The organism is Streptomyces sp. TRM68367, assembly GCF_014495685.1.
Taxonomy (GTDB): Bacteria; Actinomycetota; Actinomycetes; order Streptomycetales; family Streptomycetaceae; genus Streptomyces.
Window position 1 is genome coordinate 55,543 of record NZ_JACTVI010000022.1, and the last position, 50,447, is coordinate 105,989.

44 protein-coding genes (1 of these 44 running past the window's edge) are annotated in these 50,447 nt (G+C 70.3%); 24 read left to right on the forward strand and 20 right to left on the reverse strand.

Going from position 1 to position 50,447, the window contains the following annotated elements:
- The 11 genes from H8R17_RS17040 to H8R17_RS17090 form a co-directional block, all read left to right on the forward strand.
- Window positions 1-328: the 3' portion of a cysteine hydrolase family protein gene (locus H8R17_RS17040; RefSeq protein ID WP_187824046.1), read on the forward strand. The gene continues 260 nt to the left of window position 1, outside the view; the window shows 328 of its 588 coding nt (coding positions 261-588); the start codon falls outside the window, past its left edge; its stop codon occupies window positions 326-328.
- A 2-nt stretch (window positions 329-330) separates the two neighbouring features.
- Window positions 331-1,359, forward strand: a complete 1,029-nt coding sequence (hypE, locus tag H8R17_RS17045) for a hydrogenase expression/formation protein HypE (protein WP_187824082.1) — start codon at window positions 331-333, stop codon at window positions 1,357-1,359.
- 30 nt (window positions 1,360-1,389) lie between these two features.
- A complete protein-coding gene (gene hypF / locus H8R17_RS17050) occupies window positions 1,390-3,741 on the forward strand; it encodes a carbamoyltransferase HypF (protein ID WP_187824047.1) in 2,352 nt (783 codons plus the stop codon).
- Window positions 3,742-3,757: 16 nt separating this feature from the next.
- On the forward strand, window positions 3,758-5,005 hold the full coding sequence (locus H8R17_RS17055) for an ATP-grasp domain-containing protein (protein WP_187824048.1): 1,248 nt from the start codon (window positions 3,758-3,760) through the stop codon (window positions 5,003-5,005).
- 245 nt (window positions 5,006-5,250) lie between these two features.
- Entirely contained in the window at window positions 5,251-6,333 is a 1,083-nt protein-coding gene (locus tag H8R17_RS17060; protein WP_187824049.1) for an LLM class flavin-dependent oxidoreductase, read from the forward strand.
- A 38-nt stretch (window positions 6,334-6,371) separates the two neighbouring features.
- Window positions 6,372-7,613: an acetyl-CoA carboxylase biotin carboxylase subunit family protein gene (locus H8R17_RS17065; RefSeq protein ID WP_187824050.1), complete on the forward strand. Its 1,242-nt coding sequence runs from the start codon at window positions 6,372-6,374 to the stop codon at window positions 7,611-7,613.
- On the forward strand, window positions 7,610-8,902 hold the full coding sequence (locus H8R17_RS17070) for an MFS transporter (RefSeq protein ID WP_316959424.1): 1,293 nt from the start codon (window positions 7,610-7,612) through the stop codon (window positions 8,900-8,902). The genes H8R17_RS17065 and H8R17_RS17070 overlap by 4 nt, the downstream gene beginning before the upstream one ends.
- Entirely contained in the window at window positions 8,899-9,396 is a 498-nt protein-coding gene (locus H8R17_RS17075) for a cobalamin B12-binding domain-containing protein (RefSeq protein WP_262505298.1), read from the forward strand. Before H8R17_RS17070 ends, H8R17_RS17075 begins: the two co-directional genes overlap by 4 nt.
- Before the next feature lies 1 nt (window position 9,397).
- Window positions 9,398-10,705, forward strand: a complete 1,308-nt coding sequence (locus tag H8R17_RS17080; RefSeq protein WP_187824051.1) for a methylaspartate mutase — start codon at window positions 9,398-9,400, stop codon at window positions 10,703-10,705.
- Window positions 10,689-11,195 carry a flavin reductase family protein gene (locus tag H8R17_RS17085; RefSeq protein WP_187824052.1) on the forward strand — a complete coding sequence of 169 codons (507 nt, stop codon included), beginning with the start codon at window positions 10,689-10,691 and terminating at the stop codon, window positions 11,193-11,195. The genes H8R17_RS17080 and H8R17_RS17085 overlap by 17 nt, the downstream gene beginning before the upstream one ends.
- Window positions 11,182-12,222, forward strand: coding sequence for an aspartate-semialdehyde dehydrogenase (locus H8R17_RS17090; RefSeq protein ID WP_187824053.1), 1,041 nt, complete (start codon window positions 11,182-11,184; stop codon window positions 12,220-12,222). The genes H8R17_RS17085 and H8R17_RS17090 overlap by 14 nt, the downstream gene beginning before the upstream one ends.
- Before the next feature lie 156 nt (window positions 12,223-12,378).
- Here H8R17_RS17090 and H8R17_RS17095 read toward each other — a convergent pair whose 3' ends face one another.
- From H8R17_RS17095 to H8R17_RS17125, 7 genes are read right to left on the reverse strand one after another with little or no spacing between them, the layout of a single operon-like run.
- Window positions 12,379-13,584 carry an acyl-CoA dehydrogenase family protein gene (locus H8R17_RS17095; RefSeq protein WP_316959425.1) on the reverse strand — a complete coding sequence of 402 codons (1,206 nt, stop codon included), beginning with the start codon at window positions 13,582-13,584 and terminating at the stop codon, window positions 12,379-12,381.
- Between the two features lie 22 nt (window positions 13,585-13,606).
- Entirely contained in the window at window positions 13,607-14,377 is a 771-nt protein-coding gene (locus H8R17_RS17100) for a thioesterase II family protein (protein ID WP_187824054.1), read from the reverse strand.
- Window positions 14,374-15,597, reverse strand: a complete 1,224-nt coding sequence (locus H8R17_RS17105) for a benzoate/H(+) symporter BenE family transporter (RefSeq protein ID WP_223125150.1) — start codon at window positions 15,595-15,597, stop codon at window positions 14,374-14,376. Before H8R17_RS17105 ends, H8R17_RS17100 begins: the two co-directional genes overlap by 4 nt.
- Entirely contained in the window at window positions 15,594-17,048 is a 1,455-nt protein-coding gene (locus H8R17_RS17110; protein WP_187824055.1) for an FkbM family methyltransferase, read from the reverse strand. Before H8R17_RS17110 ends, H8R17_RS17105 begins: the two co-directional genes overlap by 4 nt.
- Window positions 17,045-18,244 carry an alpha/beta hydrolase gene (locus tag H8R17_RS17115; protein WP_316959426.1) on the reverse strand — a complete coding sequence of 400 codons (1,200 nt, stop codon included), beginning with the start codon at window positions 18,242-18,244 and terminating at the stop codon, window positions 17,045-17,047. Before H8R17_RS17115 ends, H8R17_RS17110 begins: the two co-directional genes overlap by 4 nt.
- Window positions 18,245-18,246: 2 nt before the next feature.
- Complete coding sequence (locus tag H8R17_RS17120; protein WP_187824056.1) at window positions 18,247-19,203, reverse strand: chlorinating enzyme; 957 nt, start codon at window positions 19,201-19,203, stop codon at window positions 18,247-18,249.
- A 33-nt stretch (window positions 19,204-19,236) separates the two neighbouring features.
- Window positions 19,237-21,054: an amino acid adenylation domain-containing protein gene (locus H8R17_RS17125; protein WP_187824057.1), complete on the reverse strand. Its 1,818-nt coding sequence runs from the start codon at window positions 21,052-21,054 to the stop codon at window positions 19,237-19,239.
- Between the two features lie 928 nt (window positions 21,055-21,982).
- On the opposite strand from H8R17_RS17125, the gene H8R17_RS17130 reads away from it, so the two are divergent.
- Window positions 21,983-22,306: a beta-ketoacyl synthase N-terminal-like domain-containing protein gene (locus H8R17_RS17130; protein ID WP_187824058.1), complete on the forward strand. Its 324-nt coding sequence runs from the start codon at window positions 21,983-21,985 to the stop codon at window positions 22,304-22,306.
- A gap of 271 nt (window positions 22,307-22,577) precedes the next feature.
- Here the strand turns inward: H8R17_RS17130 and H8R17_RS17135 are convergent, their stop codons facing one another.
- From H8R17_RS17135 to H8R17_RS46800, 4 genes are all read right to left on the reverse strand, one after another.
- Complete coding sequence (locus H8R17_RS17135) at window positions 22,578-24,044, reverse strand: cellulose binding domain-containing protein (protein WP_187824059.1); 1,467 nt, start codon at window positions 24,042-24,044, stop codon at window positions 22,578-22,580.
- Between the two features lie 241 nt (window positions 24,045-24,285).
- Window positions 24,286-25,605: a radical SAM protein gene (locus H8R17_RS17140; protein WP_187824060.1), complete on the reverse strand. Its 1,320-nt coding sequence runs from the start codon at window positions 25,603-25,605 to the stop codon at window positions 24,286-24,288.
- 140 nt (window positions 25,606-25,745) lie between these two features.
- Window positions 25,746-26,315, reverse strand: a complete 570-nt coding sequence (locus H8R17_RS46795; RefSeq protein ID WP_316959428.1) for an NAD(P)-dependent oxidoreductase — start codon at window positions 26,313-26,315, stop codon at window positions 25,746-25,748.
- On the reverse strand, window positions 26,216-26,752 hold the full coding sequence (locus tag H8R17_RS46800) for a hypothetical protein (RefSeq protein ID WP_316959427.1): 537 nt from the start codon (window positions 26,750-26,752) through the stop codon (window positions 26,216-26,218). Before H8R17_RS46800 ends, H8R17_RS46795 begins: the two co-directional genes overlap by 100 nt.
- 158 nt (window positions 26,753-26,910) lie before the next feature.
- Here H8R17_RS46800 and H8R17_RS17150 point away from each other — a divergent pair, with 158 nt between their 5' ends.
- The 9 genes from H8R17_RS17150 (at window position 26,911) to H8R17_RS17190 (ending at window position 38,568) form a co-directional block, all read left to right on the forward strand.
- Window positions 26,911-28,155, forward strand: a complete 1,245-nt coding sequence (locus H8R17_RS17150) for an FAD-binding protein (RefSeq protein WP_187824061.1) — start codon at window positions 26,911-26,913, stop codon at window positions 28,153-28,155.
- 116 nt (window positions 28,156-28,271) lie between these two features.
- Window positions 28,272-29,516, forward strand: a complete 1,245-nt coding sequence (locus tag H8R17_RS17155; RefSeq protein ID WP_187824062.1) for an ROK family transcriptional regulator — start codon at window positions 28,272-28,274, stop codon at window positions 29,514-29,516.
- Window positions 29,517-29,776: 260 nt separating this feature from the next.
- Window positions 29,777-31,039, forward strand: coding sequence for an ABC transporter substrate-binding protein (locus H8R17_RS17160; RefSeq protein ID WP_187824063.1), 1,263 nt, complete (start codon window positions 29,777-29,779; stop codon window positions 31,037-31,039).
- A 20-nt stretch (window positions 31,040-31,059) separates the two neighbouring features.
- Window positions 31,060-32,025 (forward strand): carbohydrate ABC transporter permease, encoded by a 966-nt coding sequence (locus H8R17_RS17165; protein ID WP_187824064.1) that lies wholly within the window; start codon window positions 31,060-31,062, stop codon window positions 32,023-32,025.
- A complete protein-coding gene (locus H8R17_RS17170; RefSeq protein WP_187824065.1) occupies window positions 32,022-32,909 on the forward strand; it encodes a carbohydrate ABC transporter permease in 888 nt (295 codons plus the stop codon). Before H8R17_RS17165 ends, H8R17_RS17170 begins: the two co-directional genes overlap by 4 nt.
- A gap of 12 nt (window positions 32,910-32,921) precedes the next feature.
- Entirely contained in the window at window positions 32,922-35,804 is a 2,883-nt protein-coding gene (locus H8R17_RS17175) for a glycoside hydrolase family 2 TIM barrel-domain containing protein (protein ID WP_187824066.1), read from the forward strand.
- Between the two features lie 125 nt (window positions 35,805-35,929).
- Window positions 35,930-36,955, forward strand: a complete 1,026-nt coding sequence (locus tag H8R17_RS17180) for an ATP-binding cassette domain-containing protein (protein ID WP_187824067.1) — start codon at window positions 35,930-35,932, stop codon at window positions 36,953-36,955.
- A 1-nt stretch (window position 36,956) separates the two neighbouring features.
- The gene (locus H8R17_RS17185) at window positions 36,957-37,760 is read left to right on the forward strand and encodes an ABC-2 family transporter protein (protein WP_187824068.1); all 804 of its coding nucleotides are present in this window, start codon (window positions 36,957-36,959) and stop codon (window positions 37,758-37,760) included.
- Window position 37,761: 1 nt separating this feature from the next.
- On the forward strand, window positions 37,762-38,568 hold the full coding sequence (locus tag H8R17_RS17190) for an ABC transporter permease (RefSeq protein WP_399476841.1): 807 nt from the start codon (window positions 37,762-37,764) through the stop codon (window positions 38,566-38,568).
- Window positions 38,569-38,785: 217 nt separating this feature from the next.
- Here H8R17_RS17190 and H8R17_RS17195 read toward each other — a convergent pair whose 3' ends face one another.
- Genes H8R17_RS17195 through H8R17_RS17205 form a run of 4 tightly spaced genes read right to left on the reverse strand, consistent with a single transcriptional unit; the run spans window position 38,786 to window position 41,446 of the window.
- The gene (locus tag H8R17_RS17195) at window positions 38,786-40,075 is read right to left on the reverse strand and encodes an MFS transporter (protein ID WP_187824069.1); all 1,290 of its coding nucleotides are present in this window, start codon (window positions 40,073-40,075) and stop codon (window positions 38,786-38,788) included.
- 59 nt (window positions 40,076-40,134) lie between these two features.
- Entirely contained in the window at window positions 40,135-40,518 is a 384-nt protein-coding gene (locus H8R17_RS46805; RefSeq protein ID WP_262505299.1) for a hypothetical protein, read from the reverse strand.
- The gene (locus tag H8R17_RS46810) at window positions 40,515-40,787 is read right to left on the reverse strand and encodes a hypothetical protein (RefSeq protein ID WP_262505300.1); all 273 of its coding nucleotides are present in this window, start codon (window positions 40,785-40,787) and stop codon (window positions 40,515-40,517) included. The genes H8R17_RS46805 and H8R17_RS46810 overlap by 4 nt, the downstream gene beginning before the upstream one ends.
- A complete protein-coding gene (locus H8R17_RS17205; protein WP_187824070.1) occupies window positions 40,784-41,446 on the reverse strand; it encodes a helix-turn-helix transcriptional regulator in 663 nt (220 codons plus the stop codon). The genes H8R17_RS46810 and H8R17_RS17205 overlap by 4 nt, the downstream gene beginning before the upstream one ends.
- A gap of 203 nt (window positions 41,447-41,649) precedes the next feature.
- Here H8R17_RS17205 and H8R17_RS17210 point away from each other — a divergent pair, with 203 nt between their 5' ends.
- The gene (locus H8R17_RS17210; protein WP_187824071.1) at window positions 41,650-42,417 is read left to right on the forward strand and encodes a hypothetical protein; all 768 of its coding nucleotides are present in this window, start codon (window positions 41,650-41,652) and stop codon (window positions 42,415-42,417) included.
- Here H8R17_RS17210 and H8R17_RS17215 read toward each other — a convergent pair.
- Complete coding sequence (locus H8R17_RS17215) at window positions 42,326-43,045, reverse strand: hypothetical protein (RefSeq protein ID WP_187824072.1); 720 nt, start codon at window positions 43,043-43,045, stop codon at window positions 42,326-42,328. The genes H8R17_RS17210 and H8R17_RS17215 overlap by 92 nt on opposite strands.
- Before the next feature lie 357 nt (window positions 43,046-43,402).
- Here H8R17_RS17215 and H8R17_RS17220 point away from each other — a divergent pair, with 357 nt between their 5' ends.
- Window positions 43,403-44,725 (forward strand): jacalin-like lectin, encoded by a 1,323-nt coding sequence (locus tag H8R17_RS17220; RefSeq protein WP_187824073.1) that lies wholly within the window; start codon window positions 43,403-43,405, stop codon window positions 44,723-44,725.
- Between the two features lie 374 nt (window positions 44,726-45,099).
- On the opposite strand, the gene H8R17_RS17225 is transcribed toward H8R17_RS17220, so the two are convergent.
- Window positions 45,100-45,801 (reverse strand): CPBP family intramembrane glutamic endopeptidase, encoded by a 702-nt coding sequence (locus H8R17_RS17225; RefSeq protein ID WP_187824074.1) that lies wholly within the window; start codon window positions 45,799-45,801, stop codon window positions 45,100-45,102.
- A 146-nt stretch (window positions 45,802-45,947) separates the two neighbouring features.
- Between H8R17_RS17225 and H8R17_RS17230 the strand changes: the two genes are divergently transcribed.
- The gene (locus H8R17_RS17230; RefSeq protein WP_187824075.1) at window positions 45,948-46,547 is read left to right on the forward strand and encodes a TetR/AcrR family transcriptional regulator; all 600 of its coding nucleotides are present in this window, start codon (window positions 45,948-45,950) and stop codon (window positions 46,545-46,547) included.
- Between the two features lie 115 nt (window positions 46,548-46,662).
- On the opposite strand, the gene H8R17_RS17235 is transcribed toward H8R17_RS17230, so the two are convergent.
- The 3 genes from H8R17_RS17235 to H8R17_RS17245 form a co-directional block, all read right to left on the reverse strand.
- The gene (locus tag H8R17_RS17235; RefSeq protein ID WP_187824076.1) at window positions 46,663-47,448 is read right to left on the reverse strand and encodes an isocitrate lyase/phosphoenolpyruvate mutase family protein; all 786 of its coding nucleotides are present in this window, start codon (window positions 47,446-47,448) and stop codon (window positions 46,663-46,665) included.
- 143 nt (window positions 47,449-47,591) lie between these two features.
- Window positions 47,592-49,319, reverse strand: a complete 1,728-nt coding sequence (locus tag H8R17_RS17240; RefSeq protein WP_187824077.1) for a DUF2264 domain-containing protein — start codon at window positions 49,317-49,319, stop codon at window positions 47,592-47,594.
- A gap of 66 nt (window positions 49,320-49,385) precedes the next feature.
- Window positions 49,386-50,447, reverse strand: a 1,062-nt coding sequence (locus H8R17_RS17245) for a rhamnogalacturonan acetylesterase (protein WP_262505301.1), incomplete at its 5' end; no start/stop codon positions are given.

Genomic DNA, 50,447 nt, shown 5'->3' on the forward strand with positions numbered 1-50,447 from the left:
TTCGGACATCGTCATAGAGAAGCACAAGGACAGCGGGTTCTACGAGACGGACCTCCACGACCGTCTCCAGGAGCTCGGCGTCACGACCGTGGTCATCACGGGTATGCAGACCCAGATCTGCGTACAGACCACGGCCGCCGACGCGTTCTTCCGCGGTTACAACGTGTGGGTTCCCTCCGACTGTGTCGTCTCCGCGCACGAGGCCGACCGGCAGCGCGCGCTCGAATGGCTGGACGGCTACTGCGCGACGGTTTCCGACTCCGAGGACATCGTGCGGGTTCTGGACAGCGAAGGTGAGCTGCCCCGCAAGGAGGTGGTGACCCCGTGACCATGTCGCCTTCCGTGACGGACACCGACACCGTCATCCTCGACCACGGCACCGGAGCCCGCCGCAGCCGCGAGCTCGTAGAACTCATCTCGGCCACGCTCGGCGACGTCTACATCGGCGAGATGGAAGACAGCGCGATCCTGACCGTGGACGGTGCACAGATCGCCGTCACCACCGACTCGTTCGTGGTGGACCCGGTCCTCTTCGGCAACGGCGACATCGGCAAGATCGCCGTCTGCGGCACCGTCAACGACCTCGCCGTCGCCGGTGCGGAACCGCGCTACCTCACGCTCGGCATGATCCTCGAGGACGGACTGCCCCTGTCCACGCTCGTACGGGTTCTCACCTCGATCCGGGACACCGCGAAGGAAGCCGGCGTCGTGATCGTGGCCGGCGACACGAAGGTCGTACGCAAGGGCGAGGCGGACCAGATCTACCTCAACACCACCGGAGTCGGTGTCTTCAAGCGCCCGCCGCTTCGCATGCGGGACGTGCAGCCGGGCGACAAGGTGATCCTTAGCGGTCCGATCGGCAACCACACCGTGCACCTGCTCTCGATCCGCGAAGGCCTCGGCTTCGAGACTCGCGTGCTGAGCGACTGCGCGCCGCTGAACGGGATGCTGGCCGACGTGTTCGAAGCGACGGGCGGCGGGACCGGCGTGCACTCCATTCGCGACGTCACCCGTGGCGGGCTCAACGCGGTCCTCAACGAGTACGCGGCCACGGTCGGCACGACGGTGCTGGTCGACGAGCAGGCGATCCCGGTGCAGCCGGAAACCGCGATGGCCATGGACATGCTCGGCATCAGCCCGCTCAACGCCGCAAACGAGGGATGCGCCTGTCTGTTCGTCGCCCCGTCAGCGGCGGAGGCCGTCCTGGAAGCCCTGCGCAGCCACTCGTACGGCGCCGGTGCCGTGGTGATCGGCGAAGTCACCGATGAACCGACCGCGCGAGTCCAGCTGCAGGACGCGAACGGCAGGCGCGAGACGCTCGACGAGCTCGCCGGAGCCGAGCTGCCGCGGCTCTGCTGACCGGGTCTGGCTGGGGGAGACATGGAAACGATGGACACCGCAGAGTGCTGGCGTGTGCGGGTGACGGGCGTGGTTCAGGGAGTTGGCTTCCGGCCGTTCGTCTACCGGCTGGCGCAGGAGCACTCTCTGACCGGATGGGTCAACAACGACAGCGCGGGCGTATTCCTCGAAGCCCAGGGCCACCCGCGGGACCTGTCGGCCTTCACCGCCGCACTGTCGGCCGAGGCACCACCGCTGGCCCGGGTGGACGAGGTCTCGGTCAAGGAACGGCTGCCGGCCTCGGAAGGACGGGAAGCCTTCGTCATCCGGGCGAGCGAGAACTGCGGTTCGGCCACGACGGTCGTGCCGGCCGACTCGCACGTGTGCGACGACTGCCTGGCCGAGATTCGTGATCCAGCGGACCGGCGCTACCGGTACCCGTTCGTCAACTGCACGCACTGCGGCCCGCGTTACTCACTCATCCGCGGCCTCCCCTACGACCGGGCGGCCACCACGATGGTGGCGTTCCCCATGTGCGCGGACTGCGAACGCGAGTACCGCGACCCGCTCGACCGCCGCTATCACGCCCAGCCGACCGCCTGCCCGCACTGCGGGCCGAAGCTCACCGCCTCGGTCCTGGACGAGGACGGCCGGGTGCGGGCCGTCGGCGAGAGCGAGGAGGCTCTGACCGCGGCCCTCGACACCCTGCAGCGCGGCGGGATCGTCGCGGTCAAGAGTGTCGGCGGATTCCACTTGGCGGCCGACGCACGCAACGCCGACGCCGTCGCCCTGCTGCGGACGCGCAAGCGGCGCGACAGCAAGCCGTTCGCCGTCATGGTGAGCGACCTGGCAGCGGTCGACCGGATCGCCTGGCACACCCAGGCCGAGGACGAGCTCATGCTCTCGCCCGCTCGCCCGATCGTGCTCCTGCGCAAGCGGGAGGCCGTGCTGCCGGACAGCGTGGCGCCCCGTAACCCCAACCTGGGCGTCATGCTGCCGTCAGCGCCCCTGCACCACCTGCTGCTCGACCGTGCGGGCATGGACGTGCTCGTCATGACGAGCGGAAACGTATCGGGCTACCCGATCGAGTTCCGCAACGAGGACGCCCTTGAGCGCCTGTTCGAGGTGGCCGATCTCGTCCTGCACCACGACCGTGACATCGAGACCCGGGTGGACGACTCCGTCATGCGGACGTCGGAGCACCCGGAGCTGAGCGGGCCCCTGGTCACGTTCCTGCGGCGCTCGCGCGGTTACGCCCCGTACGCACTGCACGTTCCGATCGACATGAGCCCGGTCGTCGGCCTCGGAGCCGAGCTCAAGGTCACCGTGTCGCTGGCGCGCGGCCGCAGCGTGTACATGAGCCAGCACATCGGCGACGTGAAGAACGACGAGACCTTCGACTCGCACCGCACGGCCGCCGAGCATCTCGCGCGCCTCTACGAGCTCGCACCGAGCCTGGCGGCATGCGATCTGCACCCGGACTTCCGTGCTTCCGTGTACGCCCGCGACACCTACGGCGGCGAAGTCGAGGAAGTACAGCACCACCACGCCCACATGTCCGCCTGCATGGCCGAGAACCAGCTCACCGGCGCCACGATCGGGGTGGTGTTCGACGGCTTCGGATACGGCCTGGACGGCACCGTCTGGGGCGGCGAGTTCCTGCTCGGGGACTACTGCTCGGTGGAACGCGTCGCCCACCTGCGGCGCTTCCCCCTCCTCGGCGGCGACCAGGCGGTACGCGAGCCGGTGCGCACCGGGTTCGCGCTCGCCGTCGACGCGCTCGGCGACAAGGACGCGGCCGCGGCGGCGTTCCCCGCGCTGGGCGCACTCGACGAGCAGCAGCAGTCCGTCTACGCCGTCATGGCGGCCCGAGGCATCAACTCGCCGCGCACGTCGAGCATGGGCCGGCTGTTCGACGGCGCGGCAGCGCTGCTCGGCATCTGCGGCCGCGCGGAGTACGAGGCGCAAGGGCCGATCGAACTCGAAGGCCTGCTGCGACGAGAGCTGGAAATGGCGCCGACAGACGCCTATCAGGTGCTGCGGCAGCCCGAGCCGGAAGCCGTGGAGCTGGACTGGCGGCCACTGATCAGGGCGCTCGCCGCCGACGTCGCCGCGGGCATCGCCCCGGCCGCGGTCTCCCGGCGCTTCCACTCCGGGATCGTGGCCATGGTGCTCGCCGAATGCGATGCGATCAGGCGGGAGCACGGCATCAACCAGGTCGTGCTGTCGGGAGGCGTGTTTCTCAACGAATTCCTTCTCGTCAACTGCCTCGTCGCCCTGCGGAAGTCCGGGTTCGAGGCCCACTGCCACCAACTCGTCCCCACCAATGACGGCGGAATCTCGCTGGGCCAGGCCGTGGTGGCGAGTGCGCGGCAGGCAAAGCGCCGCCGAGCCGAGAGCTGAGTTTCGAGGAATCTCTATGTCCAATCGCGTACTGGTGGTTCAGCCGGCGTTCTCAGGCAACGCCTATGTCGCCCATGCCCGTTCCCTTGGCTGGGACGTCCTGGTGGCCTCCCACGAAGGTGGCAGCCGCCAGGTGGCGGAGCCCGTACGGTCTCTCGCCACGGAGCTGATCACGGTGGACACCAACGACAGCGCGGCACTGGCGGCCGCCGTCGACGAGGCCCACCAGCGGAGCAAGATCGACGCCGTGGTCGCCGGCGGCGAGTTCTACGTACCGGCCGCGGCGCGCCTCGCCGACCAGCTCGGTGTGCTCGGCCTTGACCCCGCTGCCGTCGACCGGGTCCGGCGCAAGCCGGACATGCGTCATGCGGTGGCCGACGCCGGCCTGGAGGTACCGAGGTTCACCGTGGTCCGCGACCTGGCGGGCCTCGACGAGGCCTGCGCCTACGTGGGCTTCCCCGCCGTCATCAAGCCGGTCGAATCCGGCGGCAGCATCCATGTGTCGCGCGTCGACAGCCTGGAGGAGGCACGCGCGGCGCTGGAGGCGATATACGCCGACGAGGAGCTCGAGTTCGACAGGCCGCTCGACACCGATGCCATCGTCGAGCAGTACGTGTCCGGTCCGGAGTACAGCGCCGACGGCTGTGTGCACGACGGCGAAGTCGTCGTCGTGGCTGTGACGAGGAAGCTGCTCGGCCCCGAGCCGCGCTTCCTCGAGATCGGGCACCTCACACCGGCCCCGCTCGACGAAGCCACTCGGCAGGAGATCACGAAGTACGCCGAGGGCGTCGTCAAGGCGGTGGGGATCACGACGGGGCCCTTCCACTGCGAGTTGCGACTCGGCATCGACGGCCGCCCCGTTCTCATGGAGATCGCCGCGCGCCTGCCCGGCGACAAGATCACCGAGCTCATGGAGATGAGCACGGGCCTGGTGCTGCCGAGAATGGTCCTCGCGTCGGCCACCGGCTCCGATCCGGTGAGCGCGGGGGCGTACCGGGAACCTGATGCCCCCGCGGCCGGGATCCGTTTCCTGACCGCCAGCGGATCAGGTGCCTACACACGCCTCGAAGGCTGGGACGAACTGACGGCGGAGCCGTGGGTGGTGGGCAGCCAGATTCTCATCGAACCGGGCGCCGCCGTCAGGACCGACGAAGCGGACTACCGCTGCAGGATCGCCGTCGTCGTCTTCACAGCGGGATCACCTGCCGAGGCACAGGAGCGCTGGACCGAGATCGGCGACCGCGTGCGCGTGCTCGGCGACTAGTGCCGCGGCAGGCAACGTTTGCCCGTCAAGGAGCGGCGTCCGGTGCGTGCTCTCGGCGTGCCGGCCGGAAGCCCTCGTACTGGACGTACTTGGGCTTTCGGCCGGTGCGGCGAGAGGGGGTACCTCCCACGCCTTTAAGGCAGTGGGGGAGCCTGCCGGACGCCGCGACGGGGCGAACGTTGCCTGTCGCGGTACTAGCTCCGCACGAACAGCAACCCACGATGCGTACACCACGGATGGAGAACATGGAGCCTCTGCGCGTTCACTGGTGCTCACCGCCGGACACCGGCCAGGCGACGCCGACGGACAAGTACAAGACAGGCACGCTCGACATGGCCGAGGTCGTCGACTTCGTCCAGGAAGCCGAAGAGCTCGGCGTCGACAGCCTGCTGATGGGCATCGGCCACTACTTGCCCGACCCGCTGCCCGTGGTGGGCGCCCTCACGCAGGTGACGGACCGGGTCAAGTTCATGCTCGCCTACCGTCCCGGACTGCTCTCGCCGACCCTGTTCGCCCAGGTCGTCAACACCCTGTCCTGGATGTCCGACGAGCGCATCTCCCTCAACATCGTCTCGGGGATCTCCCCGGCCGAGCAGGCCGGCTACGGCGACTTCCTCAGCCACGACCAGCGCTACGAGCGCTGCCGTGAGTTCCTGGAGATCATCCGGGGGTTCTGGGGCGGCCAGTCGCCGCTGACCTACGACGGAGAGCACTACTCCGTCAAGGACGCCGAACTGGGCCTCGGCTACAAGGGAGGCGGGCGCCCGGAGATCTACATCAGCGGGGCGTCCGGGGTGGCGCAAGGGACAGCTCTCGCCCTCGGCGACTGCTGGCTGCGCTACGGCGACACCCCCGAAGGGATCGCCGAGGCGAGCCGGCCCCTCATCGAGGGTGGCCGCCGGGTCGGCACCAGGATGCACGTGCTCGCCCGCCCCACCCGCGAAGAGGCGGTGGCCGAGCTCGCCGAGCTGATGCGCAATCCCGACACGCAACACGAGGCGTGGGTCCGCGATTTCGTGGCCAAGGCCGACTCCGAAGCGGTGAAGTCCTCCTACCGGCTGGCCGACCAGGCCGTCGGCGAATGGCTGTCGCCCTACATCTGGACCGGAGCCGTCGCCTACCGCGGGGGTCCCGCGCTGTGCATCGTCGGCAGCTACGAAGAGGTGGCCACGTACATCCACAGCTACAAGGCCGCGGGCATCAGCGAGTTCATCTTCTCCGGATGGCCGACCCGGGACGAGATGAGGATCTTCTTCACCCATGTGCTGCCCCTGATCCGGGATCTCGAGTGGGCGGAGGCCGCGCAGGCCGCGACCGCCGTGTCATGAACGCAGTTCGTCCCCGCAGAGAAGTCTGAGGAACAGCTATGCACATTGTTGTCATTAACCGCTGGCCGAGGTTCTCCGACGAGCGGCGCTGGGACCACGAGCTCAGCCGCTTCGAGGAGTTCATCGACCACGACCGGCACCGCATCAGCTACGTGGTCGATCCGGTCGGCGAGACCGGCGTGCTCGCGGACCGCTCGAAGATCGCCCGTCTCGTCAAGATCGAAGATGTCAACGATTTCGAGGCGCTCTGCGGGGCTGTGCGCGAGATCGAGGCCGAGGTCGGGCCGGTCGACCAGCTCGTCGCACTGTCGGAGTTCACCCTTGCCATCGCGGCCGAGGTCCGCGAGGCACTCGGTATCCCCGGCCCGCGCCCTGAGGAGGTGGCGGTCTACCGGAACAAACTGAGGATGAAGGAGCTCGTCGCGAAGGCCGGGGTGCGCGTGCCGCGCTTCGCTCCGTGCGGCGACGCGGAATCCGCCGTGGCCTTCGCGCGGTCGGTCGGGTACCCGCTGATCCTCAAGCCGGTCGGCGGCGCGGCCAGCATCGGGGTGCACCGGGTGGAGGACGAGCCCACGCTCCTGTCGCTGCTCGGCACGGTCGACCCCGAGGAGTACGAGATCGAGGAGTTCATCGCCGGGGCCATCTACCACGTGGACGGCTTCGCCGACGACGAGGCGCGGATACCGTTCCAGGCGGTGTCCCGCTACGTCAACGACTGTCTGTCGTACGAAGCCGGCGGAGCGCCGCTCGGCTCGGTCGTACTGCAGGCGTCCGAACTGCGGGACCGCGTCGAGGAGTTCGCCCGGACCTGCGTGTCGGCGCTGGGCATGAAGTCGATGCCGTTCCACCTCGAGGTCTTCGTCTCCGACAGCGGCGAACTGGTCTTCCTGGAGATCGCCGGCCGCATCGGCGGCGCCGAGGTCCCGTACCTCACGCACCGCCTCTTCGGGGTCAACCTCTGCCAGGTCTGGCTGAACGCGCTCTGCGAGGGGACGGTGACGCTCCCGCCCAAGACAGGGGATCCGTCGGGCGGTTGGCTGATCATCCCGAAGCCGGAGCAGCTCCCGGCACGGGTGATCTCGGTGACCTCCCTGCGCGACATACCGACGGTCTGGCGGGAACTGGTGCCGAGCCCGGGTGACGTACTGGCCCCGGGAGGCAGCTACGACGCGGTGCACAGCGGACGGTACATCTTGGTCGGGGACGAGGCGGCCGTGGAACAGGACATCCGCAGGATCGTCGACGAATTCCGCATCGAGACCGAACCGGTGCCGGAGTGACGGCGGCACACGCCGCGCAGCAGACCGCGGACACCACGGAAGCACACCACACCGCCAAGCGGCAGCGGCTGCACCGCCGCCTGTTCGCCTGCGGCGTCCTGTTCGGAGTCGTCGCCGAGCAGATCGTGCTCTTCGCCGTGCCCCTCCTCATCTTCCAGGACACCGACGAAGTCTCGTCACTCGGATTCGCCTATGCCATCGAGTGGCTTCCGGCCCTGCTGGCGTATCCCTTCGCGGGACTTCTCGCCGATCGGGACGGCGGCACACGGCTGTTCACCTGCGTCAGCGCAGGGCGGGCGGTCGTCATCGGCGGCGCGCTCGTCGGCTGTCTGGCGGCTCCGTCCCTGCTGACGCCGATCCTGATGACCTCAGGGGCGCTGCTCTCCCTGTTGATGGCGCCGGTACGGATGTCCATCGAGAAGGTGGTGCCCCAGCTGGCCAAGGGCACTGAGCTGGCGAAGACCCAGGGCCTGGTTCAGAGCATGGAGGTGTCGGCGATGGCCGTCGGCCCCGCCCTCGCCCTGCTCGGTGTGGCCTTCGTCGGCAAGTTCTGGCTCCTGGCCGGCGCCTCGGCGGCGTTCCTCGCGGCGGCGGTCTGCTGGCTGCCGCTGCCTCGCGGGCTGCGGTCGGCCGGCAGTGGCAGTGTGCGGGAGAGCTTCGCCGAACTCGCCCTGGGCTGGTCCCTCCTGGTGCGCAACAGGCCGCTCGTTCTGCTCGCCGTCCTCAACTTCTCGATCAACCTGGTCTTCGCCACCGTACTCAGCGCCAATGCCGCACTCGTCACGGGCGTGTTCCACGCTCCCGAGTCCGCGTACGCCGTGCTCAACATCTGCGTCGGCGTCCTGGGCCTGGTCAACCTCATGGTGATCCCGCTCCTCCTCAGACACTTCGACGTGCGGGTACTCGGAGTCTTCGGTCTCGCCCTGCTCTGCGCCTGTCTGGTACTGCTGGGGATTGCCTCCTCGATGCTGCTGTACGGTCCGGCGTTCGTGGCCGCGTTGCTCGGCGTGACCTACTTCAACGTCTTCAATCGCACACAGCGGATCAAGGTCATACCGGAGGAGCACCTCGGCAAGGTGATGGGGCCGTTCTATCTCCTCAACCTCCTTGCCCTGCCCATCGGTGGCCTTCTGGTGGCCGGCGCCGGATCCAGTTTCGGACCGCAACGGCTGGTCGCCGTACTGGCCATAGCACTCAGCGGTTTCGGCGCGGTCATGCTGCCGTTGACAATTCGTGCTTTCGGCCGCGCGTTTTCCGAACGCGAGGCGTCTCTGGTGGGGGTGGAATGATGGAGGGCAGCTTTCGGTGCCTTCTGAGTACGGTTGAATCGGATTCGCATTTCTGGAATCTCATCTACCTCGAGAGACTCCTCGAAGAGCATGGCGCGGTGGTCCGCAATCTGGGGGGCTGCACCCCGGCCGGCCTGGTCGTCGACGAACTCGCCGAGTACCAGCCGGATCTCCTTGTGGTGTCGAGCATCAATGGCCACGGCTACTACGGGGCACGTGACCTGATGGCGCAGATTCAGCACTCCGGTCTCGCAGTGCCGTGTGTCGTCGGCGGCAAGCTCACCACGTCCGCCTCGGACGACGACCGCGTCCGCCGTGATCTGCTGGCACAGGGTTTCACCGACGTCTTCCTCGGCGACGACTCCGTCGAACGTTTCCGGGGGTTCCTGCACTTCGGTTCCCGCTTCGGTTTCGCCGCGTGGCGTCCCGACGCGCCGGTGGTCGCGCCGTGGGACGGCCCCGAGCAGGTCCTGAACCTCAGCCCGGGACGCTGACGTGTCCGGATACTTGGACCGGTTCGTCGCCGAGGCGCGGAGCCGGGGGGCTCTTGTGGTGCAGCCACGCATGGGCTTCGGGGCCATCGACACGATGCGGGAAGGCCTGCGTGAGGTCGCGCATCTCGGCATTCCGGTCGTCGGCACCATCACCGTCGACAGCTATACCCGCGTCGGCGACCACGTCAGTCCGCTCGAGCGGCTGATGGCGGGCGAGGAACTCAACGGGTATCCCATCGTCACGCACTCACCCGCGCAGACCCGCGACATGCTGGACGGCCTGTACGGTCCGTCGTTCCCCATCCAGGTTCGGCACGGCACGGCACTCCCGCAGCGGGTCATCGAGAGTCTGGTGCGGGCAGGCCTCGACGCCACCGAGGGCGGCCCCGTCTCCTACTGCCTGCCCTACAGCCGCCTTCCGCTCGCCCAGGCCGTCGAGGCCTGGGCCGAAGGATGCCGTTTTCTGGCGAACGAGACCGAATACGGGCACATCGAAAGCTTCGGCGGCTGTCTGCTGGGGCAGCTCTGCCCGCCGTCGCTGCTCTTGGCGATGACGGTCCTCGAAGGACGGTTCTTCCTGCAGCACGGAGTGCGGCACATGTCGCTCAGCTACGCGCAGGGAACGCATGGCGACCAGGACCGAGCAGCGCTTCGGGCCCTGCGGGAGCTGGCCCGGGTGTACCTCGAGGACGCCACCTGGCACGTCGTGCTCTACACCTACATGGGGCTCTTCCCACGAACCCCGGACGGTGCGGGCGAGTTGATCGGCGACAGTGCACGCCTCGCCCGGGACACGGGCTGCGAGCGTCTCATCGTCAAGACGGTCTCGGAGGCGTGGCAGATACCCAGTGTGGCGGAGAACGTGCTGGCGCTCAGGTTGGCCGCCACGGCCCCCACCGGCCCCGCGGAGGGCGCCACGGCGCTGGAGGACGCGTTCTTCGCCGAGATCCTGGAAGAGGCGCGGTGCCTCGTCGACGCTGTAGTCGACCTCGACCCCGATGTCGGAAAGGCCTTCATCAGAGGCTTCGAGTGCGGAATCCTCGACATTCCCTTCTGCCTGCACCCCGACAACCGGGGTAAAACGACGTGCACGATCGACGAGTCGGGTGCCCTTGTATGGGGCCACACCGGGAACCTTCCCTTCTCCGGCCGAAAAACGCAGCGCCACGTGGCACCACTGGGGTCCGACAAACTCTACAGAATGCTCAATTACGTCGTTGATCGTTATGACAACGGCCCATCCGAGAGGCGAATTGAGAGGCGATTCATGAGCCGCTCCGGGGAGGAAATCAATGACCGTAGGTTCTGAGCGGTTCAGCGAACTTTTCGGCTCATTCCCGACGCCCATTGCGATCGTCACGGCAAGAGGCGCGGACGGTGAGCCGTTCGGTTACACGAGCAACTCGGTCTGCGCGGTGTCGGCTGCCACGCCGATGCTCCTCATCTCCGTGGGCAAGCAGTCCCGCACCCTGCCGGCGATCGTCTCGTCGCAGGCGTTCGCGGTGAACTTCCTCTCCGCGTCCGGCCGGTCCGCGTCGCAGGTGTTCGCGAGCAAGGCCACGGACAAGTTCGCGGACGTGACGTGGCAGCCGTCCGCCGTCGCGGAAGGCGCGCCACTGCTCACCGAGATCGCCCTCGGCTATGCGGAATGCAGGGTCGAGAGCGCGACGCAGGTGAGTGACCACTGGCTCTTCATCGCCCGGGTGGAAGGCACCGCCGTCTTCCCGCGCGAACCCCTGCTCTACCGCAAAGGCAGCTACAGCGTGTGGTCGCCGCAGTATGCCGATGTCGTCGCATGACGGAAAGGATCTATACGTGAACGCCCGTCGGATAGCGATCGCTGGCTGCACGGGTGCCGTGGGCCGTTCGCTTCTTCAACTGATCGAGGAGCGAGTCTTTCCGACCTCGGAGTTGCGGCTGATGGCCTCTGCACGCTCCGCCGGCACGGCGGTCACGGCGCTGGGCCGCACCACAGTCGTAGAGGACCTCGCCACGGCCGACTTCACCGGCACCGACATAGCGTTCTTCTCGGCAGGCACCGCGGTCAGCGCCCAGTGGGCGGCCAAGGCTGCCGCGGCCGGCGCCCTGGTCGTCGACAACACCAACGCCTTCCGGATGGACTTGGACTCCCCGCTGGTGGTGCCCCAAGTCAATGGCGCGCTGCTGGCCGAGCGGCCTGTCTCGGGCATCGTCGCCAACCCCAACTGCTCCACGATCCCGCTGGTGCGGCTGCTGCAGCCGATGCACGAGGCGTACGGGCTGCGGCGAGTGACCGCCGCGACCTACCAGGCGGCGTCCGGCGGTGGCCAGAGCGGCATCGAAGAGCTGCGTGCCGGCTCGCGGAACGTGCTCGAGGGGTGGCCCGCGGCGGCCGAGCGGTTCCCCGAGCCGCTGGCCTTCAACGTGGTCCCGGCCATCGACCGGTTCCAAGACGACGGCTCCACCCTCGAAGAGCGGAAGATGCGCCAGGAGTCGCGGCGCATCCTCGAACTGCCCAGCCTCGACCTGACCGCGACCTGCGTCCGCGTGCCGGTTGAGAACGGGCACAGCGAGGCCGTCGTCGTCGACTGCGAACACCCCGTGACCGCCGCGGGGTTGACCGAGCTGTTCGCCGCCCAGCCCGAAGTCGAGGTCTGGACGGACCGGGTGCCGACCCCGCGGACGGTCACCGCACGTCCTGACCACGTGCACGTCGGCCGGGTCCGGGTGGACCCCGAGCAGCCGACCCGTGCCCTGTTCTGGCTGGTCGCCGACAACCTGCGCATCGGCGCAGCGCTCAACGCCCTGCAGATTGCCGAACGGGCGGTCGAGGAGGGCATCGTATAAGGCCTCGCACAAGCAGGGTCGAACCGAGCAGGATGCCCACGACTGTCTCGCCTACCACAGGTGGCTGCCTCACCTTGCGGGCCGCGGCCGCGAACAGCCGGGCCAAGCCCAGGACCACCGCGAAGGCGAGAAAGAACACTGTGGTCTGTTCGCTGTTCATATCGTGTCTCCGCTGCCGAGGTGCGAGGAGCCCGGGCCTGCCTGGGGCTTGAGCACCGAACGTCCGATGAGGTCCCGCATCACCTCGCTGGGGCCGGCGGCGATGGTGGCCGCCCGGGCATCCCTGTAGGCCCTGGCGGCATCGGACGAATCGAGGTAGCCATGTGCTCCCTGGAGCTGCAGGCTCGCGTCGGCCATCTTGCATTCCAGTTCGGTCGTGTAGAGCTTGGCCATGGAGCATTCGGTGGCAGGCAGCTCCCCCTGCTCGTACAGCCAGGCGGCATGATGGACGAGCTGCCGTGCGGCGGCCAGCTCCGTTGCCAGATCCGCGATGCGGTGGGAGGGTGCCTGCTTCTCCGACAGGGCACCACCGAAGAGCCGGCGTTCGGTCAGGAAACGGCGAGTGTCGTCGAGACAGCGCTCCGTCCCGCCCAGTGCCAGCGTTGCCGCGACCAGCCGCTCCAGCTGCAGGCCGCGCATCAGATAGTAGAATCCGCTGTTGGCGCGCCCGATCAAGCGGTCCGCGGGCACGCGCACGTCCTCGTACCCGACCGTGGCCGCACCGGCGGAATGCCAGCCCAGTGTCGGCGTCGGGGCCACGGTGACGCCGGGCAGGTCCGAGTCGATCACAAGGAGGGACAGGCCGGTCGCGCCGCGAGGGCCGGAGTCGGTTCCAGGCGCTGTACGGATGGCCACCACATGGAAGTCGGCCGCCATGCCATTGCTGACCATGGACTTGGTGCCCCGTACCACGAAGTGATCGCCGTCCGGTTCCGCCGTGGTGGCAAGCCGTGACAGGTCGGCCCCGGCCCCGGGTTCTGTGATCGCCAAGGCAGCCACACGCTCACCCCGGACGGCCGAGGCAAGATAGTCCCGGCGCAGTTCAGGGCCGCCGACAGCGGCAAGGTAGTGGGTGGCCATGTAGGCGTGCACGGAAATCGCCGCCCGCAGGCCGCCGAACCCGGTGCGCCCGAGCTCTTCCAGGAAGACGAGTGAAGTGAAGAGATCCCGCTCGCCGCCATCCACGCTGCGCGGGTGCAACAGCCCTAGGTAGCCCTGCTCACCGAGCAGCTTCCACACAGTGCGGGGCAGGCCGCGCTCCCCCTCCCAGGAGGGAGCATGCGGCAGGACCTCCGTGGCCAGGAACGAGCGGACCTGCTCTCTGAACGCTGCATGGCTGTGGGTGAAGTACGGGGATCGCACGATCCACTCTCTTTCTGTTCCCTCAATTACGGGCGAGCTCACTGCACAGCAGACGCACCGTTTCGTCTGCCGAATCGTGGAGAAAGAAATGCCCTCCGGGTATCCGGTGGCTTCTGAATCCTCGGGGCGCCAAGGGCCGCCAAGCGGTCACCGCTGCCTCGGGCGCGATGTCGTCGTCCGTGCCGCAGAAGGTGGTCACAGGGACGGGGACAGGCGGAGTGAGCCCTTGTGACCTGGTCGGCCAGGTTTCCGCCAGGCGGAGGTCTGCACGGAGCATCGGCATCAGCAGTGCCAGCAGTTCCGGGTTCGCCAGGACTTGCGGCGGTGTACCGGCCAACCCGCCCAGCGCTTCGGCAAGTTGAGCGTCGGGCAGGTGGTGAATGGCGGGAAGGGTGCGTGGTGCGCCGGGTGCCCGGCAGCCGGAGACGATGACCCGTTCGGGAGGGTTATCGATGCCCCGGGAGGCCACTTCGTAGGCGAGCATTCCGCCCATGCTGTGCCCGAAGAGCATGTATGGAGGCGGGACTTGCTCCATCAGGGCCGCGGAGAACGCCGCGACCAGAGCGGGCCAGTCGGAGTACGGCTGTTCGCGGACTCGATTCTCCCGGCCGGGCAACCGGACGGCGACGAGTTCTACATCGGTGGGGAGCCCGGTCGTCCAGTGCCTGAAGACCCCGGCGCCGGCTCCGGCGTAGGGCACGCACACCAGCCGGATTCTTGCCTCCGGTCGCGGTTCAGGACGGTGGAACCAACGCTGCGACGCCCTTCCCGCCCTCTCGGTCGCGGAGTTCATGGGACTGGTTCTCCCGGTTGCCCCGTACGATCCGGCTCCGTGGTCCGGCGCCTACGGCCACACATCGCGGTGAGCAACCCGGCGAGCAGGCCCCAGAAAGCGGAACCGATCCCGAGCAAGGTGATCCCCGAGGCGGTGGCCAGGAACGTGACGAGGGCCGACTCGCGCCAGCCTTCGTCCGAGAGGGCGGAGGCGAGGGAACTGGCGATGGTGGCAAGGAGCCCGAGGCCGGCGATGCCGAGGACGAGAGCCGTGGGCAGGGCGACGAGCAGGGCGCTCACAGCCCCGCCGAAGACACCGACACCGAGGTAGAACACGCCGGCCCAGACAGCGGCACGGTAACGCTCGCCCGGATCCTCATGGGCCTCCTCACCGGTGCAGATGGCCGCGGTGATGGCGGCAAGGTTGAGCCCGAAGCAGCCGAACGGTGCGAGCAGAACGTTGACGGTGCCCGTCCAGCCGATCAGCGGGGACACGGGAACGCGGTAGCCGTCGTTGTGCAGCACTGCCACCCCGGTCAGGTTCTGCGATGCCATCGTCACCACGAACAGGGGCAGCCCGACGCTGACGATCACCTGCCAGGAGAATTCGGGCGTCACGAACACCGGTTTCGCGAGGGACAGATGCACACTCCCCAGCTGCAACGAGCCTTCCCACAGGGCGACCGAACCTCCCGCTGCGAGAGCGACGGTGATCGCGTAGCGAGGCAGCCAGCGGCGACAGAACAGGTAGGCGGCGAACATCGGGAACATCACGGCGAAGTTGCCCCGCATACTGGCGAACAGGCCGGTGCCGAACTGCAGGAGCACACCGGCCAGCAATCCCGCTGTGAGCGACACCGGGATTCTGTCCATGACGCGTTCGAACCAGCCCATCACTCCGCTGAGCGTGATCAGGGCCGCCGAAACCAGGAAGGCTCCGACCGCCTGCGCCATCGTCACGCCGTCGAGACCGGCGGCCTGGAGGGCGGCGCCAGGTGTCGACCATGCGGTGACCACCGGCGACCGATAGCGCAAGGAAAGCCCGATACAGGTCACGCCCATGCCGACGCCCAGCGCCAGCATCCACGAGGTGAGTTCCTGCGGAGTGGCGCCCGCGGCCTTGGCCGCGGTGAAGACGATCGCCGCGGAACTGGAGACACCGACCAGCACCGAGATCAGGCCCGCGACGACAGCCGAGGCCGGCGCGGCCTGCCGCAGGTGGCCCGTGATGCTCATCATGGGCTGTGGTCTGCGTTCACGACGGGGCGGTGTTCGTCGTCGCCGGCGGCCGTCCCGGACGGCGCAGTGGCCTCGATCGCAGCGGCCAGCGCCCCGAAGGTGCTGTCGGTGAAGATGAGGTCCGGTGCCAGGGCTTCCTCGCCGAGCCGTTGCTCGATCTGGGCCAGCAGTCGCACGGCTGTGAGCGAGTCCCCGCCGAGGTCGAAGAAGTCCGCGTCCTGTCGTACGGCCTCCGGGCCGAACAGGCCCGACCAGATCTCGGCGAGGATCGCAGTGCGAGCTGTGTCCGCGAGAACCGGTCGCGTCGCGGGGGCAGCGGACCGAGCGACGACCTGGTCCAGGTCCGATACCACGCCGAAGCGACGTGGCGGAGTGTCGAGCGGGGCGTGCTGGGCGATGAGTTCGCGCAGCTCCCGTTCGAGCACCTGCAGGGTCGGACCACGGTCGGCGGGCCCCGGGGTGTCGGCCACCGGAGCTTGGGCCGTGGCCTGGGGCCGGTAGGCGTACACGCTGTGGCAGGGGGTCAGGGCCAGTCGCGCATCCTGTTCGTGCGTGACGGTGAAACCCTTCGCGCGCAGTGTTGCGAGAATGGCTGCGAGCCGGCCGTTCACGTCATGGACCTCCATGACGATCTGGTCGATACGAGGCCAGAGCGTGTCGCCGATTCCCTCGAGGACTTCTGCCTCGGCCTTCTCCACATCGATCTTGAGAAGGTCGATCCTGGTCAGCTCGTGCTCCGCCGCCACCTTGGTGAGTGTGGTGACCGGCAGGTGTCTGCGCTGTGCGGTCATCCGGTCGGCGGCGAGCCGGTCCAGCTGCGCACCGGGCTCGGCACCGTCGCCGGTGAGCAGATACCCCCGCAGTACGGCGAGATCCTCTTCGGCGTCGGCAAGGCCGCCCGACATAACGCTGTTGTTCGGGTAGTAGGTGAACTCGGCGGCGGCCTCGGCGCGCCCGAGCCCGCAGCGCAGTACGGTGACGTCCGCGCCGTACAACTCGGCGTTGACCGCCACTGCATCGGCGAGTTCGGCCATCGGCTCGACTGCGATGACGCGTGCGCCGGGGCTGTGGAGAGCTACGTAGAGAGTGAACATGCCTATGTTGGCCCCGGCGTCCACGACAACTGCCCCCGGAGGCAGGGTGATGCCGTGCCTGACATAGGCGTTCTCGGTGAAGATCTCGCGGTACAGGAACTCGGTCTCGCTGCGGTTCAGGCCGGCTACCCGGAGTTCGTCGCAGGGCTCGTGCCAGCCGAGCGCGTCGAGCCGCCCCGCCGCTTCCAGAACAGCCGAACGGTGCAACAGCGCGGCAGCGTCCGGATCGGGTACGAGCCATACATCAGGTGTCCGGTCGGCTGCGCCCGGCACGACGGTGGCGTCCGCGACTGCGGGGTGCGCACGCAGAACCGCGGCCAGATCGTGAAGCTGCTCGCTGGTGGCGGAGTCGGTCATGGGTCCTTCCGATCCGGCTCGGTGACGTCGTGGAGGAAGTCCTCGGCCAGGTCGACCAGTTCCGGCCCGGCGTCGAAGGCGGTGAGGTGATCACCAGCCGGCGTCCTGCGTAGTTCTGCCCGTGCGAGGTGCGCCGCGACGTACTCGGAGCCCGCGGGATGCGCGGTGGTGTCCTGCGAGCTGGTGATGACCAGGGTGGGCTGCCCGGCCGTGAGGAAGGGACGGCAGTCGGTGGACATGATCGCCCCGTTCAGCAAGCCGTAACGGTGGAGCAGTTCGGGGCTCGCGTACGGGTACAGGAGGTGGTGTGCGATGTCCGGGCGCAGGCCCTGCAGTGTCGACGGGCGGCGCATCAGCCGGTGGAGTCCGCTTGCCTGCTTCCGGTTACGAGCGGCAATGGTCAGAAGCGACTCGACGTCGCGCTGGTGGTCGGTCTTGGGAGCCTCGTCGCCGAGTTCGTAGTCTCCGTGCCAGAGGCTCAGCGACCGCACCCGGTTCGATCTCGACGCGGCGGCCAGCGCCACCGCGGCCCCTCCGCACAGCCCCATGGCGTGCGCCTGTGGAATGCTGAATCCGTCGAGTACCGCCAGCAGGTCATCCGCCTGGGCGGCGAGGCTGTGGCCGCCCAGGGCCGCAAGGTTGCGTCCGTCCTCCGTGGCGAAGAGCCCGCGGCTCTCCCACGTCACGACGCGGAAGGAGCCGGAGAGCGCCTTCATCCACCGCGTCACAAGGCCGACCGGCATGCCGCACGGGGGCACGAGGGCGACGGCCGGGCGGTCTTCGGCCCCCGCCGCCCAACAACGCAGCGGGGTGCCGTCGTACGCGGACACCGTGACGGGCCGGCCGGGAAACGCCGCCAGCGCGTGATGCGCGGCGTCCTCGAGCTGATCGGCGCTCACATCGGGATGGCTCGACGTGCCGTCGGCGCCGCCGAGGTCCCGGGCCAGGCGCCTGCTCAGCGCGAGCTCCACCGACCACAGCGGGTCGGGGTCTGGCACCACGACGAGCCCGGGCAGTCCCAGCCGGCCGGTGAGCCGGTCAAGGATGCCTTGGAGTACCGGCGCCGAACCGGGCGCAGCGGCCACGCGCAGCCGTTCCGGTACGACACGGATGAGGGCAGCCGTGTCGACGAGGGCCGTCGCCAGCAGGTGCAGGGGGCCGATGGCCGTCGTGGCACCGTCCTGGAGCGCCGTCACCTTCAGGACCCGTTCCTGGGCCGGCGCCGGAACGGCTGGTGGCGAGTGGTGCGTTCGGCACGGCGGTTGTGCCCGTACTCGTCCGCCCCGCTGACCAGCACCGTCCCGTAGCGCTCCAGGCTCACTCGGCCGCCGTACTCCTCGATGACCGAGGTGCCGGGGTAGACCTGAACGGAGGTGGGCACGTAACGGGAGGCGAACCCCATCCGCATGTCCTTGGTCTTGCCGGCGTGCGGATGCGAGGCGTGCATCAGTGTGGACCAGAAGACGATGAACTGCCCTGCCATCATTTCCATCGAGACCGCCTGCGACTCGTCCGGCTTCCAGTCCGGGTCGATCTGCAGCTGCCGGTAGTCGTAGCCGAAGAAGCCGCGCCGTGTTCCGTCCTTCTCGACCGCGGTGTTGTTGTCCGGGTCGTAGTGCATCCGCTTGGTCTCGTCGTAGTTCATGCTGCGGTGCGTGCCGGGGATGAACTGCAGGCAGCCCATGTCGACGGTCGCGTCGCTGAACGCACACCACACGGTGATGGTGCCGCCGAAGTCGGATCCTCCGGGCCACTGGATCTGCGGGGTGCCCGAGGCGTTGGCGAAGGTGTCCGCCTGATGCCAGTCGGTACCCTCGTCGCCCGGGTACTTGGGAAAGAACTCGGTACGCCAGCAGAGCACATCCGGGCCGAGGATGCTGGCCACCCGGTCGACGATCTCGGGCCGGGTGATGTGCTCGGCCAGGAACCCGTGGTCCAGATGCCGGTCGTAGTTGGCGATGTTGGTGGCCCCTGATATCGCTGCGTCGTCCTGATAGACGGCGGCGCTGCGGTCAAGGAGCTCCAGGCGGGTACGGCCCCAGGCCTTCTTGATCTCCGCCGGTTCGTAGAGAGTGAAGGGCCCTGCGAAACCCTGCTGCTGGAAAGCGGCCAGTTCCTCTCGGCTGAGCGAGAAGTCGGTCAGTGGTCTGGTCATGAGATCACTCCTGTCGGTGACGCGGTACGGGACTCAGTTGCCGGGTGAGGAGGACAACGCGGCATCGATATGAGGCGCGAGCGCGCCGACCGTTGCGCCGTCGACCAGTACCGTGATGTCCAGGTCGGTGCCGAACTCCTCGTTGACCTGGGTGAACATGCGCAGCAGGGACAGTGAAGTGCCGCCGAGATCGAAGAAATCCGTCTCGCGTCCCACCCGCGGGACCTTCAGGACGGACTGCCAGATCCGGGCGATGCGCTCCTCGGTGCCGGTGAGCTCCGCCGGGCTCTGCGGCTCTTGCGCGGCCGGGGCCTGCGTCACACCCGTCTCCGGCGGGGGCAGCTTCGCCTTGTCCACCTTGCCGTTGAGGGTGAGCGGCAACTCGGGGAGGACGACGTACGTGGACGGGCGCATGTGCGGGGGCAGTGTGGTGGCGGCCTGTTCGCCCAGCTGGGGCGCGAGCGTCGCGCCGGCCGTCCCGGACGCCACGTAGGCGACGAGCCTGACGTCGTTCTCGCCGTAGTCGTGTGGCACGACGACGGCCTCCGACACATCCGGGTGGCGGCAGAGCAGCGACTCGATCTCGCCGGGCTCGACCCGGTAACCGCGGATCTTCACCTGGTCGTCCGTTCGCCCGAGATAGCCGTAACCGCCCTCGGGCAGGGCGACGATCCGGTCCCCCGTGCGGTAGCAGCGGTGTGGTGCACCATCGGGACCGGTGAGTTCGACGAATCGTTCCTTGTTCAGCTCCGGGCGGCTCAGGTAGCCACGGGCAAGTCCGGGGCCTTCGATGAACAGCTCGCCGGGCGTTCCGGCAGGCACGGGCGTGCCGTCCTGGCCCAGGACGTGGAAGGCGAGGTCGGGCAGGGGTTCCCCGATCGGGCTCGGTCCTTCGACGCTCAGGTCGGCGTGGCGCAGCGGACGGCAAGAGGCGTGCACGGTCGCCTCCGTGATGCCGTACATGTTGAACAGACGCGGATGTGCGTCGCCGTACCGTTCCATCCACGGGCGCAGAGCGGCGGGTTCGAGCTTCTCGCCACCGAGCACGACCACGCGCAGATCGGTCAGCGGGCGTGCGGCGTGGGTGTCCGCCGCTGCGAGCCGGGAGAACGCGGACGGTGTCTGGTTGAGTACGGTCACCCCTTGCGCCAGCAGGAGTTCATGGAGTGCCGCCGGTGACCGGGCGGTGTCCTGGGGGATCACCACCAGCCGTCCGCCGAACAGCAGCGCGCCCCAGATCTCCCACACGGAGAAGTCGAAGGCGGCCGAGTGGAATGCGGCCCAGACGTCGTTCTCGTCGAAGTCGAACCACTTCCGCGTGACGTCGAAGAGACGGACCACGCTGTGGTGCTCCACCTGCACGCCCTTGGGCACACCGGTCGACCCGGAAGTATGGATCACGTAGGCGACGTCGCTGCCGCGCACGGGAGGCAACCCGGCTGCCCGAGCCGGCGCAGTGGGGAGGCGGTTCAACAGGACGACTTCAGCGTCCGGGCCGAAGAGCGCTGCGCTCAGGCCCGAGGTGGATACGACGACGGATGACGCGCTGTTCTCGACCGTCCACACCACCCGCTCCGGCGGGTAGCCGGGGTCGATGGGCAGATACGCGGCGCCTGTCTTGAGGATTCCCAGGATGCCGACGAGCAGTTCCGTGCTCCGTGGGGCCAGCAGGGGCACCACCGCGCCCGGCCGCACTCCCTTGGATATGAGCTCGCCCGCGACTGCGTCGGCCCGGTCGTTCAATTCCCGGTAGGTGAGCCGAGCCTCGCCGGCGGTCACCGCGATTTTGCCCGGTAATTGTTCGACCACATCCTGGAACAACCCCGTGAGCGTGCCTCCTTCTGGTCCCATCTTCCCTCCTGTGTTGCCGGTCAATCCGATGTCGGGGCTGGGTCGTTGCCCGGCAGGATCCGTAACATGCTGTCGCTGCCGACGCGGATATGCCTTGAACTCGGGTTTTTCCACACCTCACTGGCTGACTGTCACCGAACCTCGATTGCCGACCCTTTGCATCCGTCGGCAGCGATGTTGATCAGGCGTCAAAGAGGCGCGCAATCGGCATCTCGCCATACGAGACGCCCCCGGATCCGGCGTTCGGCTCGCGGGCGGCCGAGCTGGGCGGTGACCACGATGGCCCTGCGGCCCGGCCCTCGGTGATCCTGCGGTCCCGCGGCCCTGTGCGGGCTCCAACACGTCATGGCAGAAGGTCCTTTGCTTGGTTCATGGGTCGCGCGCCCAGATCTTGAGACACCTCTTGGCCTGTCATCTTGCTTGGGTAAGGTGAGACAAGCAAGTCATCTGAGGGAGGTGTGATGACAAGCGGGCCGGGGTGTACGGGGCTTCGGTACGGCTGCCGAACGACGCCCTGGAGCTCCCTGCCGCGCGAGCCGTGGTCGTCGCGGCTGCCGAGAATCCGCGGGCCGGAAAGGCCGCTGGGTTTCCCGTAGGAATTCCGGTCGGTGCGGCCCCGTCCCACCGCTGTGCCCTGCCAGAAATGTGACGTCCGAATCAGCTTCAGATGTTCATCGGGGCAACCAGGTTGCCTTTTCCGGCAGTTGCCGTCCAACGCAGGAGAGATACTGAAGTGCACAAGTAGCGTTGCGCCTGGGAAGACACCTGCGGACATCTCTCTCCCACGCTCGCCTGGCACTTCCCGACCATCGCCCGCCTTGCCGACGCCCTCGCCCACGGTCAGCAGGGGGACTGCGCCGGCCGGGGCCGCGCCCCCGGCCACACCCGCTGCCGCGACACCGGCCGACGAGCCCATCGCCGTGGGGGGATGGCCTGCCGCTTCCCTGGAGCGCCGAACCTGGAGGCGTACTGGAGCCTCCCGCGGTCCGGTGCCGATGCCGTCGTCGACGTACCCGCGGATCGTTGGGACTCCGCGGCACTGTACGACCCGGACCCGGCCGCGCCCGGGAAGATGAGCACCCGCAACGGCGGCTTCCTGACCGGCGTGGACCAGTTCGACCCGCAGTTCTTCGGCATCTCCCCGCGCGAAGCCGCCCAGATGGATCCCCAGCAGCGGCTCGTCCTCGAACTCGCCTGGAGTTCCCTGCAAGACGCCGGGATACCGCCCGGTTCCCTGCGGGGCAAGGGGTGACCCTTCACAGGGGCGGCCCCGGCAGCCGCGCGCATGCGCGGAGAAAAGTAAGGGGTCAGCCGGTGGCCGCGGAGGTGGACAGGATGGATTCCTCGACGCGGGCAGCGCGCAGCACAGTGACAGCCATCGGTCGACACCTCCTCGTTCCCTCGTCATCCGGGCGGCGGCCGGGCGGCCGCCGTGTGTTTCACCGTGGGAACCCTGGCCCGCCCCCGCGGTGTCCCGTCAACGCATTTATCGCAGCACGGCCGTTGTCGCCGCGGCGGCCCGTTCAGGCCTTGGCGCAGCGGTGGCCGTTGAGGGTGAAGTCGTACGGCGGGGAGTTCGTGCCGCGCCAGGAGGCGAGGAAGCCGAAGGCGAGGTGGTCGTCGGCGCGGACGTGCTTGTTGTAGTCGGCGGCGGTGGCGGTGACGCGGGAGCCGTCCTGGTTGAAGTTGGCGTCCCACATCTGGCCGACCTTCTGGCCGTCCCGGAAGGACCAGGCGACGCGCCAGTCGTCGAGGGCCTTGGCGGTGGTGACGGTGACGGTGGCCTGGAAGCCGTCGGGCCACTGGTTGACCAGCTCGTACGCCACCTCGCAGACCGGCGGCTCGTTCTCGGCCGGCTCCTCGCGGGCGGTGGAGGACGCGGTGCCCTGGGGCTGCGGCTTGGGGTCCTTGTCCTTGCGCGGCGGAGTGGTCTCGGCGCGGTCGGTGGGCTTCGGGGAGCTCGTCGCGTCGGGCAGTCCGGGCAGCGGCAGGGACGGTCCGGAGTCGTCGGCCACGGGCTGGCGGTCGTCGCCGGGGGCGGCGTCGTCAGTGGTGTCGCCGGGCATCATCGACACGGCGAGCGCCAGCACGGACACGAGGGCGGCGGCGACGAGCAGTCCGCCCCGCACCACGCGGGCCTTCTGCGCACCGCCGCCCGGCTCCCCGGTCCCCTCGCCGGTGCTGGCGCGTCCGGCGCCCAGCCGCACCTCGGCGGCGCGGCGGCGGCGCTCCAGGTAGGCGAGGCCGCCCCAGCCGATCACGCCGCCGGCGAGGGCGCCGGGCAGTCCCCCGCCGTGCAGGCGCAGGCAGGCGGCGGCCTCGGCGCACTGCACGCAGGTGGCGAGGTGCCGGGAGAGGTCGCCGGGGGCGTCGGCCTCCGGGGAGCGGGTGACGGCGTCCAGCAGCCGGGCGTAGCTGCGGCACTGTGCGTCCATCGGGGAGTCGAGGTGGTTGCGGTGGCAACGGTCCCGGAACAGGCCGCGCACCTGGACGAGTTCGTCGGCCACGGTGGCGTGGTCGAGGCCGAGCCGGCGGGCCACCACGGACAGCGGCAGCGCCTCCACCTCGGCCAGCCACAGCAGTTCGGCGTCCGCCTGCTGCATGTCGCGCAGTCCGCGCAGCGCGACCGGGCGTTGCAAGGGCGGTCCGGTGTAGCGGGCGGCGTTGTCGGAGTTGAGCCACAGGCGCAGTTCGGGGTCGAGCCTGTGCCCCTGGCCGCGGGTCTCCCACTCGGCCGCCGTGGTGCGGACGGCGGTCAGCAGCAGGGGTATCCGCGGGAGCCGGGAGCGGCGGCCGGCGGCGCTTCTGTACGTCGTACCGGTCTCGGCGGCGCGCACTTCGCGCATGCCGTGTGCGAACGCCTCGGTGGCCAGCTGGGCCGCCGCGGTGGAACCGGACGTGCACAGATCGGCGTAGGAGAGCACCGCGTCCCAGCATTCGGAGAACAGCGCTGCCTCGGTGGCGTCCTGAGGGGTCGGCAGGTCGGGCATGGGTCTCCTGCATCCACGAATGAGGTCAACTCACCATACTGGCAATGGAGTTGGGGGGAACCTCGCGGCAGGGACCGAGCTTTTCACGTCTTCTGCACAACTGACAAGCACCGTGTTCAGATATTCGGTCGCAAACGCTCGGCGGGGCACCCCGACCCACGACCCCGCCCGGTAGTACGGACGCAGACCGCGGTTCGACTCAACGTGTCCGGTGCCGACTTCGACCGTGGCCCGCGGGCTGCTACACCTCGGCGGGTTCGGCCGCCGGGAGGCTGTCCATGAAGGAGCTGACGGAGAACACCGCGCGGCCGGGGCCGGGCGGGCCGTAGCCGGGCGGGGAGGACAGGCCGAAGTCGTCCATCGTGGCGCGGTAGGCCTCCAGCAGCCGGATGTGGTACTCCAGCGGCGCGCCCTGCGGGTTGGCCTTGCCGAGCGGGGTGGTGGGCTCGGGGCACCAGGTGGTGAAGCGGGGCGTGATGCCGTGCGACATGAAGAAGCGCAGACCCTCGGTGGTGGACGCGATCGCCTCGTCGACGGTGGTGAAGCCGGAGGGCTCGGCCATCTCCACGCCCGCGACGAAGTTGGGGATGACGTTGCGCGCGCCGAAGACGTCCGCGGAGTCCAGGATCCGCTTGTGCCACTCGTCGCGGCCGACGTAGCGCTCCTTGCCCGGGCAGTACAGCTCGAACAGCCGGCGGTCCCACACCTCGTAGTTGGGGTGGTAGATCTGCACGCCGTAGTCCTTGAAGCGCTGGACGTCGTCCTTGGGCAGCGCCTGCGCGACGACCTTGCCGATCCAGCGGCCCGGGAAGCGCTCCTCGATGGCCTTGGCGTAGTGGCCGTAAAAGTCGGCCTCGTCGCGCCCGGCGACGGTCTTGGTGATCGCGCCGCCGGTGAGCGTGTAGGCGGTGGACGCCTTCGCGGTGTCGTACCGGTCGATGATCTCCAGGGCCTCGAGGACCTCCTCGACGTCCTTGACTCCCGTGTACGGCCGGCCGGCGGCCTTGTGCTGGCGCCAGTTGTGGTTGATGTCGCAGTACTGGCACTCCTCCTTGGCGCCGAAGTACTGGCAGACCCGGAAGACGGTGAGGTAGATGAGATAGCCCCACTGGATGGTCGGGGCGACCTCCATGACCGACTTGCCGCCCGCGAGCGTGTGCCGGTAGTACTCCGGCATCGGCGGCACGCCGACGTCAGCGATCCGCTTGCCGTCGAGGTACAGCCCGAGCACGCCGTCGTCGTTCGCGGCGACCCGGTACGGCGAGGACGGGTTCACACGCACGGAGACCACGGTCCTGCGCAGGTCGTACGGGCCGCCGGTGAGGACGATCTCCTCCGGCGGACGGCGCAGCGCGGCCTCGCCCAGCTCGGGCAGGGTGCCGTGGTCGAAGGAGAAGATGAAGTACGACTTCGGCTTGACCTCGCCGCCCTCGTTGTCACTGAGCGCGGACGGGTCGAAGGCCACGCCGCCCCGAAGCAGGTCCTCCTTGAAGACGGCTTCCCGCGGCACGTGCGGGAACCGCTCCATCAGATCCTCGACCAGCGCGGTACGGCTGCCCATCCCGTGTCTCCTCCCGGTGCGGACGTACGACTCCTCACGGTATGCCCCCGCGGGCACGCCAGCCGTACCGGGGTCCCCCGATCCGGACGATTGCCGCGTTTGATGCATATATGCAACGGTTTGCCGTACTGGCCGGTCGGTCAGGCGGTGCGGTCCAGGGCCGCGAGGTCCACCGCGTACGCCAACTCCCCTCCCGCGAGCAGCCGTTCGGCCTCCTCGGCCACGGTCTGCCCGAGGCGGGCCAGTTCGTTGCCCTGGGAGCCCGCGAGGTGCGGGGTGACGAAGGCGTTCGGCAGGTCGTACAGGGGCGAGTCGCCGGGGAGGGGCTCGGGGTCGGTGACGTCGAGGATCGCGGCCAGGCGGCCCGTGCGCAGTTCGGCCACGAGGGCGTCGTGGTCGACCAGTGCGCCGCGCGCGGTGTTGATCAGGACCGCTCCGTCGGGCATCAGGGCCAGCTCGCGGCGGCCGACGAGGTGGTGGGTCTCGGGGGTTTCGGGGGCGTGGATCGTGACGATGTCGCAGGTGCGCAGCAGGTCGTCCAGCGGCAGCAGGGGGGCGCCGAGGGCGGCGGCCGTGGCCTCGTCGACGTAGGGGTCGGTGAGGGCGGGGCTCAGGTCGAAGGGGCGCAGCAGTTCCAGGACCCGGCGGCCGATGCGGGAGGCGCCGATGACGCCGACGCGGCGGCCGTAGTTGCCGATGCCGGGGACGATGCCCCAGCCGGGCGAGGTGCGCTCGGTGCGCAGCCGGTCGCGGGCGGCGAGGACGTCCTTCCGGCGAGCAGGATCATGGCGAGGGTGTACTCGGCGACCGGGAGCGCGTTGGCGGTGGCCGCCGAGGAGACGGCGATGCCGCGCCGCCGGAGCTCGGGGGTGGCGAAGCTCTTGACGGAGCCGGCCGAGTGCAGCACCGCGCGCAGCTTCGGCGCCGCGTCGAGGGCCGCCACGTCGAGACGGGGGCAGCCCCAGCCGGTGATCAGGATCTCGGTGCGGCCCAGCGCCTCAAGGACCCGCGGGTCGGTGAGGTCCTCCGCGACCAGGGCGGGGGCGAGGTCCACGGACTCGCGCAGCCGCGCCAGCACGTCCGGCGGGAAGACCTGCGGCACGTTCTCGGCGGTCATGGCGAACAGTGCCTGGGCGCGCTGGGTCAAGGAGGCGACCTTCCGGCTCGGGGGTGCACGGCGAGCGAGTCGTGTAGAAAACGCTCTCTACGGTATGTGCCGCCGGGCGGCGGGAGCAACGGACGACACGTCGAGATAGGTTCCGGCAGGGACTTCCAGGTCCCGAGGCCCTGTGGAAGGACGACGCAATGACCGAGACGGTGACCAACTGGGCGGGCAACGTCACCTACACCGCCAAGGAGCTGCACCGGCCGCACACGCGGGACGCGCTGCGCTCGCTGGTCGCGGACAGCGCGCGGGTGCGGGTGCTGGGCAGCGGGCACTCGTTCAACGACATCGCCGACGCGGGCGACGGCGGCGTACTGCTGTCGCTCGACGCCCTGCCCGCGGAGGCCGACGTGGACACCGGGGCCCGTACGGTGCGGGTGGGCGGCGGCGTCCGGTACGCGGAGCTGGCCCGCCGGGTGCACGCGCACGGGCTGGCGCTGCCCAACATGGCCTCCCTGCCGCACATCTCGGTGGCCGGGTCGGTGGCGACCGGCACGCACGGCTCCGGGGTGGGCAACGGGCCGCTCGCATCGGTGGTGCGCGAGGTGGAGCTGGTCACGGCGGACGGCTCGACGGTGACCATACGGCGCGGCGACCCCCGCTTCGGCGGCGCCGTGACCTCCCTCGGCACCCTCGGTGTCGTCACCGCGCTCACCCTGGACCTGGAGCCCGCCTTCGAGGTGGAGCAGCACGTGTTCACGGAACTCCCCCTGGAAGGGCTGGACTTCGAGACGGTGGCGGCCACGGCGTACAGCGTGAGCCTGTTCACCGACTGGCGCGCGCCGGGCTTTGGGCAGGTGTGGCTCAAGCGGCGCACCGACCAGCCGCTGCCCGGATTCCCGTGGGCCTCCCCCGCCACCGAGAAGATGCACCCGGTGCCGGGCATGCCGGCGGCCAACTGCACCGAGCAGTTCGGGGTGCCGGGGCCGTGGCACGAGCGGCTGCCGCACTTCCGGGCGGAGTTCACGCCGAGCAGCGGGGCGGAGCTGCAGTCGGAGTACCTGCTGCCCCGGCCGTACGCCCTCGACGCGCTGCACGCCGTGGCGGCGATCGGCACGGCGGTCGCCCCCGTCCTGCAGATCTGCGAGGTGCGGACGGTGGCCGCCGACGAGCAGTGGCTGAGCCCCTCCTACGGCCGGGACACCGTCGCGCTGCACTTCACCTGGATCGAGGACACGGAGCGCGTCCTGCCGGCGGTGCGGCGGCTGGAGGAGGCGCTGGAGCCGTACGAGGCCCGGCCGCACTGGGGGAAGGTGTTCACCGTCCCGGCGCCCGCGCTCCGCGCCCGCTACCCGCGCCTGGACGACTTCCGGGCGCTGGCGCGGGAGCTGGACCCGCAGCGGAAGTTCGCCAACGCGTTCGTGCAGGCCGTCCTCGTCGACTGACTTCCTAAACCCCCTTTCCAAACCCCTTGTCGAAAGTCCCCGCAGCCCATAGCCTTCCGCTGCGCCGGTGCCGATTCAAGACCCGGCCTGGCTGGGAAGGACGGTGGCAACTCCGCATGAAGCGCACATCTCGCGACATCCGTACCGCGAACCGCTACGAGGTGCTGCGCCAGATCATCGCCGAGTCGCCCACCTCCAGGCAGGAGCTGGCGGCCGCCACCGGGCTCTCGCTCGCCACGGTCGCCACCCTCGTCGGCGAACTGCTCGACCTCCGCATGATCACGGAGGTCGGGTTCGAGGACTCGGCGGGCGGCCGCCCCCGGGGCCTGGTGGCCGTCAACGCGTCGGGGGGCGCGTTGATCGGCGTGGACATCGCGGAGACGTACGTCCGTGTCGAGCTGTTCGACCTCGCCCTGAACGTGCTGGCCCGCGCCGACGAGGACATGCGGCCCGGCGAGAGCCGCCCCGAGCAGGTCGTCGGCCATGTCGCCACGGCCGTCGGCTCGGTGGTCGCGCAGGCCGGGATCGAGGGCGCGCGGGTGCTCGGCGTCGGAGTGAGCGTGCCCGGGCAGGTGGACCGGGACACCGGCGTCTCCGAGTACGCGCCCAACTGGGACTGGCACGACGTGCCGCTGCTCGACCGGCTCACCGAGCACATCGCCTACCCCCTCTACCTGGACAACCCGTTGCGTGCCTGCGCGGTGGCCGAGCTGTGGTTCGGAGCCGCGCGCGGCAGCGGGGACGCCGTAGTGGTCAACCTGGGGACCGGGGTGGGCGCCGGGCTCGTGCTGGGCGGCGGGCTGCACCGGGGCGTGAGCAACAGCGCCGGCGAGTGGGGTCACACCACGCTCGTGCTGGACGGGCGGCTGTGCCACTGCGGCAACCACGGCTGCGTGGAGACGTATGTGGGCGCGCCCGGGATCATGCTGAACCTGCGGGAGGTGAGCCCGCAGAGCTCGCTGCTGCACCCGGAGGACCAGACGGCCACCATCGACGCGCTGGCCGACGGGGTCGCCGTGAAGGACCCGGTGGCCGTCAAGGTGGTCCGGGACACCGCCCGCTATCTCGGCGCCGGCATCGCCGACCTGGTAAACCTGTTCAACCCCGAGATGGTCGTGCTCAGCAGCTGGGTCGCGGCCACGCTCGGCGAACCGCTGCTGAACGAAGTGCGCGAGGCCGTCGCCCGGCACGCGCTGCCGCGCCCGATGGCCGCCACCGAGATCGTCCTCTCCCCGATCCCCACCGACCCGGTGTGCCTGGGCGCGGCGACGTTCGCGCTCGAAGGGGCGCTCCAGGCCGTCGGGCAGAGGAACGGCAAACGCACCACCCCCGCAAGGAGCCGTACCGCACCGCCTTCATGAGGGATGCACGCGGCTCGCCGTTCCTGGAGACTGAGCGGGAGTCCTGTTGCGGAGCGCGGGGGCGGGTTCCCCATGGACAACATCGGCGCCCCGGCGCCTATTTGTTCGATATCGCGAACCGGACACAACGCTTCGAACAGACTTCGTTCAACCCCTTGCCGAAGCCTTAGCCGAAGGTTAACGTCCCGCACCGCACCTCTCTTTGAGTCATCTGGCGCTGAGCCACAGAGCCGCACCGCCATCGAGACAAGGACGTCAGCATGTCGGCAATCAGCAACAACAACTGGAACCGCCGATCCATACTCCAGGCCGCCATGGGCCTGGCCGCCGCCGGCGGGCTGGCCGCGTGCGGCAGCAACACCGGCCGCTCGGGCGGTGGTTCCGGCAAGGGTCTCGTGCAGTACTTCCACGCCTACGGCGAGGCCGGGGTCGAGCAGGCCGTCAAGCGGTACGCGAAGGCGTACAAGGAAGCCAACGTGACCACCCAGTGGATCACCGGCAACAACTTCGAGCAGAAGCTCTTCGCCGCGCTGCTCACCGACAACGCGCCGGACGTTTTCGAGTTCCACCCGCAGATCCAGATGGTCAAGAGCGGCCAGGTGGCGGACCTGACCGACATCATCGAGCCGGTCAAGGACGACTTCAATCAGGCCGACATCAAGTCGCACACGGTCGACGGCAAGATATACGGCGTCCGGATGATCGACGACCCGCAGTTCCTCTTCTACCGGCCCTCGCTGTTCGAGAAGGCGAAGATCGAAGTCCCGACCACACTGGAAGAGCTGATCGAGGCCGCCGACAAGCTGACCACCAGCAAGGTCAAGGGCATCTTCCTCGGCAACGACCTGACCAACGTCGACCGCCCGCTGATCTGGTCGGCCGGCGCCGACACGCTCACCGCGGACAACAAGCCCGCGTTCAACACCGACGCCGTCGCCGAGGGCCTCAAGCAGCTGCGCGGTCTCTTCACCAGCGGCAACCTGCTCCTCGACGCCCCCGCCGACTCGTGGGACCCGTCGGCCTTCATCCAGGGCCTCACCGCGATGCAGTGGTGCGGCATGTGGGCCATGCCGGCCATGCAGAAGGCGCTCGGCGACGACATCGGCATCTTCCCCTTCCCGAAGGTCGGCTCGGCCGGCAAGCAGTCGGTCTACAACGGCGGCTGGTCGATGTTCGTCAACGCCAAGGGCAAGAACGTCGAGGCGGCCAAGGAATACGTGAAGTGGCTGTGGATCGACCAGAAGGAGTACCAGGAGGACTTCGCCACCTCCTACGGTTTCCACATCCCGCCGCGCACCTCGCTCGCCGAGTCCGCGGACAAACTGAAGTCCGGCCTGCCGGCCGAGGGGGTCAAGCTCTTCAACGAGTTCGGTCACTTCGACAACATCGGCTGGACGCAGGCCATGATCGCCGCGTTCTGGGACGTGATCGCCAACACCGTCCGCAAGAACGGCGACCCGAAGGCCGCGCTCGACACCTGTGAAAAGAAGGTCAACGCCGAGCTCAAGAAGCTCTTCGGATAGTCCGCCGGACGGATCTCGACATGTCGACCACCACCACGCGAGGGGTCGCCTCCCCCGCCCCGGCCAAGGTCTCCAAGGGCCGGCCGAGGCGGGGCCTCAGGGCGAACAGCACCTTCAACTTCTGGCTCTTCACCGGGCCGTTCCTGATCGGCCTGGTGATCTTCGTCTTCGTGCCCATCGGCTGGAGCATCTGGCTCAGCTTCTTCGAGGCACGCTTCACCGTCACGCCGAGCAAGTTCGTCGGCTTCGAAAACTACACACAGATCCTGACGGACGCGGACTTCCGCGGCTCGCTGGTCACGTTCACCGTGTTCGCCGCGTTCATCGTGCCGGCCACCTGGGCCATGTCGCTGGGCCTGGCGCTGCTGGTGAACCGGCTGCGGTTCATGCGGGCGTTCTTCCGGTCGGTGTTCTTCCTGCCCACCGCGGTCAGCTATGTCGCCGCCGCGCTGATCTGGAAGATGTCCATCTTCAACGGCGTCCGCTTCGGCCTGGCCAACACCGTCCTCAGCTGGTTCGGCATCGACAACGTCGCCTGGCTGGCCAACCCGAATCCGCCCTGGTACTGGCTGGTCATCGTGACCGTCCGCCTGTGGCTCCAGTCGGGCTTCTTCATGATCCTGTTCCTCGCGGCGCTGCAGAATATCCCGCGGGAGCTGTACGAGGCCGCCGCCATCGACGGTGCCAAGCCGGGCTGGCAGACCTTCCGGCACATCACGCTGCCCCAGCTGCGGGCGACCTCGACGGCGGTCATCCTGCTGCTGCTCATCGCCGCCTACCAGGCCTTCGACGAGTTCTTCAACCTGCTCCCCAGGGCCACGTGGGGCCAGCCGCCGCTGGTCGAGCTGTACAAGATGGCGCTGGGCCAGAACCAGAACTACGGCGTGGGCAGCGCGGGCGCGGTCGTGCTGACCCTGCTGATCTGCGTCGTGACCCTGTTCCAGGGCAAGATCATGGGCTTCGGAAGGGGTGAGGAGTCCAAGTGACCACCACGGCACCCGACCTCAAGAAGGTCACCAAGCCCGTCACCAAGGCCAAGGGCGGCCGCGGCGTGATGGGCAGCACCGGCCTGTACATCGCGACCGGTGTCGCCGCGATCCTCTTCCTGATCCCCTTCTATCTGATCGTCCGCAACGCGCTGATGACGGACCCGGAGATCACGGGCGAGACCTGGAAGTGGTTCCCCACCGACATCCAGTGGGGCAACATCACCGAGCCGTTCAACGACGTCACGGTCGACTTCGCCCGTTCCCTGTGGAACTCGGTGGTCGTCGCCGTCCTGCACACCGCGGGCATCCTGCTGATCTGCTCGCTGGCCGGATACGGCCTCGCCCGCATCCCGTACAAGCACGCGAACAAGGTCTTCTACGTGGTCCTCGCCACCTTGATGGTCCCCACGGCCGTCACGTTTGTGCCGAGCTTCGTCCTCGTCTCGTCCCTCGGCTGGGTGGACAGTTACCGAGGTCTCATCATCCCGGGCCTGTTCAGTGGTTTCACCTGCTTCCTGTTCCGGCAGTACTTCCTGGGGTTCCCGAAGGAGCTGGAGGAGGCGGCACGCGTGGACGGGCTCGGTTACTGGGGCGCGTACTGGCGTGTCGTCGTGCCGAACTCGCTGAACTTCTTCGCGGCCATCGCCACGATCACGTTCATCAACGGCTGGAACGCCTTCCTGTGGCCGTTGGTCATCGGCCAGGACCCCAGCGCCTGGACGGTCCAGGTCGCGCTGTCGTCGTACATGACGAACCAGACCGTCAACTACCACCTGATCTTCATGGCCACGGCCATTTCCATCCTGCCCCTGGTGTTCGTGTTCCTCTTCCTCCAGCGCTGGCTGGTGCAGGGGATCGCGCAGACCGGCATCAAGGGCTGAGCTAGGAGACCGATGTCTTTGCGCACCACCACGACGGACGTCGACTACGTCGAGGACGTCTCACCGGGCCGCGGGGCCCTGCCGCCCCGCGCCTGGTACGCATCCTCGGACGCGAAGTCGCTGTCGCTGAACGGCAGCTGGCGCTTCAGGCTGTCACCGACCGCCGACGCCGAGGACGACGCGTTCGCCGCGCCCGGGTACGACGCCGGGGACTGGGCCGAGGTCGCGGTCCCCGGGCACTGGGTCCTCCAGGGCGACGGGGCCTTCGGAGCGCCGATCTACACCAACCACCTCTACCCGTTCCCGGTGGACCCGCCGCGCGTCCCGACGGACAACCCGACCGGCGACCACCTCCGCGTCTTCGACCTGCCCTCGGACTGGCCCGCGGACGGCGGTGCCGTCCTGCGGTTCGACGGCGTCGAGTCCTGCGCCCGGGTGTGGCTGAACGGCACGGACATCGGGGAGTTCAAGGGGTCGCGGCTGCCGCACGAGTTCGCGGTCGGGCAGCTGCTGAAGCCGTCCGGCAACGTACTCGCGGTGCGGGTGCACCAGTGGTCGGCCGGGTCGTACCTGGAGGACCAGGACCAGTGGTGGCTGCCGGGCATCTTCCGTGACGTCACGCTGCTGCACCGCCCCGCGGACAGCGCGCTCGACTTCTTCGTGCACGCCTCCTACGACCACATGAGCGGCGAGGGCACCCTGCGCGTCGACTCCGACGTCGACGGCCGGGTGACCGTCCCGGAGTTGGACATCGATGTCGCGACCGGCGAGCCGGTGACGGTCGCCGTAGAGCCGTGGTCGGCGGAGTCGCCGCGGCTGTACGACGGCGTGCTGGCGACCGGGGGCGAGCGGGTGCCGCTGCGCATCGGTTTCCGGACGGTGGTCCTCGCAGACGGCCTGATCAAGGTCAACGGAAAGCCGATCCTGTTCAAGGGCGTCAACCGGCACGAGTGGCACCCCGAGCAGGGCCGTGCGCTGGACCTGGAGACGATGCGCGAGGACGTGCTGCTGATGAAGCGGCACAACCTCAACGCCGTGCGCACCTCGCACTACCCGCCGCACCCGGCCTTCCTGGACCTGTGCGACGAGTACGGCCTGTGGGTCATCGACGAGTGCGACCTGGAGACCCACGGCTTCGTCGAGCAGAAGTGGCGCGACAACCCCTGCGACGACGACCGCTGGACGCCCGCCCTGCTCGACCGCGCCGCCCGCATGGTCGAGCGCGACAAGAACCACCCGTCGGTCGTGTTCTGGTCGCTGGGCAACGAGGCCGGCACCGGCCGCGGCCTGACCGCCATGGCCGAGTGGATCCACGACCGCGACCCGTCGCGGCTGGTGCACTACGAGGGCGACATCAACTGCCGTGACACGGACGTGTACTCGCGGATGTACGCCTTCCACGCCGAGGTCGAGAGGATCGGCCAGGGCCTGGACGGCGGCACCCAGAAGCGGCGTGAACTGCCCTTCATCCAGTGCGAGTACGGGCACGCCATGGGCAACGGCCCGGGCGGACTCGCCGACTACCAGGAGCTGTTCGATAAGTACGAGCGGCTCCAGGGCGGCTTCATCTGGGAGTGGATCGACCACGGCATCAAGCATCCGGAGTTCGGCTACGCGTACGGCGGCGACTTCGGCGAGGAGCTGCACGACGGCAACTTCGTCTGCGACGGGCTGATCTTCCCGGACCGCACGCCGTCGCCGGGGCTCGTCGAGTACAAGAAGGTCATCGAGCCGGTCCGGATCGAGGGCGATGTCTCCAACGGCACCGACGGCACCGTACGCGTCACCAACAAGTACGACTTCGCCGACCTGTCCGCGCTCGCCTTCGAGTGGTCCTACGAGGTCGAGGGCGAGACCGTCGAGGCGGGCAGCCTGGCGGTGCCACCGCTCGCGGCGGGCGAGTCGGCCGAGGTGAAGCTGCCTCAGCCGCCGGCGGAGCGGCCGGCCGGCGAGGCGCGGTGGACCGTGCGGGCCGTGCTGGCCGACGGCACGGCGTGGGCGGCCAAGGGCCACCTGGTGGCGTGGGGCCAGGTCGCCGTGGCCGCGCGGGCGGTGCCCTCCGTCGCCGCGAGCGCCGCGCCCGTGAGCGGGGACGGGCGGATCACGCTCGGCCCCGGCGTCTTCGATGCCCGCACCGGCGCCCTGAAGACCGTCGGCGGCGTCGAGGTGACCGCCCCGCGCCTGGACGTGTGGCGGGCGCCGACCGACAACGACGCCGGCGCCGAGTGGCAGAGCAACACCCGGTACGGCGTGCTGTGGCGCACGCTCGGCCTGCACCGTATGCAGCACCGGCTGGACGCGGTCGAGGTCGGCGACGACGCGCTGACGGTGCGCTCCCGGGTGGCGCCGGCCGCCCGCGATGCGGGTCTGGCGACGGTGTACCGCTGGCAGTCGGACGGCGACCGCCTCAAGCTGACCGTTTCCGTCACCCCCAAGGGCGACTGGACGGTGCCGCTGCCCCGGCTCGGCGTCCGGTTCGGGCTCGCCGAGGCCGACCGGGTGACGTGGTTCGGCGGCGGTCCCGGCGAGGCGTACCCGGACACCCGCAGCGCGTCGAGGGTCGGCCGCTGGCAGGCGACCGTGGACGAGTTGCAGACTCCGTACGTCCGCCCCCAGGAGAACGGCGCCCGCGCCGATGTCCGCTGGGTGGAGCTCGGCGGGCTGCGGATCGAGGGCGACCCGGAGTTCTGGTTCACCGCGCGGCGCTGGACCAGCGAGCAGCTGGACGCCGCCCGGCACCGCACCGACCTCACACCGGACGGCACGGTATGGGTCAACCTCGACCACGGGCAGCACGGCATCGGTTCGCAGTCGTGCGGGCCGGGTCCGCTGCCGCAGTACTCCCTGAAGGCCGGGCCGGCGGAGTTCTCGTTCGTCTTCTCGGCCCTTCGGTAGGAGAACCCTTAATCGATTGACCAGTTGATCGACTTTCCGTCACTGTCGTGAGGTCGTCCGCGGCCGGCCGGCTACCCGCCAGCCGGCCGCGGCTTGCTCTTCGCGCAAGGGAGTTGATGGGTCGAGTGAGCGGCAGTATCGAAGTACGCGGCCTCACCCGCACCTTCCACACCACCGTCCGCCGCCCCGGACTCGCCGGAGCCCTGCGCTCCCTGGTCAACCCGGAGCGGGTCGCCAAGCACGCCGTCCGCGACATCAGCTTTGACGTCGCCCCGGGCGAACTCCTCGCCCTGCTCGGCCCGAACGGCGCCGGCAAGTCCACCACCATCAAGGTGCTCACTGGCATCCTCACCCCCAGCTCCGGTGAGGCCCGCGTCGCGGGCGTGGTGCCCTACGAGGAGCGGGAGCGCAACGCCCGCAACATCGGCGCGGTGTTCGGGCAGCGCACCCAGCTGTGGTGGGACCTGCCGGTGCGGGAGTCGTTCGCGATCCTGCGGGACATCTACGAGGTGCCGAGGGCGGAACACGCCGCCCGGCTCGAGGAGTTCGACGAGCTTCTCGACCTGTCGTCCTTCTGGGACACGCGCGTGCGCCACCTGTCCCTCGGACAGCGGGTGCGCAGCGACCTCGCCGCCGCCCTGCTGCACGACCCGCCGGTCGTCTTCCTGGACGAGCCGACCATCGGCATGGACGTGGTGGTCAAGGAGCAGGTGCGGGAGTTCCTGCGCAACCAGGTCGAGCATCGCGGCCGTACGGTGCTGCTGACCACGCACGACATGACCGAGGTGGAGCGGCTCGCCGAGCGCGTGGTCCTGGTCAACCACGGGAGGCTCGTCCTCGACGGCACCCTCGACGAGATCCGCCGCAAGTTCGGCTCGACGTGGCAGGTGCGGGCCACGCTCGCCGGTCCGCACGCCGAGGTCGTACCGCCGAACGGCATCAGGCTGCTGCGACACGACGGCCCGCGGGTCGTCTTCGGCCCGGACGGGCCGGACGCCCCGACCGTGCACCAGGCACTCAAGGCCGTCATAGAGCGGTACCAGGTGACCGACATCGGCATCGACGAGGCCGACCTGGAGGACGTGATGCGGGCCGCGTACGTCCACGCTGAGTCTCAGCGAGAAGCAGAACCTCAGCCGGAAGGGGCCTGACGTGGCCGCGCTGCACGCCTGGCGCGTCGCCCGCGTCACCCCGCTCGGCGAGCTGCACACCCCGCCCCGGATGACCGCCGTTCTGCTGCGGCTGACCGTGCAGGTGGTGCTGGTGGCGTCCCTGTGGCGCGGCCTGTACGCGCACACCGGGACCACGGCCGGGCTCGACCGCGGGCAGGCGGTGACGTACGCGGTGATGGCCGTACTCGCCTCCCGGCTCAGGGAGCTGGACCAGCAGGCGGGCCGGGACATGGTGCTGCAGCACATGCACTTCGGCACCATCGTCTACTGGTACCTGCGCCCGCTGCCGCCCCAGCGCTACTACGTGCTGCGCGCCCTCGGCGAGCAGCTGTACGGGCTGGCGTGGGCGCTCGGCGGCTACGCGATCTGCCTGGCCGCCGGGGTCGTGGAACCGCCCAGGTCGGCAGCTGTGGCCGGGGTGTTCGCGGTCAGCATGCTGCTCGGCCAGTGGGTGCTGTACTACGTCATGCTCGTCCTGGACCAGCTGTGCTTCTTCACGCTCCGCAACAACGCCGCGATGCTGATCCTGGTCTTCGCGCAGAACCTGCTGGCCGGGGTGTACGCGCCGCTGTGGTTCTTCCCGGACTGGTTCATCACGCTGAGCTCCTTCCTGCCCTTCCAGGCGACGCTGAGCGTGCCGTTGTCGCTGTACGTGGGCCGGATCCCGTTGTCGGAGGCGGGTTTCCAACTGGCCGTACAGGCCGCCTGGGTGGTGGTGCTCGCGCTGTTCACCCGGCTGGTGTGGCGGGCGGCCGCACGCCGTGTGATCTCGCAGGGAGGCTGACGTGTCGCTGAAGGCTCTGCGCCTGGTGTGGCGCATCACCGCGCTCAACTTCCGTGCGCAGCTGGAATACCGCACCGAGTTCCTGATGATGGTCGCGATCGGCGCGGTCTGGCAGGTGTCGGTGATCGTGTTCGCGACGGTGCTGCTGACGCGGTTCACCGGGATGGGCGGCTGGGACAGCTCGGACGTGCTGCTGATCCCGGCGACGCGGATGCTGGCGCACGGGCTGTTCGTGCTGTTCCTGGGGCGGATGCACGGCGCGGGCCGGCAGATCCAGGAAGGGCGGATCGACATCTACCTGACCCGGCCCATGCCGGTCCACCGCCAGCTCCAGCTGTCGTACTTCCCCACGAACGCCATCGGTGACCTGACGGTGGCGGCGGGCCTCATGGTGGGTGCGCTTTCGCGCAGCGACCTCGACTGGACGGCGGGCCGGATCGCGTACCTGGTCGCGGCCGTGCTCGGCGGCATGCTGCTGGAGGCGGCCCTGTTCACGGTCGTGTGCAGCGCCTCCCTGCGCTTCCCGGCCGCCGACTACTGGGGCCGCTGGCTGGAGGAGCTGCTCGGCACGTTCGGCAGCTACCCGCTGAACGTGCTGCCCCGGGCGGTCGGCGGCTTCCTGACGTACGGCCTTCCGCTCGCGTTCGTCGCCTACTTCCCGGCGGCCGTGCTGACCGGCCACGGACACGGCACCGGGGTGCCGTACTGGCTGGCGGCGGCCTCACCGCTGGTCGGCCTGCTGGCCTACCTGGGGTCCCGGTGGCTGTGGCGATGGGGCCTGAAGCACTACACCGGGGTGAACGGATGACGGCCGCCGGGGACCTGGTCGCGCTCGTGCTGACCTGAGCCGTGACCGGGGAGAGTGCGGGTCGTGATCGAGGGTGGGGACGCCGCCGGCCCGGACGCAGCTGCGTGGCACCCGCCCCCTGTACCGGCCGCCCCCTCCCTGGCGGCCGTCGTCCTGTGGCGGTCGGGCCGGGCCGCCGCTCGGCTCCGCCGGTGCGGTGCTCCGGACGCGGGCCGGGTCAGGTGTGGCCGGAGCGCCGTATCGGTGTGCACAGTGCGACGAGGGCGATGACGACGCAGGCGCCGCCGGCGACGAGGGCGACCGGGGTCGTGCCCTGTCGCTCCGCGGCCCAGGTGAGGACGGCCGCGCCGATCGGGGCCGCCGAGTACTGCAGGGTCCAGAAGGCGGCGGTGACGCGGCCCAGCAGCGGCTCCGGGGTGACCTCCTGACGCAGCGACATGGAGCAGGTGCCCGCCATGCCGACGCAGGCCAGGAACGCCGCGCACAGCGCCGCCACGACCGGCACGTCACGCGCCCAGCCGAGACCGGCGAAGGCCAGCCCGCACACCGCGACCGAACCGGTCCAGGTCGGCCCGAAGCCGAGCCGGCGGCGCACCCGGGCCACGAGCAGGGCGCCGGTGATCGTGCCGAGCGCGCCCACGGCCAGGACCGTGCCGACCGTGCCGTCGTCGTGGCCGAGATCGTGCTTGAGGTGGTAGATGACGAGGTCGTTGAGGCCGAGGGTGAGGAAACTGAAGGCGCACAGCAGGGCGGTGAGGGACCGCAGCACCGGATGCCGGTACAGGAACGCGACCCCGGTGCGCAGGTCCCGCCACAGCCCGGCCCGCTCCCCCGCCCGCTCCCCCGCCCGGTCGTCAGCGGAGCGCCGCCGCAGCCGTACGAAGGCCAGGCAGAGCGCGGACACGCCGAAGCTGGCCGCGTCCACGCCGACGGCGGCGGCCGGTCCCGTCCACGCGGCGACCAGCCCGGCGCCCAGCGGCCCGAGGACCCCGGCCGCGGCGGCTGTGGCGTTCAGCCGCCCGTTGGCCTCCGTGAGCCGCTCGGTGCCGACCAGACTGCGCACCGCCGTCACATAGCCGACCGCGTACAGCATGCCGACGGCCTCGCACAGCGGGAGGACCGCGTAGAGCAGCCAGAGCTGCGGCCCGACCAGCCACACCACCGGTACCGCCCCGTACAGCACCAGCCGCACCAGATCGCACCCGATGAGCAGCCGCCGCCGGTCGGCCCGGTCCACCACGGCCCCGGCGAACACCGCCGCCACCACCGACGCCGCCCCGCCCGCCGCGGTCAGCAGCCCCATCTGCGCGACCGACCCGGTGGCCTCCAGCACCAGCAGCGGCAGCGCGATCAGCGCGAAGGAGTCGCCGAGGACGGAGAGGGTCTGCGCGGCCCAGAAAACGCCGAAGTCCCGCTGCCGCCACAACGGCCGCGGGCCCGGCGGGAGCCGGTCACCGCCCCGCGTCCGGCCCCTCGGCTCGTCCTCGCGCCACGCCTCGTACGTCATTGAGCCGGTGCCGTCCGCAAGCCCGCCATACCGCCCTCCCCACAGGGTCCCCGGCAACTTTACGTCGTGTGCGTCCTGTTGCCCGCCTGCACGGGGGTGCCGGACGGACTCAACTCGGCGGTGCCGGCCGGGAGTTCGGCGCGGACGTCGTCCGGTTCCAGCGCCCGGATGCCCGGGATCGGCGAGGGCAGCAGCCACAGCAGGGACAGCGTCCCGCCGACGGCGGCGGTGACCAGGGTGGGCCGCAGGCCCGCAACCGTGGCGAGCGCCCCTCCGGCGAGGGCGCCGAGGGGTCGCACGCCGTAGTTGACGGTTCTGTGGGCGCCGGACACGCGGCTGCGCATGCCGTCCCGGGACAGCTGACCGAGCGTCAGCACTCCGCCCAGCCAGGCGGCGGGCAGCGTCAGCAGCACGACCGCCCGGACGAGGTCGGCGGCGATCAACACCCGCCGCTTGCGCGTTCCACCCAGGCGCCGAGCACGATCGCGAGGAGGTGCGGCGCCCACACGACCGCGGTCAGGACTGCCACCTGCCCGGCCGACGCGTCCAGCACGGCGGCGGCGGTCAGCGGCAGCGCCAGTTCGGAGACCCGGTCCCCCGCCTGCGAGACGGCACTGCCCGTCCAGCAGCGCACAAACCGGCGGTCGCGCCACAGGGAGTCCGGCGCGACGATCCACCACCGGCGTATCCCGCTCGCCTTCGAGCGCGTCACGCGCGCGTGCCCGGGGCGTCGGAGGCGTCCTCACCGGTGGCGCCCGTGGCAGCCTCGCCCGTGGCGTCGGCAGCGCTCTCGCCCGTCTCCGGCAACGCGTACCTGAGCAGGCGTACGCCCCGGCTCCCCGGTGGCCGCTGTGCCGGATCCCGCATCACGTAGGGCGCGAGGACGGCCTCCATCGCGTCCTCGATCGCGGCGAGTTCCTCCGCCGTCACCACGATCCGGGTGTTGGCCAGCCCCGCGAGGCGGCGCCAGGCGGGTTCCAGTCCGGGCTCGGTGTCGGTGTCGGTGGCCCAGCGCTCGGGCAGTTCCGCGGCCCGCGCGAACATCTCCCACGACAGCGCCCGCGCGGCCGCGGTGCCCTCGGCGTCCGCCGGCGCGTGGAACCGGAAGCCGCGCGCCACCGCCTCCCAGCGCCGCTCCCGCCTGTCCGCGGCGCCCTCGGCATCGCGGACCAGCCCGAATCCGGCGAGGTGGCGCAGGTGCCAGCTGGTGACGGACGGGGTCGCGCCGACGTGCGGGGACAACTGCGAGGCCGTGGCGGGCCCGTGGCGTTGCAGTCGCTCCAGGACGGCGAGCCGCACGGGGTGCGCCAGCGCCCGCATGGCTTTCGGGTCGGTGATCTCCATGTCGCCGAGGCGATTGACAAAATCCATGACGTGAGAGTGTTCTCTCATAAATCCTGAGAGTCAATTCTCATATATGGAACGGCTGTTGACTGGACTCACGCCGGAAAAACCGGTTTCCGGCGCACGGGCGGGCGCGCTAGCGTCCCCCTCGTGACGTGATCTCTCCGCGGTGTCCCGGACGCCGCAGACGCGAACCCATCCACCATTCGCTTCCGCATGGAGAGATCACGATGACCGTCGTCCTCGGCGACACCCCCGAAGACACCCTCGCCGCCTTCACCGCCCGCGCCGCCGCCGACCCCGCAGTCGTCGGGCTGGTGCTCAGCGGCTCGCGGGTGCACGAGGGGATGCCGACCAGCCGTTCCGACTACGACCTGCATGTCGTCCTGCGCGACCGGCAGGCCTCGGCGATCGCGGAGCTGGACCACTTCCGCTCGGGCCACCTCGACCTGGTCGTCCTCACGCTCGCGGAGCTCCGCACCCGAGGGCTGCCCGAACACGGAGAGGGCTGGTCCCGGTACGCATACGTGCACGCCCAGGTGCTGCTCGACCGGCTCGACGGGACGATCGCCGGGATTCTCGACCGGAAACGGAGGCCGACCGTGGAAGAGGCGCGTGCCGCCACGGACGGTTTCCTCGACGCGTACGTCAACCAGACCTACCGGTCCCTGAAAAGTTTCCGTGACGGCCGGGACGCCCTCGGTCACCTGGATGCCGCCGAGAGCGTCCCGTACGCCCTGGAGGTGCTCTTCGCGCTGCACCGGCGGGTCAGGCCGTACAACAAGTTTCTGCGGTGGGAGCTGGAGCGGCACCCGCTGGGCGCCCCCGCGTGGGGCGCCGACCGGCTGCTGCCGACGGTGCGCCGCATCCTGGCCGACGGCGACCCGGCCACGCAGCGCGCGCTCTTCACCAGCATCGAGGAGGCGGCGCGCGCGGCCGGGCACGATCGGGTCCTCGACTCCTGGGGCGCGGACCTGGAGCTATTGCGTCACGCGTGAGGCCGTGGCACCGCGGCCGTGGCCTCCGGCAGCGCGACCTGGCGGTGACGAACTCGCTCCACAGGCCGAAGCGGAGCTTCCCGCGGGGCGCTCCGGCGAGGGTGGCGAAGCTGTGCGGGCCGTGCGTGGCGCCCCAGGTGAGTTCGAAGCGCCGGGTGCCGACGCGCTGCCCGGGCGCTACGTCCGAGGGCGGCACGATCTCGTCGAACGCCCAGCGGTAGCCGCGGTCGCGGTAGGGGCGGGTGACCTTCTCCCAGGTCAGTTCCAGGATCGTGCCGCTCGCCGGGATGACGACGAGGGCGCCGCGCAGGCCGTTCGCGTGGCGGGCGTTGACGGCGTACACGTCGGCGGTGCCCTCCGGGTGGAGGTGGCTGGTGCCGCGGCCGACCAGGGAGCCCTCGGGGCAGGCCGGGACGCCGGACCGCTCGACGGTCTCCCGCGCGCACACCGGGAAGGCGGCGGGATGGAAACGCAGCGCTTCGCCGAAGAGGAAGACGAACCTGCGCGGCCCGGCCGGCGGCCCCGCGGGCTCCGCGCGGCTGCGGCGGTCGAACGCCACGCGCACGCCGGCTCGCCCGTCCCTGTCGACCCCGGCCTCCAGGAAGTCGACGTTGCGCGGGCCCGCCACGTCCGGTTCGTACGGCCGCTGCGGTCCGCCCGGCGTGGGGCCGGGCGGGGCGTCCGCCGCCTGCGCGGACGCCGCGGCGGCCAGCGCGAGGAGAGCCGCGACCAGCCCGTTCCGCCCGTGACGTAAGCGACGTACGCACCCCGAGCGGCGTAGGTCATGTGAACGGTTTCTCGAACGACGTGTGCGCACCGCGCCCCCTCATACAGGTCGGCTCCACGAACCGTCACCACTTTCCCGCACTCACCTCGTCGCTCACTGTTTCCCCAACTCCCCTTGCACGCCACACTGGTTCACGTCGAATCTGAGCACTGCTCACCTTCCGGCTCCCGCCGCCACCCCCACCGGAGACACCCCACCATGAGCAGACTGACCGGCACCCTGACCGCCGCCGCGCTGGCCCTCACCGGTCTCGCCGGCACCGGCGCCGCGACGCCCGCGGCCGCCGCGGACATGGGATCCTTCAACGTGCTGACGTACAACATCGCCGGCCTTCCGGCGGGCCTCGGCGACAGCGACCCGGAGACGAACACTCCGCTGATCGGGCAGCGGCTCGGCCCCTACGACATCGTGAACGTGCAGGAGGACTTCAACTACCACGCCTCGCTGTACGCCAACGACAAGCATCCGCACCGCACCGCGACCAGCGGCGGCGCCGGGTTCGGCGACGGCCTCAACACCCTCTCGGACCACGCCTTCCAGGACTTCGAGCGGGTCAAGTGGAAGAACTGCACGGGCACGAACTGCCTGACGCCGAAGGGCTTCAGCCTGGCCCGGGTCCGGCTGGCCGAGGGCGTGTACGTCGACCTGTACAACGTGCACACCAACGCCGACGCCACCGACGACGCGCTGGCCGCCCGCCGCGCCAACGTCCAGCAGCTGTCGGACTTCATCCGGGCGAACTCCGCGGGCAACGCGGTGATCGTCATGGGCGACACGAACACCCGGTACACGCGCGCGGGCGACAACATCCGCACGCTCGTCCAGGAGAACGGCCTGACGGACGCGTGGGTGCAGCTGGTGAAGGGCGGGAAGCCGCCGGCGCAGGGCAGTGACGCGCTGGTCTGCGACGAGGCGGCGCCGACGAACGACTGCGAGGTCGTGGACAAGGTCCTCTACCGTGGCAGCGACCTGGTGGACCTGAAGGCCACCCGCTACAGCAACGACTGGAAGGCCTTCCTGCGCTCCGACGGCAATCACCTGTCCGACCACTTCCCGCACGCGGTCGACTTCTCCTACACCGTCAACTCCGCGCTGCGGGCCAGTGACTTCTTCGGCGGGCCGCACGGCACGGCCTTCAACGACGCGGACGACCTCCCGGCGACCGTCGCACCGCGCACCCTGACCCTGCGCGGCGACGCCCGCCTGGACGCGCTGTCGCTCACCCACGACGGCGGCACGACCCTGACCCACGGCGGCACCGGCGGCACGGCGCGCTCCCTGACCCTAGCCGCCCGCGAGCACCTCACCTCGGTGGAGCTGACTCAGGGTCAGAAGGACGGCCGTACACGGATCTTCTCGGCGGCCTTCACGACGGACAAGGGCCGCACGCTCGCGTCCGGCACGGCGACCTCCGACGCCGTCACGTTCACGGCCCCGTCCGGCTGGCAGATCGTCGGCTTCACGGGCCGCGCGGGCAGCGAGATCGACAAGCTGGGCGTGCTGTACGCGCCGATCCGCTGAGGTGCGCCCGGCCGGAGGTCAGGAGAAGTCGACGGCATCGCCGTGCGGGGCCGGGCGCATCCAGTGATGCGGATACTCGCGGCTCGTCCCGCCGGGCGGCAGGGCGGCGCGAGGGCGCGCAGGACGCGGGCCGGGGCGTGACCGGCGTACTCCTCCAGTCGGGGCGTCGCCCTGAGCAGCAGACGACCGCCGGGTAGTTCGGCGGCCTCGTGGAAGGCGCCCGAGGAGCGCAGCGCCTTCGGTCCACCGCCCCGGGCCGCCACCTCCGGCGAGCACAGCCACGTGACCCGGCGGCGTGCACGGGTGCCGCTCCGGAGAACGTCTGCACGGCGGCGGGCAGCGCCTGCCGCGCGGCTGAACACGCCGGTGACGGTTCAGCCGTCGAGCCACCACCGCACCGCCGCCCACGCGAACGCGTAGCTGAAGCCGTTGACCGCCCAGTGCAGTGCCGCGGGGGCCAGCAGGCTGCCGGAGCGGCGCCGCAGCTCGCACAGGACCACTCCCGCGGCGGCCATGGCCACGACCGCCGCCGTGACGGCCGGTACGACGCCCGCCGAGCCGCCGCCGAAGACCTCCGCGGCGGCGGTGTTGGAGCGGGTGAGGCCCCGCGAGGGCATGATGTGCCACAGGCCGAAGAGCAGCGACGACACGGCGGTGGCCCACGCCGTTCCGCGCCGCCGCCGGATCATGGCCCAGAGCACACCGCGGAAGGCGGTTTCCTCCAGCAGCACGGTGCCGAGCGGCACCCGCACCAGCACCCGCCCCAGCACCTCTCCCCCGGACAGACCGGCGGCCCGGGCGTCCCGGAAGACGTCCTGTCCGGCCGGAAAGGCGAGGAGGAGCAGCAGGACGACGAGAACGGCACCGGCCAGGACGGGCGCCCACCGCAGCCCCCGGCGCACCCCCGCCGCGTCCAGTCCCAGCTCGGCCGCGGTGAGGCCGTCCCAGCGGGCGAGCAGCAGGAGGACTCCGGTCGCGGTCAGGCAGACGACGACGTACGCGACGGGTCCTGGAAGCAGCCAGTTGTTGAGCAGGGTCGCGGTGGCGAGGACGGCGACGGCACAGACGATGGGCATGGTCGTTCCAGGATCCCCCGTCGCGGCGGGCGCGTCCTCCTGCGACGTCCGTCCACCAGGATTTTCCGCCCGCTAGGATCTTGCCTAGGAGCCCTGGTCCGATCGTCGGCCGTCGAGCGGAGCGAGCTGTTACGGAGGCGGTTTCCATGCCGAGGGCCGGTCTCACGGCCGAGCGGGTCGTCGCGGCCGCCGCCGACCTCGCCGACGACATCGGTTTCGACAACGTCACCGTCTCCGCGCTGGCCCGGCACTTCGGGGTCAAGGACGCGAGTCTGTACTCGCACGTCCGCAGCCTGAACGACCTGCGCACCCGCGTCGCCCTGCTCGCCGGCGGCGAGCTGGTCGACCGCATCGCGGCGGCCGTCGCCGGGCGGGCCGGCAAGGAGGCACTGGCCGCCTTCGCCGCCGCCTACCGGGGATACGCCCTGGACCACCCGGGCCGGTACGCGGCCACCCAGATCCGGATGGACCAGGCCCTGATCGCCGGCTCCCCCACCCTGCGCCGCACCGCCGAGATCACCCACGGCATGCTCCGCGCCTACGGCCTCGTCGAACCCGACCTCACCGACGCCGTCCGTCTGCTGCGCAGCACCTTCCACGGCTTCTGCGCCCTGGAATCCACCGGCGGCTTCGGCGCGCCCCGCGACATCCAGGCCTCCTGGGACAGGGCGGTCGACGCGTTGCACGTGGCGCTGGAGCACTGGCCGCACAAGCGGGCCCCCGGCGGCCAGGGCGGCGGATCATAGCAGGCGTGTCCGTCGCCGCATCTTACGGCGCATCAGGTCGTCCTGTGCATCGTCGTGGGACGGCGCCGGTCCCTGCGCGAGCGGAGGGCGAGGCTGCCTCCGGGCCGTGGGCTGATCATCGCGCGGACGATGTGCCGCCGGTCCCGCCCCGGCGCTCCCCGCCGAGCGCCTGGATCTCGTCGTACGACGGCGCCGTGCCCTGCGGCACACGGCCGGCCCGGACGGCGTCCACGGTCTCCAGGGCCGCGCCCAGCGCCCGGCGGTACAGCAGGGAACCGAGGCTGACGCGGCGTACGCCGAGGTCGGTGAGGTGGGGGACGGTGGGACCGGTGGGCGTGTAGAGGATGTTGAGGGGGACGTCGAGGTGCGCCACCAGGTCGGCGATCTCGCGGGGTTCGGTGAGACCGGGCACGAACACGCCGTCCGCGCCCGCCTGCTGGTAGGCGTCCAGGCGGGCCGGCGTTCCGGTGCCGTCGCCGAGCCAGTGGGTGTCGGTGCGGGCGTTGACGAAGATGTCCGGCACGGCCGCCTTGACCGCGGCGATCTTGCGAGCGTGCAGGCCTGCGGGCCCGAGCCCGTCCTCCAGGTTGATCCCGGCGGCCCCGGCGTCCGCCAGCTCGCGGGCGAACGCCGCCACCTCGTCCGGGTCGTCGCTGAAGCCGCCCTCGGCGTCGACGGACAGATAGCACGGCTCGGCGCCGAGGGCACGCACGAGCCGCAGCGTCGGCTCGCGCGTCGCCGCCGCCCCGTCGGGCAGCCCGGCCGCCGCCGCGACCCCGAGACTCGTCGTCCCGACCGCCCGGAACCCCCGTGCGGCCAGCGCCAGCGCGGACGCGTGGTCCCAGGCGTTGGGGAGCAGCAGGGGCTCCTCGGCGTGGTGGAGGTCGGCGAAGGCGGTCACGGCACGTCACCCGCCGTGGTCCGGGTCTGCTGTGCGGCTGTCGTCATACCGGCACGCTAAGGGCGTGTTGCTTCGGCGGCGACCGAAGTGTGGCCGCGTGGCCGCCTGTCCGTACGGCCGTGTGCCTCATCCTGGGCAGGGCCTCACCCCCGGCGAGGCGTCACCGACCACGCAGGCGCGGCGGCGTGCCCGTCCGACATGCGGAACCGGAAGCGGCGGGTGGTGCCCGAGGCCCACCGGACGCTCAGGTCGTAGGCCCCCGCCACCTCGACCGTCACGAGGTCGGACAGGGGCCGCGGGTCCGTGTCGCCGGTGAGGCGGGCGAGGGCGACGAACAGGGTGGGGCCCTCGCCGGCCGTGCCGGTCAGCGCCTCTTCGGGGGCCTCCGACAGGCCGTGCGCGGGCAGGAGTTCGGCGCATACGCCCTTCGCCGGGGGCCAGCCCGTCACCCGCACCGGCGTCCCCGGTGCCGCCCCCGCCACCAGATGGGCCCGCACCTCCACCGCGCTCTCGGCCACCACCAGGCTGATGACCCGCACGTCCTCACCCACCGCGTGCCGGGAGGCCGCCCAGCCCTCCCCCACCCCGAGGGGTTCGATGCCGGTGCGGCCCGGGTCGTCGCCGACGGTCACGGTGTTGTCGTACGACGGCGAGGGCGCCGTCGCGGTCGAGTAGCCGAGGCGCGTGTAGTAGGGGTCGTAGCGGACGTCCTCGCTGCCGTGGTTGTGCAGGCGCACCAGGCCGTCCGAACGCGTCGACTGGAGCAGCCAGTTGGGGGCGGCGACCGGCGTGACCGCATCCGCCCGCTCGGCCGGGACCGGTTCCTCGGGGGCCGTCCACACCTCGTGGTCCGGCGGCAGGAGCAGACCGAGGAAACCCTTGCTCGCCCAGTACGGGGAGGCGGGGCCCGAGTAGCCCTGCAGGACGGACTCGTCGGGGCCGTGCCAGCCGAGGGTCAGCAGGCCGCGGTCGTCGACCGCGCCCCGGTCGAGGAAGTACTTCAGGGCTCCGGAGGCCAGGTGGCGGGTCTCGCCGGGCGCCAACGGGGTGTGCCCGGTGAGCGCGCCGAGCCAGAGCGGTGCCGTCGTCGCGAAGCGGTAGGTGAGGGAGCGGCCCTGGTGCATGGGGGCGCCGTCGCCGGCGAACAGCCGGCGGTAGACGGCGAGGTGCTCGGACAGGCGGCTGCCGTAGAGCCGCAGCAGGTCACGGTCGTCCGCCAGCCATGCGTGGAGGACGGGATACAGGTGCATGGCCCAGCCGTTGTAGTAGTCGAACTTGCGGCCGTCGCCGTCCGTGTACCAGCCGTCGCCGACGTACCACCGCTCGATGCGCTCCAGCCCGCGGTCGATCGCCGCCCGGCAGAGCGCTTCTTTGTAGCCGATTTCCCGCAGAAAGCCGCCGACCGTCACCGGGAAAAGCTCCCAGTTGCACGGCCAGGCTTCGGCGGTGAGCGCGTCGCCGAGCCAGTCCGCCGCCCGTTGCCGCACGGCGTCGTCCAGGCGGTCCCACAGCTGCTCCCGCGTCAGCCGCAGCGCGAGCGCGATCGACGCGGCCTCCACCAGAGGCTGGCTGCGGTCCTCGATGCGCGGCCAGACGCCGGACACGCCGGCCGCGAGGCCGTCGGCGTAGCGCTCGAGCGCCTTCTCGTCGCGGCGGAAGGCCGCCAGCATCAGGGTGCGGGCGTAGCCCTCCAGGCCGTCGGAGAGCGGGCCGGACCAGCTCGTGTGGTTGCCTGGCAGGTGGTAGAGCGCGCGGTCCTCGGTCGCGTAGGGCTCGACCGCGGCGAGCAGCGCGTCGGCGGCCGCTTCCCAGTGGGCGCGGGTGTAGCCGGTGCGGGGGCTGAGGACGGGGTCGTCCGGGGGCAGCTGCATCAGGGGTGTCTTTCCTTCCAGCCGGAACCTGGGACGCCCCGGTTCCGGTCGGGGCGCCCCAGGAGTTCATCCCACCCGCACGGCGCCGTTGGGCACCAGATGCCGGGCGACGAGTTCGTCGCGGACCAGGTCCGCGTACACGGTGGCACCGTGTACGGAGGTGTGCGTGTTGTCCCGCGCCTCGTGGTACAGGTACATGGCCTTGGAGGCCTCGACGCCCAGCGACTCCACGAGGGCCTTCGTCTTCGCGGTGAGGTCGATCAGCGGGACGTCCTCGGCGGCGGCGACCGAGCGGGCGACGGCCGGGTGGTCGACGCCGAGGCCGTTGACGAGGAGGGCGGTGTTGTTGTTCAGGGTGCCGTCGGCATTGAACCAGCGTCGCACGATCGGGGTCACCAGGACCGGCTGCCCGCCCTTCTCGCGTGCGCCCGCCACCAGCGCCTCCAGGTTGGCCCGGTAGGTCGCCTCATCGGTGGTCTTGTCGTTGTGGGCGAGCTGGATCAGGACCAGGTCGCCCGGGCGGATCCGCGCCCGGACGGTGCCCCAGAGGCGGGGGTCGGCGAGGTAGCTGACGGTGCTCTCGCCGGAGTCGGCGTGGTTGGCGACGGACAGGCCCCTGCGCAGGTACTGGGGCAGCTGCTGGCCCCAGCCGGAGTAGGGGTCGCCCGGCTGGTCGCAGACCGTGGAGTCGCCGACGAGGAGGATCCGGCGGGCGTGCCGGGCAGGGGTGACCTTGATGTCGGCGAGCGCGGGGGCCGTGCCGCCGATGGTCAGGTCGAGGCCGGGGGTGCCGTCGGGGCCGGTGGGCTCGCCCTCGGGGGTGCGGACGTCCACGGTGAAGCTGCTGGCGACCCGCTCACCGGCCGCGGCGGCCGTCTCGGGCAGCAGGGAACGCCGGGTCTCACCGCCGATGCGGGTGCGGGAGGCGGTGTCGCCGCCGAGGAGGACCCGCACGTCGTACGTGCCCGGCGGGACGTCGAAGTGGCAGGCGGTGGGGGTGCAGTGCTCGATGCCCGGGGACAGGTGGCGCTCGGCCGCCCCGGCCGGTGCGGCCGGTGCGGCCGGTGCGGCCGGTGCGGCCGGTGCGGCCGGTGCGGCCGGTGCGGCCGGTGCGGCCGGTGCGGCCGG

What these genes read in the sequence shown, in the direction of transcription:
- hypE (WP_187824082.1), top strand. Translation starts at nt 331, where the DNA reads ATGTCGCCTTCCGTGACGGACACCGACACCGTCATCCTCGACCACGGC.
- hypF (WP_187824047.1), top strand. Translation starts at nt 1,390, where the DNA reads ATGGACACCGCAGAGTGCTGGCGTGTGCGGGTGACGGGCGTGGTTCAG.
- H8R17_RS17055 (WP_187824048.1), top strand. Translation starts at nt 3,758, where the DNA reads ATGTCCAATCGCGTACTGGTGGTTCAGCCGGCGTTCTCAGGCAACGCC.
- H8R17_RS17060 (WP_187824049.1), top strand. Translation starts at nt 5,251, where the DNA reads ATGGAGCCTCTGCGCGTTCACTGGTGCTCACCGCCGGACACCGGCCAG.
- H8R17_RS17065 (WP_187824050.1), top strand. Translation starts at nt 6,372, where the DNA reads ATGCACATTGTTGTCATTAACCGCTGGCCGAGGTTCTCCGACGAGCGG.
- H8R17_RS17075 (WP_262505298.1), top strand. Translation starts at nt 8,899, where the DNA reads ATGATGGAGGGCAGCTTTCGGTGCCTTCTGAGTACGGTTGAATCGGAT.
- H8R17_RS17085 (WP_187824052.1), top strand. Translation starts at nt 10,689, where the DNA reads ATGACCGTAGGTTCTGAGCGGTTCAGCGAACTTTTCGGCTCATTCCCG.
- H8R17_RS17090 (WP_187824053.1), top strand. Translation starts at nt 11,182, where the DNA reads ATGTCGTCGCATGACGGAAAGGATCTATACGTGAACGCCCGTCGGATA.
- H8R17_RS17100 (WP_187824054.1), bottom strand. Translation starts at nt 14,377, where the DNA reads ATGAACTCCGCGACCGAGAGGGCGGGAAGGGCGTCGCAGCGTTGGTTC.
- H8R17_RS17105 (WP_223125150.1), bottom strand. Translation starts at nt 15,597, where the DNA reads ATGATGAGCATCACGGGCCACCTGCGGCAGGCCGCGCCGGCCTCGGCT.
- H8R17_RS17110 (WP_187824055.1), bottom strand. Translation starts at nt 17,048, where the DNA reads ATGACCGACTCCGCCACCAGCGAGCAGCTTCACGATCTGGCCGCGGTT.
- H8R17_RS17120 (WP_187824056.1), bottom strand. Translation starts at nt 19,203, where the DNA reads ATGACCAGACCACTGACCGACTTCTCGCTCAGCCGAGAGGAACTGGCC.
- H8R17_RS17125 (WP_187824057.1), bottom strand. Translation starts at nt 21,054, where the DNA reads ATGGGACCAGAAGGAGGCACGCTCACGGGGTTGTTCCAGGATGTGGTC.
- H8R17_RS17130 (WP_187824058.1), top strand. Translation starts at nt 21,983, where the DNA reads ATGGCCTGCCGCTTCCCTGGAGCGCCGAACCTGGAGGCGTACTGGAGC.
- H8R17_RS17135 (WP_187824059.1), bottom strand. Translation starts at nt 24,044, where the DNA reads ATGCCCGACCTGCCGACCCCTCAGGACGCCACCGAGGCAGCGCTGTTC.
- H8R17_RS17140 (WP_187824060.1), bottom strand. Translation starts at nt 25,605, where the DNA reads ATGGGCAGCCGTACCGCGCTGGTCGAGGATCTGATGGAGCGGTTCCCG.
- H8R17_RS17150 (WP_187824061.1), top strand. Translation starts at nt 26,911, where the DNA reads ATGACCGAGACGGTGACCAACTGGGCGGGCAACGTCACCTACACCGCC.
- H8R17_RS17155 (WP_187824062.1), top strand. Translation starts at nt 28,272, where the DNA reads ATGAAGCGCACATCTCGCGACATCCGTACCGCGAACCGCTACGAGGTG.
- H8R17_RS17160 (WP_187824063.1), top strand. Translation starts at nt 29,777, where the DNA reads ATGTCGGCAATCAGCAACAACAACTGGAACCGCCGATCCATACTCCAG.
- H8R17_RS17165 (WP_187824064.1), top strand. Translation starts at nt 31,060, where the DNA reads ATGTCGACCACCACCACGCGAGGGGTCGCCTCCCCCGCCCCGGCCAAG.
- H8R17_RS17175 (WP_187824066.1), top strand. Translation starts at nt 32,922, where the DNA reads ATGTCTTTGCGCACCACCACGACGGACGTCGACTACGTCGAGGACGTC.
- H8R17_RS17195 (WP_187824069.1), bottom strand. Translation starts at nt 40,075, where the DNA reads ATGACGTACGAGGCGTGGCGCGAGGACGAGCCGAGGGGCCGGACGCGG.
- H8R17_RS17205 (WP_187824070.1), bottom strand. Translation starts at nt 41,446, where the DNA reads ATGGATTTTGTCAATCGCCTCGGCGACATGGAGATCACCGACCCGAAA.
- H8R17_RS17210 (WP_187824071.1), top strand. Translation starts at nt 41,650, where the DNA reads ATGACCGTCGTCCTCGGCGACACCCCCGAAGACACCCTCGCCGCCTTC.
- H8R17_RS17220 (WP_187824073.1), top strand. Translation starts at nt 43,403, where the DNA reads ATGAGCAGACTGACCGGCACCCTGACCGCCGCCGCGCTGGCCCTCACC.
- H8R17_RS17225 (WP_187824074.1), bottom strand. Translation starts at nt 45,801, where the DNA reads ATGCCCATCGTCTGTGCCGTCGCCGTCCTCGCCACCGCGACCCTGCTC.
- H8R17_RS17230 (WP_187824075.1), top strand. Translation starts at nt 45,948, where the DNA reads ATGCCGAGGGCCGGTCTCACGGCCGAGCGGGTCGTCGCGGCCGCCGCC.
- H8R17_RS17240 (WP_187824077.1), bottom strand. Translation starts at nt 49,319, where the DNA reads ATGCAGCTGCCCCCGGACGACCCCGTCCTCAGCCCCCGCACCGGCTAC.